This is a genomic window from Pseudomonas sp. RA_5y_Pfl1_P24, assembly GCF_963970945.1.
In the GTDB taxonomy this organism is placed as follows: domain Bacteria; phylum Pseudomonadota; class Gammaproteobacteria; order Pseudomonadales; family Pseudomonadaceae; genus Aquipseudomonas; species Aquipseudomonas tritici.
On sequence record NZ_CAXAOJ010000008.1, the window covers coordinates 54,056 to 110,837 of the forward strand.

Annotated in this window: 55 protein-coding genes and 2 pseudogenes (2 of these 57 cut by a window edge); 21 read left to right on the forward strand and 36 right to left on the reverse strand. The window is 57.0% G+C overall.

The genetic code is table 11. From position 1 onward, the window contains the following. From AACY30_RS14970 to AACY30_RS15005, 8 genes are all read left to right on the forward strand, one after another. Nucleotides 1-590 carry the 3' portion of an NAD(P)/FAD-dependent oxidoreductase gene (locus AACY30_RS14970; protein WP_339472017.1) on the forward strand. Its footprint begins 649 nt before the window's first position, so the window shows 590 of its 1,239 coding nt (coding positions 650-1,239); its start codon lies beyond the left edge, outside the window; its stop codon occupies nt 588-590. A 222-nt stretch (nt 591-812) separates the two neighbouring features. Beyond that, nucleotides 813-3,449, forward strand: coding sequence for a LuxR C-terminal-related transcriptional regulator (locus AACY30_RS14975; RefSeq protein ID WP_339540569.1), 2,637 nt, complete (start codon nt 813-815; stop codon nt 3,447-3,449). Between the two features lie 171 nt (nt 3,450-3,620). Beyond that, entirely contained in the window at nt 3,621-5,699 is a 2,079-nt protein-coding gene (locus AACY30_RS14980) for a hydantoinase/oxoprolinase family protein (RefSeq protein WP_339540570.1), read from the forward strand. 12 nt (nt 5,700-5,711) lie between these two features. Next, nucleotides 5,712-7,370 (forward strand): hydantoinase B/oxoprolinase family protein, encoded by a 1,659-nt coding sequence (locus AACY30_RS14985; RefSeq protein WP_339472008.1) that lies wholly within the window; start codon nt 5,712-5,714, stop codon nt 7,368-7,370. Between the two features lie 192 nt (nt 7,371-7,562). Further along, complete coding sequence (locus tag AACY30_RS14990) at nt 7,563-8,309, forward strand: hypothetical protein (protein ID WP_339472009.1); 747 nt, start codon at nt 7,563-7,565, stop codon at nt 8,307-8,309. A 30-nt stretch (nt 8,310-8,339) separates the two neighbouring features. Beyond that, on the forward strand, nt 8,340-9,161 hold the full coding sequence (locus AACY30_RS14995) for an aspartate/glutamate racemase family protein (protein ID WP_339416167.1): 822 nt from the start codon (nt 8,340-8,342) through the stop codon (nt 9,159-9,161). A 20-nt stretch (nt 9,162-9,181) separates the two neighbouring features. After that, nucleotides 9,182-10,540 carry an MFS transporter gene (locus tag AACY30_RS15000; RefSeq protein WP_339472010.1) on the forward strand — a complete coding sequence of 453 codons (1,359 nt, stop codon included), beginning with the start codon at nt 9,182-9,184 and terminating at the stop codon, nt 10,538-10,540. A 151-nt stretch (nt 10,541-10,691) separates the two neighbouring features. Continuing rightward, the gene (locus AACY30_RS15005) at nt 10,692-12,656 is read left to right on the forward strand and encodes an avidin/streptavidin family protein (RefSeq protein ID WP_339472011.1); all 1,965 of its coding nucleotides are present in this window, start codon (nt 10,692-10,694) and stop codon (nt 12,654-12,656) included. A gap of 160 nt (nt 12,657-12,816) precedes the next feature. Here AACY30_RS15005 and AACY30_RS15010 read toward each other — a convergent pair whose 3' ends face one another. The 3 genes from AACY30_RS15010 to AACY30_RS15020 all read right to left on the reverse strand — a co-directional run bounded on the left by AACY30_RS15010 (nt 12,817) and on the right by AACY30_RS15020 (nt 15,155). After that, on the reverse strand, nt 12,817-13,824 hold the full coding sequence (locus tag AACY30_RS15010; RefSeq protein WP_445261434.1) for a GlxA family transcriptional regulator: 1,008 nt from the start codon (nt 13,822-13,824) through the stop codon (nt 12,817-12,819). Nucleotides 13,825-14,136: 312 nt separating this feature from the next. Next, the gene (locus AACY30_RS15015; RefSeq protein ID WP_339472012.1) at nt 14,137-14,745 is read right to left on the reverse strand and encodes a LysE family translocator; all 609 of its coding nucleotides are present in this window, start codon (nt 14,743-14,745) and stop codon (nt 14,137-14,139) included. A gap of 263 nt (nt 14,746-15,008) precedes the next feature. Next, a complete protein-coding gene (locus AACY30_RS15020; protein WP_339416160.1) occupies nt 15,009-15,155 on the reverse strand; it encodes a hypothetical protein in 147 nt (48 codons plus the stop codon). A 326-nt stretch (nt 15,156-15,481) separates the two neighbouring features. Between AACY30_RS15020 and AACY30_RS15025 the strand changes: the two genes are divergently transcribed. The 5 genes and pseudogenes from AACY30_RS15025 to AACY30_RS15045 all read left to right on the forward strand — a co-directional run. Then, nucleotides 15,482-16,012 (forward strand): GNAT family N-acetyltransferase, encoded by a 531-nt coding sequence (locus tag AACY30_RS15025; protein WP_339472013.1) that lies wholly within the window; start codon nt 15,482-15,484, stop codon nt 16,010-16,012. Continuing rightward, nucleotides 16,013-16,279 carry a hypothetical protein gene (locus AACY30_RS15030; protein ID WP_339416158.1) on the forward strand — a complete coding sequence of 89 codons (267 nt, stop codon included), beginning with the start codon at nt 16,013-16,015 and terminating at the stop codon, nt 16,277-16,279. Nucleotides 16,280-16,414: 135 nt separating this feature from the next. After that, the gene (locus AACY30_RS15035) at nt 16,415-17,215 is read left to right on the forward strand and encodes a S1 family peptidase (protein ID WP_339472014.1); all 801 of its coding nucleotides are present in this window, start codon (nt 16,415-16,417) and stop codon (nt 17,213-17,215) included. 198 nt (nt 17,216-17,413) lie between these two features. After that, nucleotides 17,414-17,956, forward strand: coding sequence for a hypothetical protein (locus tag AACY30_RS15040; RefSeq protein WP_339472015.1), 543 nt, complete (start codon nt 17,414-17,416; stop codon nt 17,954-17,956). A 546-nt stretch (nt 17,957-18,502) separates the two neighbouring features. After that, a pseudogene (locus AACY30_RS15045) lies at nt 18,503-19,234 on the forward strand (tyrosine-type recombinase/integrase); the annotation flags it as partial. 598 nt (nt 19,235-19,832) lie between these two features. On the opposite strand, the gene AACY30_RS15050 reads toward AACY30_RS15045, so the two are convergent. The 3 genes from AACY30_RS15050 to AACY30_RS15060 all read right to left on the reverse strand — a co-directional run bounded on the left by AACY30_RS15050 (nt 19,833) and on the right by AACY30_RS15060 (nt 23,879). Then, nucleotides 19,833-21,200: a glutamine synthetase family protein gene (locus tag AACY30_RS15050; protein WP_339472064.1), complete on the reverse strand. Its 1,368-nt coding sequence runs from the start codon at nt 21,198-21,200 to the stop codon at nt 19,833-19,835. A gap of 70 nt (nt 21,201-21,270) precedes the next feature. Further along, complete coding sequence (locus tag AACY30_RS15055) at nt 21,271-22,671, reverse strand: aspartate aminotransferase family protein (RefSeq protein WP_339472063.1); 1,401 nt, start codon at nt 22,669-22,671, stop codon at nt 21,271-21,273. A gap of 422 nt (nt 22,672-23,093) precedes the next feature. Beyond that, on the reverse strand, nt 23,094-23,879 hold the full coding sequence (locus tag AACY30_RS15060) for an SDR family NAD(P)-dependent oxidoreductase (RefSeq protein ID WP_339472062.1): 786 nt from the start codon (nt 23,877-23,879) through the stop codon (nt 23,094-23,096). Nucleotides 23,880-23,975: 96 nt separating this feature from the next. Here AACY30_RS15060 and AACY30_RS15065 point away from each other — a divergent pair, with 96 nt between their 5' ends. Beyond that, nucleotides 23,976-24,881, forward strand: coding sequence for a LysR family transcriptional regulator (locus AACY30_RS15065; protein WP_339540571.1), 906 nt, complete (start codon nt 23,976-23,978; stop codon nt 24,879-24,881). A 388-nt stretch (nt 24,882-25,269) separates the two neighbouring features. Here the strand turns inward: AACY30_RS15065 and AACY30_RS15070 are convergent, their stop codons facing one another. From AACY30_RS15070 to AACY30_RS15080, 3 genes are read right to left on the reverse strand one after another with little or no spacing between them, the layout of a single operon-like run. After that, complete coding sequence (locus tag AACY30_RS15070; protein ID WP_339540572.1) at nt 25,270-26,130, reverse strand: SMP-30/gluconolactonase/LRE family protein; 861 nt, start codon at nt 26,128-26,130, stop codon at nt 25,270-25,272. 39 nt (nt 26,131-26,169) lie between these two features. Continuing rightward, on the reverse strand, nt 26,170-26,643 hold the full coding sequence (locus AACY30_RS15075) for a DMT family transporter (RefSeq protein WP_339472059.1): 474 nt from the start codon (nt 26,641-26,643) through the stop codon (nt 26,170-26,172). 11 nt (nt 26,644-26,654) lie between these two features. Then, nucleotides 26,655-28,052 carry an amidohydrolase family protein gene (locus AACY30_RS15080; protein ID WP_339540573.1) on the reverse strand — a complete coding sequence of 466 codons (1,398 nt, stop codon included), beginning with the start codon at nt 28,050-28,052 and terminating at the stop codon, nt 26,655-26,657. A gap of 144 nt (nt 28,053-28,196) precedes the next feature. Here AACY30_RS15080 and AACY30_RS15085 point away from each other — a divergent pair, with 144 nt between their 5' ends. Further along, nucleotides 28,197-29,108 carry a LysR family transcriptional regulator gene (locus AACY30_RS15085; RefSeq protein ID WP_339472057.1) on the forward strand — a complete coding sequence of 304 codons (912 nt, stop codon included), beginning with the start codon at nt 28,197-28,199 and terminating at the stop codon, nt 29,106-29,108. On the opposite strand, the gene AACY30_RS15090 is transcribed toward AACY30_RS15085, so the two are convergent. Next, nucleotides 29,021-30,268, reverse strand: a complete 1,248-nt coding sequence (locus AACY30_RS15090; RefSeq protein ID WP_339472056.1) for an MFS transporter — start codon at nt 30,266-30,268, stop codon at nt 29,021-29,023. The two genes, AACY30_RS15085 and AACY30_RS15090, sit on opposite strands and share 88 nt — an antisense overlap. Before the next feature lie 88 nt (nt 30,269-30,356). Between AACY30_RS15090 and AACY30_RS15095 the strand changes: the two genes are divergently transcribed. The 5 genes from AACY30_RS15095 (at nt 30,357) to AACY30_RS15115 (ending at nt 35,419) form a co-directional block, all read left to right on the forward strand. Continuing rightward, nucleotides 30,357-31,151, forward strand: a complete 795-nt coding sequence (locus tag AACY30_RS15095; protein ID WP_339540574.1) for an AraC family transcriptional regulator — start codon at nt 30,357-30,359, stop codon at nt 31,149-31,151. A gap of 765 nt (nt 31,152-31,916) precedes the next feature. Beyond that, entirely contained in the window at nt 31,917-32,297 is a 381-nt protein-coding gene (locus AACY30_RS15100; protein ID WP_339540575.1) for a hypothetical protein, read from the forward strand. 180 nt (nt 32,298-32,477) lie between these two features. Then, the gene (locus tag AACY30_RS15105) at nt 32,478-32,948 is read left to right on the forward strand and encodes a hypothetical protein (RefSeq protein WP_339540576.1); all 471 of its coding nucleotides are present in this window, start codon (nt 32,478-32,480) and stop codon (nt 32,946-32,948) included. 391 nt (nt 32,949-33,339) lie between these two features. Beyond that, nucleotides 33,340-34,266: an FRG domain-containing protein gene (locus AACY30_RS15110; RefSeq protein ID WP_339540577.1), complete on the forward strand. Its 927-nt coding sequence runs from the start codon at nt 33,340-33,342 to the stop codon at nt 34,264-34,266. Between the two features lie 112 nt (nt 34,267-34,378). Then, on the forward strand, nt 34,379-35,419 hold the full coding sequence (locus AACY30_RS15115; RefSeq protein ID WP_339540578.1) for a hypothetical protein: 1,041 nt from the start codon (nt 34,379-34,381) through the stop codon (nt 35,417-35,419). A 277-nt stretch (nt 35,420-35,696) separates the two neighbouring features. On the opposite strand, the gene umuC is transcribed toward AACY30_RS15115, so the two are convergent. Together umuC and AACY30_RS15125 are read right to left on the reverse strand one after the other, a co-directional pair. After that, a complete protein-coding gene (gene umuC, locus AACY30_RS15120) occupies nt 35,697-36,974 on the reverse strand; it encodes a translesion error-prone DNA polymerase V subunit UmuC (protein WP_339540579.1) in 1,278 nt (425 codons plus the stop codon). Next, nucleotides 36,967-37,392, reverse strand: coding sequence for a LexA family protein (locus AACY30_RS15125; protein ID WP_339540580.1), 426 nt, complete (start codon nt 37,390-37,392; stop codon nt 36,967-36,969). Before AACY30_RS15125 ends, umuC begins: the two co-directional genes overlap by 8 nt. Before the next feature lie 101 nt (nt 37,393-37,493). Here AACY30_RS15125 and AACY30_RS15130 point away from each other — a divergent pair, with 101 nt between their 5' ends. Further along, nucleotides 37,494-38,195: an SOS response-associated peptidase family protein gene (locus AACY30_RS15130; protein WP_339540581.1), complete on the forward strand. Its 702-nt coding sequence runs from the start codon at nt 37,494-37,496 to the stop codon at nt 38,193-38,195. Here AACY30_RS15130 and AACY30_RS15135 read toward each other — a convergent pair. The 24 genes and pseudogenes from AACY30_RS15135 to AACY30_RS15245 all read right to left on the reverse strand — a co-directional run. Beyond that, nucleotides 38,192-38,377: a hypothetical protein gene (locus AACY30_RS15135; protein ID WP_339540582.1), complete on the reverse strand. Its 186-nt coding sequence runs from the start codon at nt 38,375-38,377 to the stop codon at nt 38,192-38,194. The two genes, AACY30_RS15130 and AACY30_RS15135, sit on opposite strands and share 4 nt — an antisense overlap. A gap of 83 nt (nt 38,378-38,460) precedes the next feature. After that, nucleotides 38,461-39,255 carry a DNA adenine methylase gene (locus tag AACY30_RS15140; protein ID WP_339540583.1) on the reverse strand — a complete coding sequence of 265 codons (795 nt, stop codon included), beginning with the start codon at nt 39,253-39,255 and terminating at the stop codon, nt 38,461-38,463. Between the two features lie 326 nt (nt 39,256-39,581). Continuing rightward, nucleotides 39,582-40,718 carry an acyltransferase family protein gene (locus AACY30_RS15145; RefSeq protein ID WP_339540584.1) on the reverse strand — a complete coding sequence of 379 codons (1,137 nt, stop codon included), beginning with the start codon at nt 40,716-40,718 and terminating at the stop codon, nt 39,582-39,584. Between the two features lie 153 nt (nt 40,719-40,871). Continuing rightward, a complete protein-coding gene (locus tag AACY30_RS15150; RefSeq protein WP_339540585.1) occupies nt 40,872-41,414 on the reverse strand; it encodes a lysis system i-spanin subunit Rz in 543 nt (180 codons plus the stop codon). After that, entirely contained in the window at nt 41,396-41,959 is a 564-nt protein-coding gene (locus AACY30_RS15155; protein ID WP_339540586.1) for a glycoside hydrolase family 19 protein, read from the reverse strand. Before AACY30_RS15155 ends, AACY30_RS15150 begins: the two co-directional genes overlap by 19 nt. A 63-nt stretch (nt 41,960-42,022) precedes the next feature. Then, a complete protein-coding gene (locus tag AACY30_RS15160) occupies nt 42,023-43,066 on the reverse strand; it encodes a phage late control D family protein (protein ID WP_339540587.1) in 1,044 nt (347 codons plus the stop codon). Nucleotides 43,067-43,082: 16 nt separating this feature from the next. Continuing rightward, nucleotides 43,083-43,289 (reverse strand): tail protein X, encoded by a 207-nt coding sequence (locus tag AACY30_RS15165; RefSeq protein ID WP_339540588.1) that lies wholly within the window; start codon nt 43,287-43,289, stop codon nt 43,083-43,085. Further along, nucleotides 43,264-44,109 carry a phage tail protein gene (locus tag AACY30_RS15170; protein WP_339540589.1) on the reverse strand — a complete coding sequence of 282 codons (846 nt, stop codon included), beginning with the start codon at nt 44,107-44,109 and terminating at the stop codon, nt 43,264-43,266. The genes AACY30_RS15165 and AACY30_RS15170 overlap by 26 nt, the downstream gene beginning before the upstream one ends. Nucleotides 44,110-44,118: 9 nt before the next feature. Next, the gene (locus tag AACY30_RS15175) at nt 44,119-46,644 is read right to left on the reverse strand and encodes a phage tail tape measure protein (protein WP_339540590.1); all 2,526 of its coding nucleotides are present in this window, start codon (nt 46,642-46,644) and stop codon (nt 44,119-44,121) included. Nucleotides 46,645-46,784: 140 nt separating this feature from the next. Then, nucleotides 46,785-47,069 carry a phage tail assembly protein gene (locus tag AACY30_RS27495; RefSeq protein ID WP_445261437.1) on the reverse strand — a complete coding sequence of 95 codons (285 nt, stop codon included), beginning with the start codon at nt 47,067-47,069 and terminating at the stop codon, nt 46,785-46,787. A 45-nt stretch (nt 47,070-47,114) separates the two neighbouring features. Next, nucleotides 47,115-47,393 (reverse strand): annotated as a pseudogene (locus AACY30_RS27500) (phage tail assembly protein); the annotation flags it as partial. Between the two features lie 14 nt (nt 47,394-47,407). Further along, nucleotides 47,408-47,911, reverse strand: coding sequence for a phage major tail tube protein (locus AACY30_RS15185; RefSeq protein WP_262131597.1), 504 nt, complete (start codon nt 47,909-47,911; stop codon nt 47,408-47,410). 12 nt (nt 47,912-47,923) lie between these two features. Then, nucleotides 47,924-49,099, reverse strand: a complete 1,176-nt coding sequence (locus tag AACY30_RS15190) for a phage tail sheath family protein (RefSeq protein WP_339540592.1) — start codon at nt 49,097-49,099, stop codon at nt 47,924-47,926. A 98-nt stretch (nt 49,100-49,197) separates the two neighbouring features. Next, the gene (locus AACY30_RS15195) at nt 49,198-49,869 is read right to left on the reverse strand and encodes a phage tail protein (RefSeq protein WP_339540593.1); all 672 of its coding nucleotides are present in this window, start codon (nt 49,867-49,869) and stop codon (nt 49,198-49,200) included. Between the two features lie 2 nt (nt 49,870-49,871). Continuing rightward, the gene (locus AACY30_RS15200) at nt 49,872-51,746 is read right to left on the reverse strand and encodes a phage tail protein (protein WP_339540594.1); all 1,875 of its coding nucleotides are present in this window, start codon (nt 51,744-51,746) and stop codon (nt 49,872-49,874) included. Next, entirely contained in the window at nt 51,743-52,348 is a 606-nt protein-coding gene (locus AACY30_RS15205; protein WP_339540595.1) for a phage tail protein I, read from the reverse strand. The genes AACY30_RS15200 and AACY30_RS15205 overlap by 4 nt, the downstream gene beginning before the upstream one ends. Beyond that, nucleotides 52,345-53,232 (reverse strand): baseplate assembly protein, encoded by an 888-nt coding sequence (locus AACY30_RS15210; RefSeq protein WP_339540596.1) that lies wholly within the window; start codon nt 53,230-53,232, stop codon nt 52,345-52,347. The genes AACY30_RS15205 and AACY30_RS15210 overlap by 4 nt, the downstream gene beginning before the upstream one ends. Beyond that, complete coding sequence (locus AACY30_RS15215) at nt 53,229-53,555, reverse strand: GPW/gp25 family protein (protein ID WP_339540597.1); 327 nt, start codon at nt 53,553-53,555, stop codon at nt 53,229-53,231. The genes AACY30_RS15210 and AACY30_RS15215 overlap by 4 nt, the downstream gene beginning before the upstream one ends. A gap of 5 nt (nt 53,556-53,560) precedes the next feature. Next, on the reverse strand, nt 53,561-53,752 hold the full coding sequence (locus AACY30_RS15220) for a hypothetical protein (protein WP_339540598.1): 192 nt from the start codon (nt 53,750-53,752) through the stop codon (nt 53,561-53,563). A gap of 46 nt (nt 53,753-53,798) precedes the next feature. After that, nucleotides 53,799-54,374 (reverse strand): phage baseplate assembly protein V, encoded by a 576-nt coding sequence (locus AACY30_RS15225; protein ID WP_339540599.1) that lies wholly within the window; start codon nt 54,372-54,374, stop codon nt 53,799-53,801. Next, the gene (locus AACY30_RS15230) at nt 54,371-54,889 is read right to left on the reverse strand and encodes a hypothetical protein (RefSeq protein WP_339540600.1); all 519 of its coding nucleotides are present in this window, start codon (nt 54,887-54,889) and stop codon (nt 54,371-54,373) included. The genes AACY30_RS15225 and AACY30_RS15230 overlap by 4 nt, the downstream gene beginning before the upstream one ends. Continuing rightward, the gene (locus AACY30_RS15235) at nt 54,882-55,538 is read right to left on the reverse strand and encodes a hypothetical protein (protein ID WP_339540601.1); all 657 of its coding nucleotides are present in this window, start codon (nt 55,536-55,538) and stop codon (nt 54,882-54,884) included. Before AACY30_RS15235 ends, AACY30_RS15230 begins: the two co-directional genes overlap by 8 nt. Next, nucleotides 55,535-55,855 (reverse strand): head-tail joining protein, encoded by a 321-nt coding sequence (locus AACY30_RS15240; RefSeq protein WP_339540602.1) that lies wholly within the window; start codon nt 55,853-55,855, stop codon nt 55,535-55,537. The genes AACY30_RS15235 and AACY30_RS15240 overlap by 4 nt, the downstream gene beginning before the upstream one ends. Before the next feature lie 2 nt (nt 55,856-55,857). Beyond that, on the reverse strand, nt 55,858-56,782 hold the 3' portion of the coding sequence (locus AACY30_RS15245; RefSeq protein ID WP_054917692.1) for a major capsid protein. Its footprint extends 71 nt past the window's final position; the window shows 925 of its 996 coding nt (coding positions 72-996); its start codon lies beyond the right edge, outside the window; it ends in the stop codon at nt 55,858-55,860.

A 56,782-nucleotide genomic window follows, 5' to 3' on the forward strand; every position in this document is an offset into this window, starting at 1 on the left:
AATTCCTGAAGCGCCAGGTGCTGGAGGGACGCTTGGAACAACACGGCGTCTCACTCACCACCGACCAAGGCCCGCTGGCCGCACGGCAGGTGCTGGTCGCCTGCGGTGCCCACTCAGCCAAACTCACCGCCGCACTGACCGGTAAAAAAGTCCCGCTGGACACCGAGCGCGGCTATCACCTCATGCTGCCCCACGAACAGCAGCGCCTGCCGTTTGCCGTCACCTCCCTGGAACGCAAATTCATCATGACGCCTATGGCCGACGGCCTGCGACTGGCCGGCACTGTGGAATTCGCCGGCCTCGACCGCCCGGCGAATATGGAGCGCGCCTGGCAGTTGCATCGGTTGAGTAAAGGGTTGTTTAGGCAGGACCTGAGTGCGGAAGGTGCGACGCCGTGGATGGGATTCCGGCCGTCGTTGCCGGATTCGCTGCCGGTGATTGACCGGGTCTGCGACGGGAAGGTGCTGCTTGCGTTTGGGCATCAGCATTTGGGGTTGACGCAGGCGGCGGTGACGGCGGAGATCGTTGGGGAGTTGGCATCGTCAACCCTTGTACCAACGCCCCTGCCTTATGCTCTGAGCCGATTTTGATTGATGACCTCAAAATCAGAGGGATCCTACAAGGCACGCAAGATATGTTCTATCGCTTAACTCAATCCCTCTGGAATGCGGGTTACAGGTTACGGTGGTGCAGCCCATTTATACGAACGTAAGGACCTGACTCGTACATATCTGCCTCCATAAACATCACGTGACGATTCAGCACGCCGCCCCGGAAAACTCAGCTGTTTAATCAGAAGCGGACCCTCCTGCATGAGACCCGCCACCGTGAAAAAACAGCTTTCTATCGCCACAGTCAGCGCTTGGTGTTGGGTTGGCAAACTGACGCCGCCGTTGACGCTGCTGACATCTTTTCCTCGGCAATCACTGCTGGACGCTTTCAGTACGCGAACCAAAGGTCCGTTGGTCCTGGTGGTCGCCCCCGCCGGCTACGGCAAGACAACGTTGTTGATGCAGTGGCGCCAAACCCTGCTAACAGCAACGACGTCGCCAGTCATCGCCTGGCTTTCATTGGATGAGGCCGACAGCGATCCCAATCGCTTCCTCTCCTATTTGATTCTTACGCTAGACCGTGCGGGCCTTGATCTCGGTCACCTGACGCGGCTTGCGCAAGACCAAGCGCTGGACGCTCAACCGCAACGAACGATCACTGCCCTGCTCCATGCACTCGCCAGGGAAAACCGGCAGGTCACGCTGTTCCTTGACGACTACCATGCAGCCGCCAATCCTCAGCTCGACACCCTCGTACAGGCGCTGCTTGAACAGGCGACCCCCTGGCTGGAGTGGATAGTCGCTGCGCGCATCCGCCCTGGCTGGCCCTTGACTCAGTGGAAAGCCAATGGCTGGGTGCATGAAGTATCCGCACACGCACTGATGCTAACGCAGGCAGAAACCGCAGCCATACTGGGGCCCGATATCCTCCCCGCAGAACTTACGCACTTGCATGAAAGAACGGAGGGTTGGGCGGTGGCCGTGCAGCTGGCGCGCCTGTGGCGGGCCAGTGGCGATGCTTCGCTGTACGGCCTCACCGCGTTCTCTGGACGCGTCACCGATATCGCCGATTACCTGACCGGGCAGGTTGTGCAACGCCTGTCAGCAGAGTGCCAGGCATTTTTGCGCGACATGGCACTGCTGGAGCGCTTCAACGCCGAGTTGGCCGATGCGGTGCGTGGGCGCAGCGACAGCACACAGTTATTGATGCAACTGACCCACCTTGACGCTCTATTGGTACCGCTGGATGCTGGCCGTCAGTGGTTTCGCCATCACCGCCTGCTTCAGGACTTTCTCAAGCAGAGCATTGATGCTAGTGCAGCACAGGATATTCACTATGGGGCCGCCCAATGGCTGGCCCAGGAAAAGGATTGGATTCAAGCGATCGTTTATGCACTGCGAGCGCGTGATACCCGGTTGGCGGTGGATCTGGTGGTTAGCGCAGGAAGCTGGCAAGTGGTGCTCTACAACGGTATCCGGTACGCCCAAAGCCTGCTGCAGCAGTTTGACGAGCGAACCCTGGGTACTGAACCGGACCTGCTACTGCTCCAGGCGTACTTGCACGCCAAGCTCGGCGAGCACGCGCTCGCCGGCCAACTCCTCGATCTTGTCCAGGGACGTGTTCAAAACGATCGACGGTTGGCGGGCGATTTCCACGTCGTTCGGACCCTCGCTTGCGCTTATGTGGATTGCTTCGAACTGCCCCACTACGATGGCATCCCAGACGATAACCTGCTGGCTACCGGCACGCTTGAATGCGTCAATGCCTTGCAGGCATTGACCCAAGGCCAACTGGGATTGGCGCTACAGATCATTCGTTCGGCGCACATCAAGATGCGTCTGATTGCCAGCCCACGGGGCGAGAACTATTGCCGAATCCATGAGGCACAAGTCCTGGCGTTGGCAGGCGATATTCCAGCATCAGCGCAACTGGTCGAAAACGCGTTATCGATTGCCGTCGACCAGTTCGGTAACGAGAGCTCTGTGAGGGCGTTGGTGGGGTGTCTCAAGGCACAACACCTGTATTGGCAAGGCACCTGGGCCGAAGTGATACCTTGGTTTCGCGACGGCTGGGCCTCGCTGAACCACACAGACGGTTGGCTGGACATCACCGCGGCCACCGCCGACGTGGCATGGCGTACGGTACTGCGGACCCAAGGCATGCAACCAGCGCTGCTTGAGTTGGAGCATGTTGCGCAACTCGCCACCGCGCGCAATTGGCAAAGATTGACGCGGCTGGTCAGCGCTTGGCGTGTGGACCTCTTGGTACAAGCGGGATTCCTGTCACAGGCACGCCATGAATCGCACACCGCCCGCTTGGAAAGTGCTGCAAATAGTCCCGACGATTGGCGCAATCAGGAGGCGGCGATACTGGCGCTGGCCAGGTTGCAGTTCGCCACGGGCACTTCCAGTGCGGCACTCAATCGCCTCGTGCACGGTGCTCGATCACTGCAACAGCGCGGTTTGCATTTACCTGCCTGGCGCCTGCATATAATGACTTTGGCGGCATATGGCAAAGGCCACCCGATTGAGCACAACGCGACACTCGCATCGGTCCCTGCCCAGGCATTGCCAGGCCTGTTAATGGAGGCCGGGCCATGTTTGCTACCAGCGTTGGAAGCCAGCGCCGATCTCAATACCCGCCTCGCTGCAATCATCACCCGCCTGCGCGGTTGGCGTGCCCACCCTGTTCGTCCGCGCATGCCATTCAGCGCAAAAGAAACGCAAATCCTCTCGTTGCTTGCCGAAGGCCAATCGAATAAAGCGATTGCCCAAGGTATGGATATTTCCGAGAACACCGTGAAATTCCACCTCAAACACATATTTGCCAAGTTCGGCGTGGATAGCCGGACCGCAGCCACGGCCGCCGCATTGCGTTTGGGACTGGTAGGCCCCTAGCGTTAAGCCACCAACCTACCCACACGGGTAGTCCCTATGCTGCTTCCCCCCCCACCTACCCGCGCTGCGCGTAGCCGTCCATGGACGGCGCGCCCTAGCCTCTCTCAACACCAGCGAGAGGCGCTCTCCTGGTCAAAAAATCATAAAAACAGCAGGAGATGCCCAGTGGGTATGGACGGCAAAACAGTGCGCGTGGCCACCGACGTCGGCGGTACTTTCACCGACCTCGTGTATTTCGAAAACGACCCAGCCACCGGAGAGCAGAGGATTCGCACCGCCAAAGTCGACACCACCCCGCCGAACTTTGCACAGGGTGTGCTTAACGTTATCCGTAAAGCCGAGATCGACCTGGGCACCGTGGACTTCCTGGCGCACGGCACCACCGTGGTGATCAATGCGCTGACCGAACGACGCGGTGTCAAGACTGGGTTGATCACTACCCAGGGCTTTCGCGATGTACTGGAAATCGCCCGGGCCAATCGTCCCGATTATTTCAATCTCAAATGGGTCAAGCCCGCGCCGTTTGTACCCCGCTATCTGCGCCGCGAAATATCCGGGCGCCTGCACACCAACGGACAGGAGCGTGAGCCTCTGGATCTCTCGCAGATCGCCGGGATCCTCGAGGCCTTCCGCGCAGACAAGGTAGAGGCTGTCGCAATCTGCCTGCTGCACGCCTACGCCAACCCGGCCCACGAGCAAGCGGTACTGGCCCGCGTGCGTGAGCTCTGGCCAGAGGTTTTGGTGGTGGCCTCCCATCAGATAACCCGCGAATGGCGCGAGTACGAACGCTCCAGCACCACCGTGCTGTCAGCCTACGTGCAGCCCATTGCTGCACGCTACCTCGACGACTTGGCGAGCGGGTTGCGCGAAGGCGGCTATAAGGCGCCCTTGTACATCATGCAATCCAACTGCGGTGTCGACAGTGTGGAGCACGCCAGGGATATTCCGATCACCATGGTCGAATCCGGCCCGGCCAGTGGATTCTGGGCGGCCGCCGAACTGGGACGACTGATCGACGAGCCCAATGTGCTGGGTCTGGATATTGGCGGGACCACCGCAAAATGCGCGTTGATCCGCAACGGGCAAGTGTCGATCAAGACCGATTACTGGATCGAGCGTAACCGGATCAACGCGGGGTACCCAATCATGGTGCCGGTGGTCGACCTGGTGGAAATTGGCAATGGCGGAGGCTCCATCGCCTGGGTCGACGATTTCGAGAAGTTGCACGTCGGCCCTCAATCTGCCGGCGCCATGCCGGGCCCAGCGGCCTATGGCAACGGTGGGACGCAGATCACGACGACCGATGCCAACTTGATGCTTGGGCGTATCAACCCGGAATACTTCTGCGGCGGCAATGTGGTAGCTGACCTGCCGGCAGTGGAGCAGGGCCTGAACGAGCTCTGCCAACGCCTGCAGTTACCGATGGATGAGGTGGCGCGCGGCATCGTGCGTCTGGCCAACGACAACATGGTCAATGCGTTGAAATTGGTTTCGTTGAGCCGAGGCCACGACCCAAGGGAGCTGACGTTGATGGCATTTGGCGGCGGAGGCGCGATGCATGCCGTGGCCCTGGCCCAGGAACTGGGCGTAAAGAAAGTCATCGTGCCACGAAGCGCCTCGGTGTTCTCTGCCTGGGGCATGACCCTGTCGGACTTGCGCCGTGACCTGTTTATCAACCGCTTCGTTGAAACCGCAGACTCCAACAATCTTGACCAAGCCCAACAGTTTCTCGAAGAGCTGATGCGCGCCGCTCGCGAGCAATTCGTCACAGAAGCGATTCCCCCACAGCAGGTTGAGCTTCAAGTGCATTGCAAATTGCGCTACCAGAACCAGGAGCATTCCGTGGAGGTGTTGCTCAACCCACAAGAGCGCCTGGACGCAGACTGGGAAGCCATCGAACAACGCTTTCACAGCGTTTACGAGCAGCACTACACCTACCAACTGCAAGCCCCGCTGGAAATCATCGGCTTTCACCTGGTCGCTGTCGCCCAGATTGGCAAGTTACAACCCACGGCGCTGCCAATCACTGGTCGACTGGTCAGCGAGGCCTGTAAAGGCCTGCGGCGGGTGGACTACGCGCAGGAGGGCATCCATGAAGCGCTCCTCTACGACTACGACTTGCTTGAGCCACTGATGACCTTTTTCGGTCCGGCCATCGTCGAGGACGCCGGAACCACCGTGGTGGTACATCCCGGCAATCGCGTGCACGTGGATCGCCTTGGCAACCTGCACATCATGATCAACGGCTGAAGGAACATTGCCATGACTAAGCTCGACATTTTCACCCGAGACATCATCCAGAACTCGCTCCAGGCGATCGCCGACGAGATGTTCACCTCAATGCGCAATGCCGCCATGAGCCCGGTGATCTATGAAGTGCTGGACATGGGCACCGGCATCACTGATGCCCAGGGCGAGATCGCCAGCTCCGGCGCAGGCATTCCGGCTTTTGTGGGGGTGCTGGACAAAGCGGTAAAAAAGATCCTACTGCATCACCCTCTGCCCCAAGACATTGAAGACGGCGACGTTTTCATCAGCAACGACCCCCATGATGGCGCCGTGACACACCTCAACGATGTAGTGCTGGCCATGCCCGTATTTGCAGACGGCCAGTTGGTTGCCTGGACCGCCAACATAGCCCATTGGAATGATGTAGGCGGCCGAGTACCGGGATCGCTGTCCACGGACGCCACGGATATTTTCCAGGAAGGCCTGCGCCTGGCGTCGGTCAAGCTGATCAGCAAAGGCCAGCCGATTCGCTCGGTGTTGCAGATTTTGCGCGCCAACACACGCATGCCGGATTTCATGGAGGGTGACCTGTGGGCCGGTGTGGCTGCAGTGCGTAACGGTGCGACGCGCTTGCACGAACTGAACGACAAGTACGGCTGCGCCCTGTTTTTATTGGCGATGAAAGACTTCATGGACCTGGGCGAAAAAGTGTCGCTCAAGGCACTGGCAGCATTACCCGCAGGGCAGTTCAACCTCGAAGAGCTGCAAGACGACGGCAGCGTGTTCAAGGTGCGGATAGACATCCGCGAAACCGAGCTGGTGATCGATCTGCGCGACAATCCCGACCAATGCCTGGGGCCCACAAACCTTAGCCGTGACGGAGCAGTCGTAGCGGCGCAAATGGCGTTCAAGGCGCTCACTGCACCGCAAGGCATCACCAATGGCGGCACCTTTCGGCCCCTCAGGGTACTTACCCGTCCGGGGTCATTGTTCGATGCCCAACTGCCCGCTGCCGAAGGCTTCTATTTCGAGAACCTGATTCGGGTTCACGACCTGATCCTGTGCTGCCTGGCTCAACAGTTTGCGGACCGTTTGCCCGCCGGCAATTTCGCTTCGGTGTGCGCCACGATCATTGGCGGCGTTCACCCCGACACCGGGCGCATGTTCACCCTCGTGGAACCGGAGATCGGCGGCTGGGGCGCCGAGCCTGGTCGCGATGGCAACAACGCCGTGTATTCCGGGCTGCATGGAGAAACCTACAACTGCCCCGTTGAGGTGTGCGAAGCCCGATATGGGCTGTATGTCGAACAGCTCGCCCTGAACGACGAGCCCGGTGGGCATGGCCAGTACCGGGGCGGTCGCGGCATTTGTATCGACTATCGGATTCGCGCCGATGGCAGCTTCATGACCTGCGGCTACACCCGCTCGGTCATTCCGCCCTGGGGCCTGGAGCAAGGCGCGGAAGGCACACCCAACTATATAGAAGTCGTCAGGAGCGATGGCCAATGCCAACGCTACAGCATGGCCAGCAGTATCGCCTTGAATGCCGGCGATCTGGTCAGGGTGCGTACCGGTGCCGGCGGTGGTTATGGCCCTGCCAGCCAACGTGATCCTCACGCAGTGCGCGCAGACGTGAAGAACGGTTATGTCGATGCAGAAACCGCGCAATCCGTGTACGGGCTGACGCTCTGACAACGACGCTCAGCCGCCTAGAACAACAACAAAAAAGAGAGCACCACCATGAAACTTCGACACTCATCACGTTTATGGGTAGGGCCGACGCTTGCCTTGGTTTTGGGATTCACAGCTTCGGCACAAGGCGAACAATTCATCGGTTTCGCCCAACCCGGCGAACCTGGGAAGTGGGCCCTGGAATCGTTCCCCGTGTTCACTCGCACCACAAATGGCGACGTGCGCGCAGGCAGTAATACGGTACTGGCGTACTTCTCCGAGACCGGCTTTACCGGAACGCAGCGCGACCAACTGCAATTCTGGGTCGGTGCCGACGCTGGCTACACCGGCAGCAACGCCTCACGCAACAACGGTGCTTGGGGAGTTGCCTCTCCTAACCTGGGCTTGGCCTATTACTACAATGTGGTCGAGCCCAGCAGCGCGTACGGCGCTGATGACTTCACCACGTTCTGGGTCAACCCGACGCTCTCGCTGGAGTTCCCCAACGGAAACGATGAGGGTACTGGGTACGGCGCATTTGCCAACCGGTACGGCGCCAGCTTCAGCGTTGCCAACTACCTGCGCGTTGGACGCTTCGCTGCCACGTTTACGCCGATTGGTATCCACTACGCTTCGCGCAACCGCCATAGCACCGACATCGGCGACGGTGATCCCGTAAACCTGCGTGGCGGTATCAGCTTCTGGATGGCGGACATCGCCGCCGGCTATTTGGTGACCGATGATTTATGGCTCGGTCTGCATCACTCCTACCACATCAACAACCGCTCGGCGTCGGACTTCAAGGAATCCCGTGAAGGCAAGATCGGCCCCGCGATGACCTACACCGGCTTCGCTAAACAAAAGTTCTACGTTTCGGCGAACCTGAACTTCGATTACTACCACAGCGACAACCTGCCCTATTCCAATAGCTTGACCATGGCCCTGGTGAAATTCTTCTAAGGCCTCTGAGCCTCTATCAAGGAATACCGTATGGACAGTTCTGACTTCAACATCGCGCCGCAAGATATGCCGGTCACCGTGCGTTGGCTCAACCCCATTGGGTGCCCGACGTTTGACGAGCCCATCGCCCATCTGTTGCACAGCATAAAGCAGCCTTCCACCCAGGTTGAAGTGGTGTCGTTTGACATGCCCTATAGCCCGACACACTTGGAGTACCGTGCTTATGAGGCGCTCACCTATGAGCGCACGGTGCGCATTGCGCGCGATTGTGCACAGGAGGGCGTGGACGCCTTGGTACTCGGGTGTTTTTACGACCCAGCACTGGAAGATGCACGGGAAATCTCCGGAGAAACGCTAGTGGTGGCGCCCTGCCAGGCGAGTTTACAAGTGGTAGAACACCTGGCTAATCGGTTTTCGATCATTGTTGGGCGCACCAAGTGGATCGAGCAGATGCGTACCCGCGTCCAGGGTTATGGCGCGGGTGACCGGTTGGCTTCGTTAAGGCCGCTGGGGATGGGCGTGGATGAGTTCCAGCTGGATCACGTTGTGACCCGGCGCAAGATCATCGAACAGGCTCATCGTGCAGTGGAAGACGACGGTGCCGAGGCCATCATCCTGGGCTGCACCATCGAATTTGGATTTTTCGAGGAAGTGCAGCGTGAGGTCGGCGTACCGGTGATAGACCCCGTGGTAGCGGCCTTCAAAGTGGCCGAATCCATGGCCGGCATGAAACGCAGATTTGGTTGGCGACCAAGCCGTGTAGGCAGCTGTGAGCCGCCTCCTGAGGCCGAAATCCAACGCTTCGGTTTATTCCAGGGCGCTGCGCCAATCGGCAACCGTGTAAAAGCCTGACTTCGAAAAGGATAGCCACCATGAGTGATATACCCTCGACGCTCCACCCTGCCCAACCGATACCCGATGCCAGTGCGAGCACTCGCGAAGTCGGGGATGTTTTCAGGGGCTTCCCCCTGACCCGCACCCACCTGCAATGCTGCCTGGTATTGTTTTTGGTATTCGCGATTGAAGCCTGGGAGATGATGATCATCGTCTATACCGCCCCACTGATTGCGGCGCAGTTTTCCCTGGACGCACTTGCCGTGGGCCACCTGATCAGCGCGATGTTCATTGGGATGCTGGTGGGGGCGCTGCCTTGGGGAAAAGTCGCCGAACGTATCGGCCGTAAGCGTGCAATTATCTGGAGCCTGGGCACTTACGGGTTGATCTCTCTGGGGAGCGCGTTTGCGCCTGACTACTCAACGCTTTATGCCCTGCGATTGCTATCCGGGGTCGCTGCAGTAGGCATGATGGTGGTGACATTTGCCCACTTCCAGGAGCTGTTACCGGTTCGCTATCGCGGTGCGTTGACGGTGTATCTCGCTTCTGGCTGGCCTATTGGAATGCTGCTGGCATTAGGCGCCACCGTGTGGCTGCTCCCCTATGGATGGCGCGCAGTTATCGTATTGAGTTCACTTGGCGGTCTGTGGGCGATTGCGGTGGCACGCTGGGTCCCGGAGTCACCCTATTGGCTGGCCTCTATGAATCGGCAGGCTGACGCTAGGGCAACGATCAATACGCTGAGCCGTGGCAGGGTGCAAATTCCCGAAGACCAGACGTTGCAAGTAGACCGTAGCGTGTCAGGCCACCAACGGGAGTTGTTCCGCCGCGCACTGCTCAAAGTCAGCCTCCTGCAGATTACCGTCAACTTCACGTTTTCCTGGGGGTATTGGGGCTTGCAGACCTGGCTGCCCACGTTACTCCAGCAGCGCGGGTTGAGCCTGCCTCAGAGCTACGGTTTTATTGCACTGTCTGCACTGTGCATGATTCCGGGGTATATGGCCGCGTCGTACCTGACGAGACGGTTGGGACGTAAAAAAGTCATCGTCGGTTTTATCGGCGCATCCGTACTGGCCGGTTACGGCTTCGCTAATGCCCATACGCTGGAGATGCTCTACCTGAGCAACTTTGCCCTGGCATTTTTCAGCCTGGGGGCTTGGGGCGTGTGGGGCGCCTGGATCGGCGAATTGTACCCCACGCCACTTCGAACAGTGGGTTACGGATGGGCCATTTTCGCGCAACGGGTGGCAAACGTACTGGCACCGTCGCTGATCGGAGCGCTGATTGCCTACGGGTCATCGTTCAACCTGACGACCACCATCATCAATGCATTTCTGATGGTGACGGTAATACTCGTCGTGTTCATTCCCGAAACCGAGGGCGAAGCGTTGCGCTGAGGCTGGCGTGCCCGATCGTCAAATCCGACCGCTCTCATCGGCTACCACTGACAGTCACCAACAGGAAAGCAAGGCTGAATATGAAGTCGCAAACTGCAGGGCTCCTCCACTTTTTCAGTAGCCCTGCATTCCCCTCAAGGATGGAGTCTTCATGAACAGTGAACCACTACAGAACAACCTGGTGTTCCCCATGCAACGGGGGCCCTTTCAAAACAACGGGGCATCGCCCTGGTATTGCACAATCAAACTGGGTACCCCTGCTCAATCGCTCAAGTTCTCCCTCGACTCAGGCACAAATATGAGCTGGGTCACCTCAACGCTTTGTTCCGCCGACCAATGCAAGCATTTTGCAGGTGGCCGTTTTGACATCAAGGCTTCCAGCACCTTTGCGTTTACCGATTGCCTGCGTCGACCTTACAGTTTTGGGCCATGGGGCACGATGCAGGTGGAGTCAGCGTCGGACGTGCTTACCCTGCCTAACGACGCGCACCTTAACAGCCAACTGCTTCTGGCATCGGCTTACGAAGGTGACCCATTCAAGCAGTTGGACTGGGATGGTGGCTTAGGCCTTCCATGCAGCAGCGCCTATGTGGAAGGTCGCAGCTCCTTCGTGCTCCAGACGTTGATGCGCGAAGGTCAACTCGACCCTGCCCACCCCTTCGTTGCGTTTGATTGGGATGCCCCGCGGCGACGCGGCGACTGTCGAATGGGAGCTGTCGACTTATCTAAAGCCCAGGGGCCCCATCTGTTCTTGCCTTGGTCCGTCTATAGCGCATTGCCCGGAGTTGAATATATCTGGTCGACCGACTTGAAGTCTTATTCAGTCGGCTCAGAACAACTGCGCGCCAATATCAAGTTTGCCCTCGACTCTGGCTCATCGCAGTTCAAAGGTGACTCTGCGCTCATGCGCGAAACACTGGCCCGTATCTCCCACAGCAACCAGCCTGACATCCTGCTGGAATTTGCAGACGGCCAAATGACCCTGGGCAGCGAACTCTATGAATGCCTGATCGAAGCGGGTCCACAACAGGGCCAGATACTCCCTCAGTTCGCTCCATTGGGCCTGACTGACCTGGTAGTGGTGGGATCGGTGGTCATGGACTACTGCTACACCGTCTATGAGTATCAAGTGGTGAAATGCAGCCGCGAGGTTTACTCGCTGGCCCCAGTGGGGATCTGGCTATTCAATCGTCCTGAGGGTCCGCAGATCATCACGCGGTCTTCGTCGAAGCCTTTTGCGCCTGATGCAAGAGCGGTGCTGAATGGAAAACTCACCCTACCGGGCCCGGCTAGCGAAACAGTCACAGTTGCCGGAACCTGGCGGAACGACTATGGCTCGGTAATGACCCTGCAAGTTTCGGGGCGGCAGGTCACAGGCACCTATCGATCATCGACCGGTTCAACGGGTGAGTACTCGATCACTGGATGCGTATCGGGCACGGGTGCAACCCGCACTACAAACCAGCCACTGGCATTGGCCATTGAATGGCATGACCTTGGTGACGAAACAAAGGATCCCAGTTGGAACTGGGCCTCGGGCTTAAGTGGCCAACTGAGTGTGACGGAGAAAGGCAACGTGCTCACATTGAACCACGTGTTAGTCGCGACCAGCGACTTTCCGGAGCTGGCACGCCAGGGCAGCTATATCGACAAGTTGGTGTATACGCGGGCTGAACAGCAAGTGCAGACCAGGCCGAGTACGCGCATCGAACCCTTTCCCGTCAAAAATACCCTGGCAGGCCATTGGGTCACAGCCGATGGGACCTCCTTAGTGTTGAGTGTGTACAGCGACAGCAAGCAACGCTTCGGTATCGTTCGGGGCTCTTTCACATGTCAGGAGGCCAGCGCCGAGGTCGCCGGGTTTACTGATGTCAATACGCTGAAGTGCAAACTCTCGCTCCAATCCGTGAGCCTTAGCGCCACCCTTACTCGGGAGAACGCGGTCTGTACCCTCTGCGGAACCTTGGATTTGACGGCTGACACGTTGAGCTTGTTGGTACTGACCAGCTCCGCTGTAGCCCCTGCGCATGCTTACCTGGCGACACAAGTTTCATCTCTGCATTTCACACGCGCTACTGATGCTTTCCCCAGTGCTCAGTCATTACGTGGCAAGTGAGTTGTTGTGACGAGGGCGCTTGCTCCCGCTGGATCGCGCAGCGGCCCCAGCTCTTTTTTGAAAGACTGGGCCTGCTACGCAGTCCAACGGGAGCAAGCTCCCTCGCCACAGGTACATGGTTCGCCCTTGACTAAACGGCGTCAGAGCTCGCGCCATCACTCTACTTGACCAACCGCTTCTCCTTGGAGGGGCGATATCCGAAATACGAGCTATAGCACTTGCTGAAATGGCTCGGTGAGACAAACCCGCACGCCACCAGCACCTCCACTTGAGACAACTCGGTGTGTTGCAGCAACCGGCGCGCTTCGGTGACACGCAGTTCCATGTAGTAACGCTGAGGCGTGGTGCCCAGTTGTTCCTTGAACAACCGCTCAAGCTGGCGGCGGGAGCGGCCGGCGTAGACGGCCAGCTGGTCGAGTTCCAGGGGCTCTTCGAGGTTGGCGTCCATGAGTTTTACGACTTCACGCAGGGGCGCGCTGACGCTGACGTTTTCGGTGGGTTTGATACGCCGGTAGCGGGATTCTTCGAAGGCCAGGATGTCTTCGATACCTTCGACCAGGGCTTTGTCGTGCAGGCCCTTGATCCAGTCCAGCGCCATATGGAAGGCGCCGGAGGGGCTTGACGCGGTGAGGCGGTCGCGGTCGATCACGTAGGGTTCGCTGGTGACGTGGGCAGCCTTGGACACTTCCGCCAGGGCCGGGCGATGTTCGGGGTGAATGGCGCAACGATAGCCTTGCAGCAGGCCGGCGCGACCGAGGAACCAGGCGCCGTTCCACAGGCCGGCGAGGCCGACGCCGTGTTCGGCTGCGCTGCGCAGCAGGTGGATGAAGTCTTCGCTCGCCTTGAGTTCAGTGCGAAAACCGCCGCAGATCACCAGCAACTCCAGGTCTTGCAGGGCCGCCACGTCGAGACGTGCGTCGGGGCGGATAACCAGGCCCAGGTCGCTGTTGACTTCGCCAGCGTCCCAGCCGAAGGTGCGCGAAGCGAATAATTCCGGACGCAGCAGGTTGGCGGTGACGAGGGTGTCGAGGGTCTGGGTGAATGCGGGCAGGGAAAAGTGCTCAAGCAGCAAGAAGCCGACACGGGTCACCGAGGCTGGCTGCTGGGTTTCATTGAGGTAGCGCAGGTTCTTGCCTTTCATGCCTCCGCTGAATTGACGTCTTTCCATCGAGGGTTGGCCCACTCTTATTGTTGATGCAGTGGGTGCCATCTTAGGGGGAAACGCGATGGCTGTCTCAGGCACTGATCTTGAGAAAACCGCAAACGCTCAAAGCCCGTGGTAGAACAGGGGGCGAGCCATCTGATACGGTTTTTTCTTTGCTATCTGCGCCTGTATTGAAGTGCGGGTGAGGCGGACAATGGCCCCATTCCCAACCCACTCTTCGGAGGCCTTATGGCCAAGATGGCACTTTTCCTGTTCGGCTTTTTGGTGTTGACCATCGGCATTGGCTTGCTGGCGACCATCTCGCCGGTCTGACACTCAGCCGGCAAACAGCATCGGGTACAGCGACAACACCAGCAAGCCGGCCATCGACCCGTTGAACAGTCTTAGCCAGCGCGGCTCACGCAATACACTGCGCAAGCCGCTGCCACAGCCGACCCACACGCACACGCTGGGCAAGTTGACCACAGCGAACACCAGCGCAATCACCAGCACATTGGTGACATAGCCTTCAGCCGGCGTATAGGTGGTGATGGCCCCGAGCGCCATGATCCAGGCCTTGGGGTTCACCCACTGGAACGCCGCCGCGCCGAGGAAAGTCATGGGCTTGCCCTGCTCATCGTTGCTGTCGGATAGGCCGCCAGCCGTCGCGATTTTCCACGCCAGGTACAGCAGGTACGCCGCGCCCACGTAGCGCAACAGCGTATAAGCCCATGGAAACACCTTGAACACTTCGCCCAAGCCAAGGCCCACCGCGATCACCAGCACCATGAACCCGATGCTGATCCCCAACGCATGGGGCATCGACCGACGGAACCCGAAATTCACGCCCGAGGCGAGCAACATGGTGTTATTGGGCCCTGGCGTGATCGAAGACACGAAGGCGAACAGCACGAACGCTGACAACAGACTGGTAGACATGTACATGATGCGGCATCCAACGGGGGTATGCCTGCGACATTAAAGAGTTATGGCGCACCCTGCCCCATACAGACACGGCACGATTGAGGCATACACTTTTTTGCCGAAGCTTTCACAAACCTTTCACAGATGACCCCCTATGGTGGACCCAGCTCCTAATGAACATCCTTTTAGCCCGCGCGCCCCACGCGGGCTTTTCTTTGCCTGGGGTTTATCGCAGGAAAAAACAGGCAAGCCATTGTTCATGACTTGCCTGCGGCGCTAATGATTTAACGCGGGCCTGGGCCACCGCCCTGACCATGTCCGCCACCGTGACCACCGCCGCCGCCACCCGGCGGCATGAATATCCAGCAGCCCGACAAGCTCGACAACAGCGCGACGACAACAGCCGCCTTGGTTAGACACTTCAACTTCATGACATCACTCTCTTACTTGACGAGATTAACTTCTCGTTTGATAGGACAGTGCAAGAGGAAGTGCGTCATGGCTATCGTGTAACCTGATGGTAGGGTTTGTATGCGTGACGGTACAACGTGGCGTGCGTCCTGAACAACAACTCGCTTCCGTCTGGCCACAGCATTTGGTATTAAGGGTGACGGATCAGATCGGAATCGAAACGACGTAGACGGCCTTTGAGGGTATTCAACACCTCGGCAAAGCGGTGAATGGCGGCGGCGTAGGTTTACATACACTGCCCGTCTAGAGCGTAATCACTCATCTCACACGCAACTCAAGGATGCCTATGCTCAACATTCGGCAAGCGACTGAATCCGACCTCGATACCCTGCAGCAAGTTGGCTGCGAGACCTATCGGCAGCATTTTTCAACGATCTGGTCCCCCGCCGGCTTGCAGACCTTCCTCGACCGCGACTTCTCCCACGGCGCGCTACGCGATTCACTGGACCTGTCTGACAGCCACCTGTGGCTGCTCGCCTGCGACGAACGCGCGCGGGTCGTGGGTTTTGCAAAGGTCAACTGGTCAGCCCCTGCCCCGCTGACCGGAGAAATAGGTGCGGAGCTGCGCAAAATCTACTTTCTCAAATCCGCCGCAGGGCTGGGGTATGGGAAGCAGCTTATGCAATACATTCGCGACCTGGCCGTACAGCGTGGGGAAAGCTTGCTGTGGTTGACGGTACTCAAGAGCAATCCCAATGGCCGACGGTTTTATGAAGCGTTTGGTTTTCAGTTGATCGGTGAAATCCCTTTCAACACGGACTTGGCCGAAATCGGGATGAACGCCATGGGTTTTGAACTGAAGCACCTGGAGGGCTGAATGGACGACTTGATACAAGGGCTCGATGGTCCCAGGACTGCCCAGCAGGAATTGTTTTACGACCTGGAAGATGCGGCGGCAGTTATTGGCTGGTCAGTGGTTGAGTTGACCGCTATGGCGGCCAGCGGCAGGACGCCAGATGAGGCCGTGACGCTGATGAAAATATGCGCACTGCTGGCGGCGCAACAGGAAAAAATTGGCGCCTATTCGAATGAGGCCAAAGACAAGAGGATCGTCAGGACTGACGATAGCCCGATGCAGTTGTGACCATAGGGGGACTGTCCACGTTTCGCTATCCAACCACAGAAACATCGCTCAACTTTTTAGCGCTCTTCTCATTTTGCAGGTGCCATCGCCCATGGGCTACTTGACCTCTTCTCAATAGCCTTTAAAGAGGTCGCCATGTTCGACAGCAGCTGTTACTCCGTATTACAACCGATAACCCGCTTCCTGCAAAAAGCCTGTGTCGTCGCCCTGCTGATCGTTCCAATGGCCGCTTTCGCCATCGTGGGCGGCGCGGATGCGCAGGATGGGCGCTATCCGTTTATGGCTTCGCTCCAATTCAAAGCGGCAGGCACGACGTCGCTGGAGCGTCACGGTTGTGGCGCAGCCTTGGTCGCACCTCGATGGGTACTGACCGCGGCCCACTGCCTGGTGAACACGCAACCGGCTGACGTCGAGGTGATCCTCGGGCGCACCCAGTTGAGCAAAACACTGCAGGGGCATACCGTCGGCGTACAACAAATCGCCCTTCACCCTGAATTCCTGCGCTCGCTGACCCTTGATGTCGCGCTGCTCAAACTTGATCGCGACATCACCGACATCCAGGCCATCACGCTGGTAACACGCGAAGAAGGGCTTGAAGATCGCATCAAGCGCCCTACCGCCCTCGGCTGGGGAAACACGGCGCGCAGCCCAGCCCCCGACGCACAGCCGGACCATCTGCAGCGCGCACGCTTGCCCAGAATGACGGACGCACTGTGCACATCACTCGCGCCAAACGTGAACCTGCAAAACACTTTCTGTGTGGGGGCTGATGGCTTGATACCGGACAGCGGCGACTCCGGTGGCCCTGTATTCACCAAACATCCCAAAAGAGGATTTGTGCAACTCGGCGTCGTCAGTCAAGGCGTCTTGATTGCACGCTTGTCCCACCCGAAGATCGCTGACTTTATTCGCGAAACAATGAGCGAATCGCCTTGATTGGATTATTTTTGGCGGACGTGTAGGCGTGGCGATATTACGGTTACACAGGCCTGCTGACTGCGACCCACTTCCTTGCAATGACGGGCGCCGCGTGAATAGCTCTGTTGGCTCATGAAGGTGTACGCCCAAATCCTGCGTTTGCGGCAGCACAGAACACATGCTGATAAATTTCCATCGAATAAAACGGGAACCCTCATGGGAATTAAAGTCACGATGCTAAAAGGCCTTTGCTTCCTGACGATGGGTGCTATAGCACTAGATGCCCTCGCAGGGACGTCGGAGCAGCGTTTTCTATGTTCGACGCAAGAAACGCTATTATTCGGATGCGACTCCGGCCCGAAGATGATCTCGGTGTGCGCATCGTCCGGTTTCTCAGCGACAACAGGCTATGTGCAATACCGATTTGGTACGCCCGGCAAAATTGAATTGAGCTACCCCCAGAAGCTGAGTCCACCGAATGGTCATTTCTGGCTCAGCTCTACGGGCTACTCAGGTGGCGCCGAGGCACATCTGCGCTTCACCAATCATGGCGTAACCTACGCCGTTTTCGACCGCACGGTGCGCACAAACTTTACCCCAGGAGAACCCAACGACCCCGAATTCAGCGAGGGCATCGTCGTGCGTCTGCCGGGTAAAAAAGCGACAAGTCGACTCTGCACCTATTCCGAAGGCGGCATTCGCGAGCAGGCCTACACAACCATCGAGCGTGAAGACTTCGACGATAGCCTTGTTCCGTAAAGGAGCACGGTTGCGCGCACGATGCCAAATCACAGATCGAGTAGGAGGCGGATTTACATCCGCCGTCCTCTCACACCTTACGGCACGGATCGCGTAATACTCAGCAGGTGCCGGGCGGAATGCCGTTTTTGTTGAAGTCCTTCAGGCGCTCGCGCTCTTCTTCGGTGGAGTGCGCTGGAGTTTGTTGTTCAGGTTCTTTCTTCTTTTCTTCAGTCATTGCTATGTCCTCTGGATGGTGCTGTTTCGGCACCTGGAGGAATCAGCAGTTCAAATCAATCCGCCCACCGCCCGGAAATGACCCGCACTCCCCGTGAAACGGATTGACCTGAGTGACCCACGACCGGCTGCCCATCCTCAACTTCGCCGAGGTCCGCGATGCCCGCTGACCTGCGCCCGTGCGGACACTAGTCATTCACTACACTCCCCTAAAATGCAGTTAAAACTCGCAGATACCGTTGATCGTACTCTTAATGACGCACGATAAAGAGGCTCTGATGCTAGCCCTTAGACGCTTACACCGGGCACCGCAAAGCGATCTGGACAGACCTAAATTCGATAGGGCCTCAAGTAGTAGCGCAGTACCGTGACGCTAGGACAGCCAAAGTGAGGGCCAACCGTGAGATCGCCCTGCTCTCCCATGCATTTACCATTGCACGAGAATGGGGGCTGACTGACAAAGCAAACCCTTGCTTTGGCGTTCGCCGCAACAAGGAAAAGCCACGGGACTATTATGCCGGTGAAACCGTATGGAACGCGGTATACGCGGAAGCGGTGCAGGAACTCAAGGACGCGATGGATCTGGCCTACCTGACCGGCCAACGTCCCGCTGATGTGCTCAAGGTTGCAGCCACCGACTTGAACAATGGCTTTTTGCTGATTGGTCAGGGCAAGACCGAAAAACGTCTGCGTCTTCGTTTGGAAGATGACGGAATCCAATCCGGCCTGAGTAGCTTTATCGACGACCTGCAAGAACGCAGAGCCGTCAATGGAATCCGCACGTCAACTTTGATAACAAACCCGTCTGGACTTCGGATGAGCCAGCAGATGTTGCGTAATCGGTGGGACGACGCACGAGAAAAGGCAGCAATCAAAGCGTCAGCTGACGGTGATCCCGCGCTGGCAACGAGCATTCCTCAGTTTCAGTTCAAGGATATCAGACCAAAAGCTGCCAGCGAGATCGAGCTGACGCACGCTAGCCGCCTACTAGGTCACTCCACAGAGGAAATGACCAAGAAGGTATATCGGCGAGTCGGTGAAATTGTGAAGCCTACGAAATGACACGTTGCTACATGTATGACAGGCAGAAAACGGCCAAAAGCGGTCTCTCACGATTGCCCGTTTTCGACTGTGGATTCAACCAGAACCAGACAGTCAGCCCAGCCGACCTACGGCAATTAGCCGACGTCTTGATAGGCTTAATACGTCATGAGAGATCCGCCGCGAGGTTGGGAGAGTGCCTGGCAAAAGCAAGGGAGATTCAACCAGCCAGCAGAAGCGTTGATCAAGCAACTCGTAGAACCACACTAGGCTCAAGGACTGGTTGGCCTCGTTTCCAAAGCCGCAGCCGTGTTCAACCCACAGCTTTTCTAATAACCATTACAGATATCCTACAATTAGCTGTTGTTTCGAGCCCACAACGAACTCGTAGTTAAGGACGCACTTATGCCTGGTTTTTCCCTGGAAGGATTCGCTGACGACATCGTCGCGGTCAAAACAAAGGAGTACTTCAACGAGGTTTTATCGTCATACCAGAATGGTAATTACCGCTCCTCCATCGTGATGCTCTGGTCAGTCGCGGTGTGTGATGTGCTATACGCATCTTAGTTTTCAGCTACTCTCCAGCAGTCCATTTTAAGACGCGCTGACGGGCCAAAATTTATGCGTGGGTGAGGTACCAGCGCCAATCCTGCTCCCCGACTTCAGCATTGAATTGACGGAACTCGCGCCACTTGATCGCCAGAAACACTTTCAGGAATTCAGCCCCCAGCGCCTCGCGTGCCCACGTTGAACGTTGCAATGCCTGCAACGCTGTAAGCCAGTCGGTGGGTAGAAAATCGGTCGCCTGTTCATAGCCATTGCCCACAATCGCCGCGCCAGGATCGCTTTGATGAGTGATGCCGTGGTGAATGCCCGCCAGTACTGCGGCGGCAGCGAGATAGGGGTTCGCATCGGCACCGCAAATGCGGTGTTCGATGTGCCGACTTATCGCGGGGCCGCCGGGTACGCGGAACGACACCGTACGATTGTTGACGCCCCAACTTTTGGCGAGCGGCGCGTAACTGCCGGTCTGGAAGCGTCGATATGAATTGGCATTCGGGCAAAATATCGCCAGCGAGTCAAACAAGGTCTCCATCATCCCACCGATGGAGTGCCGCAACAGCGGCGTGCCCTGTGGGTCTTCGCTCGCATACAGGTTGTGACCCTGCTCGTCGGCCAGGCTGACGTGCAAATGCATACCGCTACCGGCCTGATCGCTGAATGGCTTAGCCATGAAGCACGCTTGCAGCCCGTGTTTGTTGGCCACACCTTTGACCAGGCGTTTGTAACGGACGCCTTCATCAATGGCCTGGAGTGCGTCGAAACGATGTTCCAGCGTCAACTCGAGCTGGCCCGGAGCGTACTCGGAGATCGCCGTACGGACCGGCAGCCCTTGCAGCGCGCAAGCAGCATAGAGGTCATCAAGAAACGGTTGAGCCTGCTCCAGTTCGTAGACGCCGTAAACCTGCGGGGCAACAGGGCGTACGCCATTGGTTTGCAGTGCCGGCTGCGGCCGACCGTTGACGTCGCGCTGCCGGTCCAGCAGGTAAAATTCCAACTCAACGGCCATTACCGGATGGAATCCATCGGCTTTCAGCCGCTCGATGGTGTGCACCAGTACATGGCGTGGGTCGGCCGGTGCGGCCGGAATACCTTGGGTCGGGTGCATGCTCACCTGCACTTGGCCGGTGGGATTGGTGCGCCAAGGTTGCAGGGTCAGGCTTCCCGGTAAAGGGTAGGTCCAGCAGTCGGCGTCAGCAACATCCCAGACCAAGCCCGTCTCGTCGACGTCTTCTCCCTGCACGGTCAAGGCAAGAATGGAACTCGGCAGCGGCCGACCATTTTCGTAGACCGCCAGTAGCTCATTGCGATGCAACAGTTTGCCACGTGGAACACCATTCGTGTCGATAAGGATCAACTCGATGCTCAGCACTTCAGGGTGGGCGGCGAGATAATCTTCGGCCTCTTTTTTATCAGCAAATTGCATGTCAAACCTCTTAGCGCTCATTCAAGCGACTTGGCAGTATTTGTGAAATGTGGAGTCTTTAGACGTCCAGTTATGAAGGGATGACCCGAGCCCCAGGTATGGCAAGCAGCGTGGTTAGCGCGTTATCCAACTCAACGAGCAGCCTGTCGATATCCGATGAACTTGTCTGTGGACAGCACAGGGTCATGTTGTGAAAAGGCGTGATCAGGATTCCGCGATTGATCAGATAGAGATGCAGCGCCATCTGTAGGCTGTCATGAAAAGCTGCCTCGGCTTGCGCGCCTGTTCTCGGCGGGGTGGCACAGAATTGAAACTCACACCGCGCGCCCAACTCTGTTACCGACCAATTTAGTTGGTGCTGCTTGAACAAGTATCGAAATCCCTTAGCCAACCCTGATGCGAAATGCAACATGTTCTGGTAGGCAGACTCTGTCATGACCTCTTCGAGATTGGCTCGCATGCAACGCATCGCCAGCGCGTTGGCGGACAGTGTCGTTCCCATACCACTGTGGCCATGCCCACCGCTCTCTTCGCTAATGGTCTTCTGCGCGTCGTGCATGGCCAACGCAACTTGCTCGGTAACGCCAAACACAGCGCAGGGCACGCCACCGGCGATGGGTTTACCCACCACAAAAAAGTCGGGTTTCAACTCCCATTGGCGAGTGCATCCACCGATGCCGGTGGAAATAGTGTGGGTCTCGTCAATGACCAACAGGCTGCCATATTTGAGGGTCAACTCTCGGCACTTTTGCATGAAGCCCGAATCGGGCAGGACCATGCCTATGTTCGTCATCGCCGGCTCACACATCAGCGCGCACACATCGCCCTGGGCTAAAGCAGCCTCTAATGCGTCGACATCGTTGAAGGGGATGGATCGACTGTACTGGGCCAAGTCGTAGGCTTGGCCCACAAGACCTGGACGGTGCACTGTTTTGCCGTCGCGGTACCGCACCATCACGTCATCCACGGTGCCGTGATAGCAGCCGTCGAACACCAGCAAGACATTGCGTTTAGTGATAGCGCGCGCCCAGCGCAACACATAACGATTGGCGTCAGTCGCGTTGGCGGTGACCTGCCAATAAGGCAGCCCAAATCGCTGAGCCAGCAACTCTCCGCAGACCACCGCATCTTCGCCAGGCAGCATCGTGGTCAAGCCGTTATCCGCCTGCTCAGCTATGGCTCGGGCGATAGGATCAGGTGAATGGCCAAACATCGTGCCGGTGTCGCCCAGGCAAAAGTCAATGTATTCATGATCGTCAACATCGGTGAAGCGCGCGCCTTTGGCGCGCTTGACGAAGAGCGGCGAAGGCATGGACCAATCGCTCATCCAGTGCATGGGAACACCGTTGAACAGATTCGCCTTGGCACGCTTGGCCAGCGCCATTGACGTTGGGTTGTTTTCAATGAATCGGGCACGCTCGGATGCGGTAAACGCAGCAATCGCTGATTCACTAATTCCACTTTTCGACATAATAAGAACCCTATGTTAAGTACCAACATTAATTAAAAGTCGTTGCTGTCTATATATTATTCGGTAATCCATCGCCACATTTACTCACGCATCAGTCCCCTAATGACTAGGGAATGCAGATACGTAAACTTACAACTCGGGTGTTCGCGTTAAATATTTATAGCGTGGACTAACACACTCTTTGGTATATCGCGGTGATAGCAGCAGCCCCACCCAGGGTCATTCATTGATCGTGTTGGAGAAAACCTCAAACTTAATAGCCAGTTTGTCGGGCAGCCAGCGTATTTAAGTCGATTTCGGCACGCAGCCTTCGCATTGTTCGCTCTAGGTATGCTCTAGGCGAGTTACCGAAATTGTAGATTCCGGAGTCTAATTTTCCGTATTATTCCCGCTAAGCGGGGATAAACCGACGTGACTTGAAATCAGGCTTGAGGGGCTTTGTTCTCGACCAGACAGTTCCCTCCATCCACCACGAGGACTTCCCCTGTGATGTAACTGGCGTCAGGCGACGCCAGAAATGCAACCGCCGCCGCCACTTCGCGGGGGCTGCCTGACCGCCCAATCGGGGTAAAGCGCCCCGCCTCTGCTTCAACGGACGTGGTTGACCCGGTGTTGATCCATCCGGGAGCCACGCTGTTTACGGTAACCCCCTGCTTGGCGACTTCAAGTGAGAGTCCCATGTTCATGCCAACCATCGCGGCCTTGGCGGCGCTATAAGCGGCTTCGCCCGGATTGCTCCCCCTGGTGCCCGTGGTGGAACTGATATTGACAATGCGCCCGTAACTTCGCGCCCTCATACCGGGCAAAACGGCCCGAGTCAGAAGAAAAGCGGTCGTTAAGTTTCTGGCCAGTGAACGATTCCACTCATGCAGTTCCATCGTTGCCAATTCCGAGAAAACCTCAGGGCTTCCTTGCATGGCCATACCAGCATTATTCACCAGAATATCCACCCGCCCCCAGACTGACTCTGCCCATAGGCTGAATTCACGTACCTGGCTTTCATCGGTGAGGTCAGTTGGCCGGCCTTCAACTTCAAACCCTTCAAGGCGTAGCTCTTCAATCCGATCCGCGATGCGGTTGCTGCTGGCAGTGATAATCAACTTCGCCCCGGATACACCTAGCCTGCGAGCAATAGCCATACCGATCCCAGATTCACTCCCGGCACCACTGACAAGTGCCACATGCCCCCTCAATTCCGTACCCAACATGGTGTGCCCCACGTATTAAATTTGAAAGAGAGTAGAAATTAGGCCAATAAAACTGATAAATAAAGACGATCATCATCAGAAAATTTGACAACCACTATGGCGTTTACCAGTGAGTCACTTAAAGTTTTCCTCTCGGTCGTCGACAGCGGGTCCTTTTCTGCCGCCGCTCGAAAATTAGGCCGGGTACCCTCGGCCATCAACATGGCGGTGTCGCAGCTTGAAGCAGAGCTGGATTTGTTGCTTTTTGACCGATCAACCCGCAAAGCTATTCCTACGGCGGCCGCCAAAGCACTGGAGCCCCAGGCACGACAAGTCGCCAGCCAGTTAAACCTGCTGGACGCCCATGCGCTCCAGCTTCATCAGGGGTTGGAGGGGCGCTTGGTCCTTGCGATGGCGCCGGAGTTGCAAACAGGCGTATGGAATCGTCCGCTGTCCATTATCGGCAGGGAGTTTCCCACGCTTGAAATCGAGATTCGCTCCGCGTCCCATCCGGAGGCGATGCGCATGCTCCATGAAGGGCGTGTGCAATTGGCACTTGGATTTGAACGACCAGGGCTTGACGAGCGGGAGACGTTTCTCGAAGCGGGGAGCCAATTGTTAGTAGCAGTTGCCTCTCCAGATCATCCTGCGGCCGCCGGCAAGAAAAGCCCCTTAGGTGAAGAGCAACTGGTCAACGTTCGGCAGATCATCGTTTCTACTGGAGGACCTACAGACTCTGACCCACGTGTTGTGCTGTCACGGCGGATTTGGCACAGCGACAATTATCTGGCAACTCTGGATCTGGTGCAGCAAGGATTGGGCTGGGCTTATCTTCCACAACCGCTGGTACAACCTCTAATCACTTCGGGCGCATTGACGGAGGTAGTGTTTGACAACATGCCGAGTCAGATGCGGTTATGGGTCGATATCATCTGGGTAAAGAACCGGCCTCTGGGGCTGGGAGCGCGTCGTTACCTGAGTCTGATGCGCGAAATTGCGGAGGACGAGCCTCGTCGTATTTGATGAGTAAAAGTGCACATTGAGGCTTCTGGCGGCGTCCAAATGCGGCCCGACGGTTGATTCACAAGAGCGAGTTTCGCCGTCCGTCACGCAGCTATCTTTCGCAGAAGCTACCCTCGCAGAGAGGCGGCTTTCGGCCGATTGTGTTGAAAAAGTTCGGTCCTTCCAGGCTGCGCATGTACTGACTGCTGAAAATGCCTTTTTTGCGCGCAGCTACGCGAAATCTGAGCCCGGAACCCTCTGCTCAAAGTAAAGATTTCAATCTCAAACGCGTACTTTTCTGCCGTGGAAACCATGGCCGACTTTTTCAACAGAATAGGCCAGAAGCGGTCATTCATACGCGTCTACCAAGTGGGCATTCAGAACGGCGCGACAGGCTAGAACCCACTATTCAGTGCAGTCGTCCCGTAAATCGCTCTTCAGGGAATCCGGCAGCTACAACGGCTTCGGCTTTTATCAACGTGCCATCGAAATCTGCCGGTTTATCCAGCCCTATCCGTGCGCTGGTGCAGTAAAGCGTTTCATAACCAGGTCCCGCTAACACCGGGCAAGTTGTCTGAATACACGGGGAGTCGATCACGCTGTCAACTTTGCCGTCAGTCGCGTAACGCACGACTCTGCTACCGCCCCATTCCGCATTCCAGAGAAAACCCTGCGCATCAATACAAGAACCGTCTGGAGCACCCTGACCGTTGATTGTGGTGAATACACGCTGGTTTTCTAGCGACGGGTAATCGCAGCAGAAAATGCATCCTTGCAGGGAATCCGCGTAATACATGGTGGAACCGTCCGGGCTAAAACAGATGCTGTTCGGGATCGCCACTTCGGGAAGATCCAGCGTTTCTGTCTCGAGCGTCGCGGCATTGAGCCGGTGAAATCTGCCTATGGTTTGCACCGGCTCGCCGGTGTCCATAGTGCTGAATACGAAGTTTCCCATACGGTCGCAGCGGCCATCATTGATCCGGGTTCCTGCCACGCCAGGGGTGGCTATGATTTTGCTGAAACGACCGGTGCTCAGGTTGTAGTAGCCCAGGCAGGATGCCAGTCCCATCAGCAATATGTCTTCGTCTGCCGTGAGGGCAAATGACCCTAGCGGCTCTGGCAGAGAGCAACGCTGCACTTCGCCGCTTTCGGGGTCCAGAGCACGCAACTCGCAGCCGGGTATGTCGGTCCAGAACAGGCGTTCGGTTCTTTCACACCAGACAGGGCATTCGCCAAGAAGACTGGTGGTGCCGGTTAGGGTTTTAAACATGGTTGCGTCCTAGGAAACAGGATGGGGCAAACAAGGCAGTCAGTTGGAGAAAAGCGCTGACCACCTGTCACCGAACAGGGCGATGGCCAGGCCTGCGAGCATCACCATCGACCCGGCCAACTTGATGAGAGACACCGGCCTTTCCGATGCCCCCATCAATCCGAAATGATCGATAACCAGTGACGAAATAATCTGCCCTGCGATAGCGAGGCCCAGCATGGCTGACAGACCGATTTTTGGCGCAAGCACCACATAACTAAGCAAGGCACCGGCACCCAGCAGACCGCCCAGCAGGCTCCACCAAGGCTGGGCAGGTATAGCCGCCAGTGAGGCCACTATCCCGCCGCGCATCAATGAAAAGACGCCCAGGCATATCGCACCGGCAGTAAATGAGAACAGCGCCGCCGCTACGGAATCTCCACCCACACCTTTAGCGAGTTGACCATTCAGCGTGGTCTGCAGGGTTATGCCAAGCCCTGCGGCGATGGCCAGCAGGTAGTAGGCTGCGTTCATCTCGCTTCTCCTTACTTGGCTGACTCAAGCGGCATAAATGTCTCGGCAAAAATATCCGGCTGGTAGCCTGCGGCAGCAAACAGATGCTCACGGGATTCGTCGATTGCTGCACGCAGCCTTTCGCTGTCCACGCCCAGCACCTTGCCGCCGCGCTTGACGATGCGCCCGCCAATCATGACCGTGTCGACATTGCTGCGTTCGGCCGCGTGTACAACGGTGCCGAATGCGTTGCCTGACGGGTAAAGGTTGATGTCCTGTGCATTGATAAGGATCAGGTCGGCCTGTTTGCCGGGGGCCAGGCTGCCGACTTTGTCCTGCAATCCGGCACAGGTAGCGCCGTCGAGAGTGGCGGCTTTGAGCAGGCCATGAGCAGGCAGGGTCACCGGATGATGTTCTGCGCCGCAGCAGCGCTGCTGGTGCATGCCCATGACGCGCTGCAGGTAGAACGCCACCCGCATCTCCATGAACATGTCACCGCTGTAGGAGGTTTCGTTATCGACACTCAGCCCCGGACTGATGCCGTGACGCTGGGCCGACTGCATGGCGAACATTCCATCTTCAATGCCGTAGTGGGCATCTGAACGCGGGCATACGTTGACCCGCACGCCAGCCTCGCGAAGGATTTTCCAGCCGGCGTCCGGCAGCGCTGTGCAGTGGTTGAAGATGTTATCGGGGCGCAGCAGACCCTCGCGATGCAAACCCTCCAACTCAGCTGCCATGTCCCCGCCGAAAAATTCGGTAATGATCGGCAGCCCCAAGCGTCGGGCTTCAGCCCATAGCTCAGGCTCCAGCTGCGCCATCACCGCCAGCGAGAGCAGTGGATTGTCGCCGTTCTTGACGTATTTTTCCTGCAGGCGCTCCAGGTTGCCGGGCCAGTGGGCTTTGTCCCACTCACCGGAAACTGGCGCACCGGAGGCGTGTACAGATCGGATACCAGCATCAAGCAGCGCCTCTACCGCAGCATCGGAGTGCGAGCCGGTGCGGCTGTTGTGCGAGTTATCGACCACGGTGGTGATGCCGGCATCGATGCAGCCCAGCGCAGTCAGTAGGTTGCCGATATACATGTCAGCCGGGCGATAGTATTTGGCGAACGAGAAGTGCGTGGCGTTGCAGTAATCTTCCAGGGTTTCGGCATTCGGATTGATTCGACGCAGTTGGCCCTCCCAGGAGTGACGATGCGTATCGACCATGCCGGGCATGGCAATCATGCAGGATGCCTCGATAACAACAGCGTCGCCGGCCTCAATGTTTTCACCTATGGCCGTGATGGTGCTGCCTTCGATAAGGATATCGCCGCGCGCCAGATTGCCGATATCACCATCCATGCTCAGCACAGTGGCGCCGCGGATAAGGGTGCGGGCGGCCGGAGCGGCCGGGGCCTGCACGATGCTGCGGTTATATTCAGCCATTTTCTGTACACCTCTTCAAATTTCGTTGGAAGCAATGTACGCAATGCGGTACTGCGGGAAAAAGATGGTTAAACTGTTTTTATTATTCAATATTTACGAATAATAACGACTTCCCCGATCACTGCTTTGAGGCTGCTAACAGTCATGGACCGTATTCAAGCGATGCAGGTTTTCGTTCGTGTGGCTGAAGCAGAAAGCTTTATCCAGGCGGCGCAGACGCTCTCTCTGCCGGCCTCGACAGTTACCAGCAGCGTCAAAAATCTTGAGAAGTACTTGCAGGTGCGCCTGCTGAACAGAACAACGCGACGGGTCAGCCTGACGCATGAGGGCGCTCAATATCTGGCGCAATGCAGGGAAATATTGGAGCTGATCGAACACACAGAGACCAGCCTGACGGATTCCGTAAAACGGCCACAGGGGCGTTTGCGTGTCGATATGCCGGGTGGCATTGCACACTTCATCGTCATGCCAAACCTGCAAGACTTTTACAGGCGCTACCCGGATATCTACCTGATGATAGGCGTCAACGATCGGCAGGTTGATGTGGTGCAAGAGGGTGTCGATTGCGTTATTCGTACAGGCGAGCTCGATGACTCAACGCTCGTTGCGCGCCCACTCGGTCGGTTTCGCTGGGTGACCTGTGCGTCTGCCGCCTATCTCGAAGAGAACGGTACTCCGCAAAATCCGCAAGATTTGTCTCACCACCGGGCCATTCATTACTTCTCGGGCCGTGCAAGGCAAGCAGGTGAAATGCGCTTTGCCCGTGGCACCGAAAAAATCTCAGTCCCGGTGAACGGCACAGCGGCTGTCAACGAGACTGGGCTTTACATCAAAATGTGCCTTGAAGGTTTAGGGCTGGTGCAGCTCGCTGAGAACGTGGTCAGCGAGCATCTGCGAAAAGGGCGGCTGGTTGAAGTACTTGCTGACTGGCAGCCCGCATCGGTTCCTGTGCACCTGCTATACCCGCATCAGCGCTTTCTATCGCCAGCTGTGAGCGCATTCGCTGACTGGATTGCTGGTCTTGTTCGCGACGATGATTCAGCAGGTTCAAGTTGAACGTTGCGCCCGGCCAGCATTCCGATGAATGCGCCGGCTACGGAGATTGCGGCTGTGATCAGCAGCGGTGCTGTCCAGCCACCGGTCCAGTCGTGCAGTTGGCCTAGCAGCAAGGGGCCTGCGGCTGCCATCAGGTAGCCGACGCACTGCGCCATTCCTGACAGTGCCGCCGTGTCACCGGCATTTTTTGTGCGCAAGCCGATGAAGGTCAGGCCGAGCATCATGCTGGCACCAGAGCCGAAGCCCAGGAACGCGGCCCACAACATGGCGTAGTCTGGCGCGTAAATGAGCCCGATCAGGGATGAGGCGGTTAACAGGCTGACGGTAGCGGCTGCCAGTTTCTGGTCTTTGAGACGGCGAAGCGTGGCCGCCAGAATCAACCCGGGAATGGCCGTGGTCAGTTGAAGCGTGCCATGTACCGTGCCTGCTTGCTCCGGGGATATGCCATGGTCCATCAGAATGGTCGGCAGCCAGCCGACGGCGACATAAAAAGGCATCGCGTTCAGCCCCATGAACAGTGTGACCTGCCATGCCAGCGGCGAACGCCAGACGGCCACGGTTGGCGCTTGTTTCGGACCGGACAGATTTACGTGTTCGTGTTTTTTCAACTGCGGCAGCCACACCACCAGCGCCAACAAAGGGGCTGCGACCAACAAACTCAGGGCAATCGGCCATCCCCATGATTGGGTCAGCGGAACTATTACGGCTGAACCGACAGCGCCCGCTGCGCCCATCGTGATGGAATAAGCGCCGGTCATGGACGCCATTTTTGTCGAGAAGTCGCGTTTGATAAGGCCGGGCAGCAGCACGTTGCCCAGGGCGATCCCAGTGCCTATCAATATCGTACCGGCGTACAACGCCCACGCGCTGCCTGCGGAGCGGAGCAGGATGCCCGCTGAAATGACCAGCAGCGCACCGAAAAGCGTGCGCTCGATGCCGAACCTGCGGGCGACCGATGCGCTGAGCGGGGAGAAGGCTGCAAAGGCAAGTAATGGCAGTGAAGTAAGCAGGCCTAGAGCTGAGGCGCTCAAGCCAAAATCATTCTGGATCAGCGGCAAAACGGGCGCGATGCTGGTAAAGGGAACGCGCAGGTTCACGGCGATAAGCAGAATGCCTGCGACGAGCGCGATGGCATGCCACTTGTTTTTTGTATCTGACATATTCTTTATCTGTCCTCTTGAAAGAAGACAACTGTAGAGAACTTCAGAACTGTATGATATAGATATCAAGACACCCGATACCTAAATTATGCCAAGCTCAAAAAATATCGTTTCCTCGCCGGAAGATTTCGATTCAGACCTTTTCGCCCAGGCAGCGATTGCCCTCAAGGTTGCGCCTGACCTCAATGATTCGGGTGCCCGCCCGCATGATCATCGCAAAGGCCAGCTGATCCTGTCTTTGCATGGCGCAGTGAGCTGTGAGGTGCAAAATGCACTATGGCTTGTCCCTCCCCAGCACGCCGTATGGATCCCGGGCGGCAAGCCGCACAGTTGCCGAGTGACCGAAAACGCCCGGACCTGCTTTCTGTTCGTTGAGGCCGGTGCGGCAGCCATGCCTGAAGAATGCTGCACGGTTGCCATTACGCCCCTTGTTCGGGAGATGATCCTGCATCTCGCTGAACAGGAACCTGCTTTCCATCCCGAGGGCAAGACAGCTCGGCTGGTTGCAGTGCTGCTTGAGCAGCTTTCCGATGCTCCGCTGAGAGAGCTGCATTTGCCGATATCAGACCACCCCAAGATCAAACAAATCGCGGATACGCTCTTCTCAGATCCAGGCGACCGAACTACGTTGCGCGAGTGGGCCACTCGGCTTGCAACCAGTGAACGAACGCTGGCCAGGCTTGTAGAAAGCACGACCGGGCTGAGCTTCGGACGCTGGCGTCAACAATTGCATTTGATGATCGCACTGAGTCATTTGGCGGAGGGGGTTTCAGTGCAACGTGTGGCAGGCATTCTGGGATATGACTCTGTTAATGCCTTCATCACGATGTTCAAAAAAGCCCTGGGTAAACCGCCTACTCAGTATTTTTCCTCGCTGCGTTAATGCTCCGGTGGCTGATACAGAGCGCCAAGGTTGTAGAGTGATCACGGTATGTCCGCTTCTGGCCGTTAGTAGATGCTCAGGCTCCTTAGCCTCGAGCACAATCCCACGCGCAATCGGGGAGAGGCGTACCGATACGATAACGGCGTCTTAAATTTCCCGAAAAAAGGTAGGGATGCGCAAGCGATCCGAAAAATTGCGGAAGCGATGACCAAACCGCAGACAATAAAAAACCCCGTAGACGTTAATCTACGGGGGCTTCTAAGAGTGGAGGCCGAGGTCGGAATCGAACCGGCGTAGGCGGATTTGCAATCCACTAATATTCTTTTTATTTTCAATAACTTACCGCCACATCAATTCCGCATCACCAACGTTTCTACCTCGCTGGAGCCCTCTGAAATCGGGAGGCTCTGTTTCCGTTGCGGAATGGATTTTCTTTGATTTATAGACTGCAGTCGGGTTAGCCCTCCAGTTCGTCCTATCGAGTCTTCCGCTCAACGGTCCCACGGATTAGCCCCCCCCCTCTAGGACGCTTTAAACGGGCAGTTACGGGCTAAATCCCAAGTCCGCAATGCCAAGAGCGACCTAAAGCCGCCCAGGTATCGCCCTAAACTCTCTCTAAAAGTCAGCCCAAAATCATAGCGACCTCCTCGCCAATGGCTGAAATTTGACTTCGACAGATCCTAAATTTTAGCTAACGGCATATACAGGGTGCATATTCAGTGATGGCGCAATACAATCACCTCAACTCAAAATGGAGATGTAACAGTGAAAACATCACGATTTTTATTAGTAGCAGGCATAGCAATTCTTGCCGGATGCTCAACGCCGGACATGTTAAGAACCAAACCACCTTCAATAGAAATAAGTAGTTCAAACAAAGCTAAAGCTGTTGCTGGATGCATAGTGCTCGACACAGAAGAGATCTTTAGAGAGCCTTTGGCGAGAAATGCAAAAATCCATACCCGCCCTATTTCGGGAGGCTATTCAATTTGGCTTGTTCAGGGTGTGGCATTTGGAGAATCAACAGCTATGGTTATTGATGTAAGTGACACCCCAAGTGGCTCCACTACGTCTTTTCATAATGATTTGACATCTGTGTATCTTGAAAGAACTAACAAGGTAATTCGCAACTGCCAAGGCGCTTAATCAAATACAATTTACACTTACAAATTATTAAGAAGGCGGACTAACAATGGTTTTCCATCCTTTCCCGTGCAACGTTGTCAATCGCGGTACCGGCGGGGAACTCTATGATGGGGCACAGGAAAAGCTTGGACCCGAGGCTACACCCACCGTGAGTGTGGACTCTCACTAAGGAACAATGCAATGAAGCTGTGCATCCCCACACTTTTCGCCTGCCTGTCTTTCACCACCAGTGGAAGCGCAGCAACGCCACCGCTTCCCGATCAGATACTCTGTACACCCGATGAAAATCACCGCGTCGGCATTGAGAAACTCGACCTGCCGGGGTCTGCGGCTCATTTGCTCGAGTACGGCGGAAAAGTCACAATAACCCAGGAAGAACATCAAGCTCATTATTCATACGGAAAGGGCCAGGATTTCTACCACCTCAAAGAGAAGACTGTTTACTCAAAGGACTTCGTTAACATTCAGCGCGAAGTTTTTTTATACTCTGATCCTGGATGGGCCGACAGCAGCGGCGTCCTGATACTGCGTGCTCACTCCGGATCAGGTTTTTTCTATATCGATTGGACCAAGCAGAGGTATTACGGGTACACACACGAGCTGGGTGCCATTCATTCCTTTGCCGGATCATGCACGGTGCTCAAGAAATGAGGCACGCTATGACGCCACCGAGGCACACCCCGATTGTGTAGGGGTATGTAGAGGATTTAGGGGGAAAAGCCCGTAGCCGTTGGGCGTAATGCGCGCATGCATGAGGCTGCATAAACGCCTCATTGGCATTGAATGGCATAGATTGGCGTGCTGTTTGCCCCATTTTTGCCCCATGGGTTCCGCTCGTTCAGGCAACCTCACGCTCCCATGATGGGATTGGACAAACAATCCAAAAAGACGTCGGTTCTGCATACAAGCCGCGGTGCCCACGTGCTGTACCGTACTCAAGCTCCGCTCAAGGGCGGCCATAACTCTGAGCGAATAGGAATAGCCTGCCTGTCAAAATGCCACTAGACTGGAAATTGCTAAACGGAGGCGGAGTCAAGGAACGATGGCAAATCCAACAGTGATACCTTTCCATACTGCGCGCCAGTTGCTGGACCACTTGTCCCCACTAAACCCAATTTGGGATGTTGGAAGATTCATCTTTAGAGGTCAGCCAAGTGATGAGTACAAGCTGACCCCATCAGTGTGCAGGCGTGGAATTGGTTCATTCGCCTATGGCTCGCCAAGGAGGGTTTTTGATGCCTCAACGGCAGGGCAAGTGGCCTTTGAGCTGGAGATACTCAGAAGATTCTTAACGGGCTGTGATCGCTCAGGGCTAAATGTTCCGGGTTACACAGAACAGTTAAGCGGAACACTTGCCGATGGTTGGGGTTCGTTCCAAAGTCCGCATATCTCTTGGCCGTCTACTCAACTATACGAAATCATGGCCGTAGCTCAACACTACGATGTACCCACTCGTCTCCTCGACTGGACTGAGAGAAGCTTTGTCGCCTGTTACTTCGCTGCCTCATCGGCAAACCTTGAGATTGATAGCAGGAAAATGCCGAGGCTAGCTGTCTGGGCCCTGGACACCACTAATTCGATGCACTGGAAAACAGTGAAGGTGATTAGGACTCCAGGGGGGACGAGCAAAAATCAGGCGGCTCAGTCTGGTTTATTCACCACGCATGAAGTTAAAGGATATAACCCGGACGACTTGTATCAGGTCGAAGCACTAGAGGATGTTGAAGAGATTTACAGCACGGCAGGGAGCCACACACCACTTGTCAAAATGACCTTGCCGATCGAGGAGGCCCCCGCTTTATTAGACCTTTGCTCGAGACTTGGCGTTGATGGCTCAACGCTCTTTCCCGGCTTCCATGGCGTGGCAAAAAGCGTTAAAGACTGGGCCAACGTTGAGGTTGGAGTGAGGCCGTCTCAGTCACTCATTCAGGAGTACAACGAAGATGGCTACGATCCAGACTTTCATTAAATATCATTCGTATGCGGGGCCCGACTATGCTTGATTTTCCCGACTGCGGCCGGAGCCTTTGGCGATGACGACGTGATTGACAATAACTTTCTTGATTATAAAAAGGTAAAAAATGCACGAGCGACTTAACGAATCAAACACTCATCTACCAAAAATCTTCCATCAAGGTTATGAGCTTTGTTTCTTCGCGCATGATGTAGCTACAAATTTATTGAAATCCGGTCATGAGTGCGGAATATTCTCACTGAAGCTAGATGAAATAAAAGACGATGCCGATTCGACAGAGTTGCCAGATCTCGTCGAGATCATCAAAAATAAAAACCTTACACACAAACTACCAGAAATACTAATTAGCAGGATTTTCCCATCAATACTAGGCGATTCGCTTCACTATATATTTGAAGCCTTAGAGGCAGCCCGCAAGGGAAAAATAAGCGTCGCGTACACACTACTAAGGAAACCTCTTCAGGACAACCTTTTGGTCTTGGAGTCAATCATTGAAAATGAAGATCAATTTGCTGAGCGACTATCCTGCACTCCCCCAAAATTCAACCGTGGAGATGACTTAGCGTCTCATACAGCTCGAATCACAGCAACATTAGACAAAATCGGACACTCATCCGCTTTCAATGCTGAATATCTAGCACAGCTGCGCTATGATAAATCCTGCGAGGATAGCTTCGATGGATTCTGCAATAAGGCGACACATCTAATCACTTCAAAGTCTATTTTAAAAACTACGGCATACAGTCTTAACTTTATCTTCCCAACCAACCATTCACTACACTTGCAGTGGTCTTTCCTCTTTAGCCGCCTCCCTTATATACTCGTATACACTACTGCGCTTTGTGAATACATCTCCAAAAGATTTGCACTTACCTACCCAGAGTACACGGACGATATGGAGCGACGGGCAGCAGCCTTATACATATTAAATACACTAGAGCTAGAAGATTTTATAAGTCCACCGCTTGCTCATCTAACTATTTACTTCTATGACTGGCTGAAATCGCATTGCAAAAAAGAGGGCTACGAAGAGCCAGATACTGAAGACCTTCTTCGCATGAGCACTTCAGGAGCCTTTCCCGGCGAGCCGGAAGAGCTTGTTCAAGCACGATTGTCTGCATTTGAAGCTTTGGCAAAGCTATACTAAAAATCGGAGTTATCAGTCGTATGTAAACAATTCAGGTATTGTATTCAGACGGTCCTGATATGCCCTTGAGACCATTCAACTTTCATATTCGCTTCCCAAGCTGATAACGAGGCCTCAATTCCATTCACCCGCCCCACTACTTCAAGGCTCCAAGCCTTACTCGCTTCAATTAGGTATTTGTTTCAGGTTTTCCAGCCACCCCTAGAATTGAAACAGACACAGTCGTATTAAAGAATACCTACCTCACGAAATGCCTTCCATCCGCTCATCACAACCACTATTTACACGCTACAGCCCATAATTGATCCAGCTTGGTTGTATAGCTCTGGCTCATCATCTCGCGACGCATGGCCCAAGCTGGGTTGCTGGGCACGCTGGCTGAACGCAGTGTTCCCCTCCCCCATCGCCCATTGATCTGGTCCAGCACAGTCATCACTCGAGTGGACTCGGCAGGCTGCGAAGTAGCGAATAGATCATCGGTGTACTCTCCAGGCTGGTAGAGATTGAGCAACATCACCTCAGCCTTACTGTATTTGAAGCCTGGCCGGTAAATACGGTCGACAGCATCAACAGCCGCCTTTGTCAGCAGTCGCACGTCATCGGTGGGATACGGCATATCTACCACCACCCCGTTGGTATACTTCGCCTCCTCTGGATTGAACATGCCCGTGCGAATGCATACACGCACCTTTTTACAAAGAGAGTTCTGAGCACGAAGCTTCTCCGAGGCTCGCATCATGTAGGTGGCCACCGCCTCCTTGATCGGCGGCAACTCCGTCAGCCGTTTACCGAACATGCGGCTGCAACAGATCTCCTGCTTCGGCGGATCGGGCTCATCCAGCTCCAGACAAGGAGTGCCGCCCAGCTCCCTCGCCGTCTTCTCGATCACAATGCTGAACTTCTTACGGAGCGTCCACGGAGCTGCCTTAGCCAGGTCCATAGCCGACTTGATACCCATGGCATCAAGATGGAGCTTCATCTTGCGGCCAACGCCCCAAACCTCCGCCACGTCCGTATTGCGTAGCACCCAATCACGCTTAACCGGATCGGTAATGTTGACCACACCACCGGTTTGAGACTGCAGGCGCTTTGCGGTGTGGTTTGCCAGCTTCGCCAGGGTCTTTGTGTGAGCGATGCCAACACCGACCGGAATACCCGTGCAGCGAAGTACCTGGGCGCGAATCTGCCGGCCTAACGCATCCAGCCCATCGATACCCGTCAGGTCGGCGAACGCCTCGTCGATGCTGTACACCTCAACCGCCGGCACCATCGCCTCGATCAGGCTCATCACGCGCTCGCTCATGTCGCCGTACAGTGCATAGTTGGAGGAGAACGGGACAATGCCGTGCTGCTTGAGCTTGTGCTTGATCTGGAAATACGGCTCGCCCATCTTGATGAAGGGTTTGGCGTCGTAGCTCCGGGCAATAACACAGCCGTCGTTATTGCTCAGCACTACGATGGGCACCTTCACCAGGTCAGGCCGGAATACCCGCTCGCAACTGGCATAGAAGCTGTTGCAGTCGATCAGTGCGAAGGTTGTCTGCTGCTTAGACATGGCTGCGCACAGTGCTGGTGATCACGCCCCAGATCGACAGTTCGTCGCCTTCGAGAATGTAGCGTGCCGGGAACTTGGGGTTTTCGGAAAGCAGGACCACCTCCCTACCGCGCTTACATAAGCGCTTGCAGACGGGCTCATTGTTCAGCAAAGCCACCACCACATGCCCATGGATCGGCTCAAGGGCACGATCCACCACGGCCAGGTCCCCATCGAATATCCCGACGCCTTGCATGCTCTCTCCGGTGATTGCCACCAGGTACACGTGAGGCGCTCGGATATTCAGGACCTCATCCAATGAGATGTGCTGCTCGATGTGGTCCGCTGCCGGCGAAGGAAAACCGGCCGGAACCTGGAACGAGCACAGCGGCAACTTCGCGCCGATCTCTGCGATGGGACCTATGATGGTGAAGCTCATGATGCGGCCTTTTACATTTACTGTATGAATGTACAGTTAACTTTGTAGAACGCTTGCGGTCAATTTTTCTGTAGGGGATTTCGACAAGCGGAGAGGTGCGTATGTGTGGGCGATTCGTGCAGTACGAAGGGATGGCGATCTATATCGAAGAGCTAAACCCACAGATAGAGCTGTTCAGTGGGTATGACGCCGTGCCGATCAATCGGTACAACATCGCTCCGACGACGCGGGTGCAGCTGCTGCACACCGCAGAGGACGGCCTGCATATCGATGCAGTCAAATGGGGATGGGCGCCTTTCTGGGCCAAGGGCAAACGCCCCGACCCGATCAACGCCCGCATAGAGACGGTCGCCACAGGCAAGTTTTTCAAGCAACTGTGGCCGAATGGCCGAGCCGTGGTGCCGAGTGAGGGGTGGTATGAGTGGGTCAAAGACCCCGACGATCCGAAGAAAAAACAGCCTTACTTTATTCGCCTGAAAAGCCAGAAACCTATGTTTTTCGGCGCGCTCGCCCAAATCAGTCTTGGCCTTGAGCCCCAAGAAGGAGACGGTTTTGTAATCATCACCGCCGCCAGCGACCGGGGGATGGTGGACATCCATGATCGCAAGCCTTTGGTACTGACGCCTGAGCATGCCAGGGAGTGGCTGGATCCAGGTCTTGCGCCAGAGCGAGTTCAAGAAATTGCCACTGAGTGCTGCCAGCCAACCGAGGATTTTGAGTGGTATGCCGTTGGGAAAGAGGTGGGGAACGTGAAACATCAGGGAGCCGAGCTACTGCTCCCATTGTCATCAGAGGATGATTAGCCCCGTAAGTGCTGCTCGAGCAGTTGAGCGGCCGCCGGGAAGCCTACCCAAGTTGCGTTGTGATCAAGCCCACGGCTAGCCAACACAACAGCAGCCAAATCGTTAAGGTCAATCTCTCCTCGCGAGGCCGCCGCAAGAAGCTGAGAGGGCAGGACATTCAAATGGTGAGAGGCAGTTTCCATGGGGTTCATCCTTCCTTTGCGTGACCACAGTAACGCTCTACCATAAACACATAGCAAGCCAATCAGATCGAACATAGCGACCATCAAAACAGCCCCCCTAACGCGGCGGGCTCCCAGTTCATGATCACCAACTCTCCACTGACATCGGCCCTTCCCTGCCGCTGGTTGGTAGTGCTGTAGCGAATATCAACGGTTTCAAAATGGAAGCCGTCAAAGACCTGCCGAATGTCCGGGTGATCATTGATGCTGACCATGACCTTACCTTTGCAGCGACGCATAAAGTCCGCCATGCGCTCGTAATTCTCAAAGGGAAAATCCACGCCATAGCCTGCCGTCTGCCAGTAAGGCGGATCCATGTAGTGAAAGGTGTGTGCACGGTCGTAGCGCTCAGCGCAGTCCAACCAAGGAAGGTTCTCAACGTAGGTGCCGGACAACCGCTGCCATGCTGCAGAAAGGTTCTCCTCGATCCGCAGCAGGTTGATGGCCGGGCCAGTGGTAGCAGTGCCAAACGTCTGCCCGGTCACCTTGCCCGCAAAGGCATGGTGCTGCAGGTAGAAGAACCGAGCGGCACGCTGGATATCAGTAAGGGTTTCAGGGCGGGTCATCTTCTGCCACTCGAACACCTGGCGGGAGCTGAGAGCCCATTTGAACTGGCGCACGAATTCTTCCAGGTGATTCTGCACAACGCGGTACAGCGTCACCAGGTCGCCATTAATATCGTTGAGGACTTCAACCGGCGCGGCCTGGGGGCGCATGAAGTAGAGCGCTGCACCGCCGGCAAAAACTTCAACGTAACATTCGTGTGGCGGGAAGAGCGGGATAAGGCGGTCGGCCAGGCGGCGTTTGCCGCCCATCCAAGGGATGATGGGTGTAGACATAAAAAGGCAAGACCTTTGCTGTATGGATAAACAGTGCTAGGCTCGCTCCGCTTTGTGCACGAAGCAGGAGCCTTGGCTGGACTTGCAGGGACGATCTGCAGGGACAGCGGCCGCGCCGGATGTTGACGCATCCAGAGCGGCCGCTTCTTTTGTTTCGACGGAAAAGCTGTAGACGAGGTCTGGTAAACAGACAGAACGGTCAACGTGAATACGCGCCGTTACGGAAGTATCTAGCTTGAATGACAAGACTTAGAGTTTAACTACAACCGCATTAATTTCCATTTACACTTCAACGCCTGCGCCAAATGACGCAGGCACAACTGTACTTATTTAACTGTCTCCACAGCCTTGCTATCAATCATTGGGTTCGCATTCGCTCCCTCTAACCGCTCTATCAAACGGCGACCAAGGGAAACGCCCGGTCTTTCGATAAAGTTATAGGTCAGCAGCGATATACCTGCCGAGACTAACAGCACCAAAAAACAATACGCTACGCTTTCCTTGTTGCCACTTCCTAGAAGCGACACAACTCCTAGCTTAGTAAAAAGGCTCAAAACTGCAAAGTGCGTCAGGTACATACTGAAGCTCAGCTTACCAAGGCCAATCATGAATTTATTGACCAATATCCTTACTGGATAATAGGCAACCAAGACGAATAATACAGCGAACATAGCACCCGCATAAACGTCATGGGTTACGGGCTTATGTGAAAGCGTCCAAAATTTCACAGAAAGGAAGCAAAACAGAAGCCCACCGACGATGAGCATCTTGGCATCACTCACCCTAGCCCTGGTCAGAAACAGGTAGGCAAAGACACCCATCAGAAATACCGGCGCCTGGCTGATAAAATTCAATACCGAAAAATTCACTGCCATGTATTCCTGTCCTGGCGGGTAGGGAAAAACCCTTACAGACACATAGCTATTAAGGCGCTGCAGCAAAACACAAACCAGCAACACGCCTAAGAAATAGTAAGCTTTTCGGAATCGCATAAGAAATGGGAAAACAAGATAAAACGTCATCTCTACCGCTATGGACCAACCACCAGGAACAACGGAGTTAATGGTCTCAGGATGGAAGCCGTGTAAAAACAAAGCCGTAATAGGCACAAACCACCATTCAATCCCGTTGGGGGCCCAGTAAGTCGCGGCAACCCCGTTAAGAATCAAATAACCTATTATCGCTAAATAAAACATTGGCGCGATTCGAAAAAACCTGCGTATGTAAAAGTTTAAAATAGGACTTTGCTCATGGGATTTTCTCGCCGCCCAAGACATGCACAATGTAACAGCGCTTGCAACGTAAAATAGCTGAACCCCACGGGCTCCCTCTACCATGATGCGTTGAAGCAAATCCGATAAAGGCTTTACATATTGTGATGCATGAGTCATGACCACCAATATTATTGCCAATCCTCTTATTGCATCTATGTAATCATGCTTCCTTACAGATTGAACACTCATAGGGATCTCTAACGGGGCATATTGTTAATCGTCAATTATCTATAACTTCTCTGTACTTAACCAGAAAAATCCCTTACGCATAAGCTGGGCCAGATGTGCAAGCCGAGCAGTCGGGGGCTCAATCAGGCCAACGCCCCCAACCGGTAGCCTCTACTACTTCACGCTAGAGACTTCTTTTGCGTATGCCTGACAGGCCCGCAGGGCGATCAATCCTTGGTCGCCGGAATCGGTGATTCCGATAATTCGTTGAGCATGCGCTCGGTCAAGTTGGGCTCTTGCGGGGCCATGAACCACGCAGCCGGTGGCGGTGGTGGTTGGCACTGAACAGCTGCTGGGGGGGTCGGCGGAGGCGAGTACGACTGACAACCGCAGATCAGCAGTAGCCAGGCGATCACGCAGACGAGCCTGCTTGGTTTGCTCATCGGTCAATTCCTTGTAGTGGGTTTCGTCTTTGTTCTGCAGGCGCTGCTCCAGGGCTAGGCGTTTGTCCTGCTCGTTGCGCTGCAGAGCAGCAGCAGCTTTGGATAAGTCGTTGAGGGTGTCAGCGTGAAGCCTGGCCTGGCGCTCCAGCTGCTGGCCGTAACGCCAGCCTTGAGCTGTCCAGGCAAGTGCAGCAGATCCTGCAACCAGCACGAGCAGCACCACACAGACGGCAGCGACACGAAATTGCGAGGGGATCAGGTCGAGGAGACGCATAGCACCGCCCTCGCCCTGGCCCAAAGCTGCAGGCGATCCTCCAAGCCGTTGAGCCCGCCATTAATCCGGCGAGTGATGGTGTTGAACTGGTCATTATCCGCGAGGGCGTTCAACCCGTTAACCGACCAGAACCACGCCGCAGACTCTGCCGCCCATTGCGGCAGTTCCAGCAGCTCCGGCGTGCGCAACAATCGTTCATCACCGAACAGCGCCAGGCTGCAGCGCAGATAGTTGTCGTGACCAGTGATCTGTATCAGCCCACGGCCGCGATAGCGTTGGCCGTCACCATCGGCTGCCTGCGTGTTCCCCAGCTTGGCAGCCAGCGCGCCGGTATCGTACTTGCTGAGGTACTGATCGCTCCCCAGTTCACGCACGTATTGCAGCTGGCCCGACTCGTGGCCGATCTGGGCAAGGAACGCCGCCTGACGTTTCGGCGTATCGATCTTGCGGTTGATCATGGCCGCGTTTAGCGCGGATACAAAAACACCCGCTTGGGGGCGGGCGTTGGGCATGATGCGTTGTAGTTGCTGCTCAGTGATGGACATCGCTTTTTCCCGGACAAAAAAATGCCGCTCGATGGCGGCGGATGGTGAAGCACGTACGGTGACTTACAGCTTCAGAACTTTGATCTCCTTGGGTGCCTTCTTTTTCTTACCGGCCGCCTTGGCCTTACCCTTCTTCCCTGCATTGCATTCGACCGTGGTACTCCAGCCGGACTGGGAGAACACCTGCTCCACCGAGTCGATCAGAAACTCACCGTCCAATCCGTCCTTAAAACCCTGAGCATTGATCTGGCGCTCAGCAAACAGATCAGTGCGCCCCACCATCTCCAACCGAACTTCAGCGGTCGAGCGGTTGAACGCTGCCAGCCGGGCCTTGGCTGCTTGTTCCGCAGCGGACTTGTTCGGGTGGATGTGCCGGTCGGTATGAACCGGCGGCAAGCCTTCAGGCGCGTCGTCGTTGTCCAGGGTCAGGTTGACCAGCTCGCCGGTTTTCTTGTCCTGGTAGCTGGCTTTGACGGCCTTCTGAGTGGTGCGGTCGGCGAAGCGAAATTGCCAGCGACTGACGTCACTGCGCCGGACGGTGATCGCCGGCAGGCCCTTGCCACTGGCGGTCTGCCCGCTTTGACGCGGCAGCACCAACAGCTTGCCGTCAGCGACCTTGGCCGTGCAGTCGTGATTTTTGGCGAGCCGGGTGATGAAGTTATAGTCCGACTCGTTCATCTGGTCAGCCCTGGGCACGACCGTGGCAACGGGGCATTCAGGCTTCCAGCCATTGCGTGCTGCAATGTCACTGACGATCCTGGACAGCGGGGCATTTTCCCAACTGCCGCTGCGGGTGGTCTTGCCACTGCCGCGCATGTCGCTGGCTTTGCCGCGAATGACCAGAGTGTCCGGCGGACCGGAGACCTCAATGTCATCCACGGTATACCGACCCAAGCGCGCCATCGCTTTGCTGTCGTAGCCAAGGTAGACCTCGATCCCCGCGCCCTTCTTGGGCAGTGCGACGGCGCCGTCACGGTCATCGATACGCAGCTCGAACTCATCTGACTCCATGCCAGGCTTGTCCAGCGTGCGCAGCAACAGCAGGCGGTCGTTAATCAAGGCCGTTATATCAGTGCCATCCGCGACGATACGAAATATGGGTTTCATGGGTAGTCCTCAACATTCAATCCCACAGCTGCACCTGCTCGACCGCCGGCCGCTCAATTTCAGGGAACGTAATCAGCAACCCGACACGCAACGGCTGCGGCTCATCCGCCAACAACCGGTTAGCCGCCAGCACCGCCTCTACCGTGCCATTGAGGTGTCCGTAATGCTGATAACACAGGGTATCCAGCAGGTCGCCGTCAGACGTTCTGCATATCATCGCCATAGCGCGAGAACTCCAAACTAAAGGTTTGCTTACGCGGGATCCCGCCGGCCAGCAGCGCGCCCTGTTCCTCATCCATACTGCGCAGACACCAGGTGCCGAGGACGACGCCGTAGCCGGTGGTCAGATTCAAGGGCAGCAACTGCCCACCAATTGAACGCAGGATGTCGAGTTGCTTTAACCCACCCTTGAACGTGGGAAAGATCACGCCTTTGAGGCTGAGCTTATCCTCCCCCACTCCCACGGCTTGCTGTGCTGGCCGACGACTGAGGCGCTCTTGCGAGGCCCAGCGGAATTCCGTCTGCCGGCGAAGCTCGTTAAACGCTGCCGTGTCCAGGTTGAAGTAGAACGGCTGCGCATTCGCCTGCAGCGGCTGCAAGATCAGCAGGTGGGGAAACGGTTTAACCGCTTCCGCCATGGGTGTGGCATTGGGTGCCAGAACGCTGGTAGGCAAAATATTCGCCAGGTTTGGACTGACCTTGCCGGCCATCTGGTTGATCGCCGTGCTGGCCCGGGCGGCTTGTTCCTTCAGGGTGCCCAGGCGCTCATCAATCGCCGATATCGCACGAGTTGCCTTGCTGTAGGCGGACAACACCGTGCCGACCTTAGACTGCGCCGCGTTGATCCCGCGCATTACCCGCTGCAGCTTATCGCCGACACCAGGTGGCACACCGGGAATACTGGACAGTTCATCAGCCGCTCCGGTGATTTCGCCAATGGCGCCGTTCACCGGCCCAATCATATCGTCGATGCTGTGCCGCCCTGCCTCCCCGGCCTGGACCAGGGATTTGAAGCCGGATTGCAGTTGCTCCATGTAAGCCATGACAACTCCTTAAACGTGAGGGGCATCGTAAAGGTTGCGCCGCCCCTGCTCCCGACTGAACTCCTCAAACATCTGGCGCAGGTGCGGCATCATTTCCTGCGCGAGCTGCCGTGGATCCTTGACGTCGCCGTGCACGGTCACCGGCATGGCTGGGGAGAACGTCCACTGCTGCTCAACCCGAGTCGGTTCCGGCTTCGCGGCCAGTCCAGCAGCCAGCACGGCCGGAGCCGCAGTTGCTGTGGGAGCAGCCGCCAACGAGCGCGACACATCACCCAAAGCTGGCCCCGGTGCTGCAGGCGTTTTCAGCATCAACGGACCGGACGATAGCGACGGCGCGATCTGCGCCAGACGCGGCAGAGCCGGCGCACCTGGTGGCGGCAACCGCAACGGCGATGGCTGAGCCGGCAGGATCAGGCGCTCGGCCGGAGCGTCCGATCCACCGAACGCAGCCCTGCCCACAGCACCGCCCAACTCGCCGCCACCCCAACTGCCGAGGAACCCGCCGATCAATCCGCCGACCACGGTGCCAATCACCGGTACCACCGAACCAATCGCGGCGCCCGCAGCAGCACCGGCCAATGTTCCGGCCAAGGTGCCAGCGGCATTACCGTAGCCCTCGGCCTTTTCATCGCGGGTCTCGGCGTTTTGATAGGTATCAGCGGCGATCAACCCCGCCTCGATCAGCGCCATGGGCGCGCCAACCTTGGCGAACCCAAGCCCCTTGCCCATCATGGCCTTGGGCGCAAACCGGCTGGCCGTTGCGCCAAGTGGCGCCGCCGCTGCAGCAGCACCAGGAATAGCGCCTCGACCACCACGACCACGTTTGCCCTTGCCTCGACGCCGCTTTCCATCACCTACATCGACCCCGCCAGCACCGCCTGAGGGATTGGTGACGAACACCCGCTGGATAACGTTTGGATTGCCCATCAGCGACCCACGCGCAACGTTGAGCAGTCCCTTGCCGATCTTGATCGCGTTGATCGCTGCGCCCAGGCCGACAACACCAGCAGCCAGCACAGCCGCCCCGCTGACCACTGTCGGAAAGCGACCTGCCAATTCGCCAAACCCATAGGCCACTTTCGCCAGGCCATCTGCCGCCACGTCCGTCAGCGGCCGCAACGCATCACCGATGCGCGTCATCGACGACTCAATGCCTGCAGTGGCACTGGCCCACTTCCTGTTGGACGTCTCACGCGCCTTCGCCGCATCGGCTTCAATCTTGGCCTTACCGTCTGTTTTCTCGATGGTCGCCATGTCCGCCTTGATCTTGTCGCCATATTTGATCTGCGCGAGCAAACCCGCACTGGCGCTCTGATCACTGACGATGGTCGCTAGCCCGGCCGCCTCGGTCAGCGCGACCATGGCCTGCTCTTCCTCAGCACTACCGTCCGCCGAGGCCTTGATCTTGGCCTTGAGTGCCTCAATTTTCTTGGCCTTGGCCGGATCCTGCTTCCTGATCAACTGCTCGCTGAGCATGATGAACGCGTCGACCGGATTTGCTGCCTTGCCGCTTTTGGTCGCGGCGAGTATTGAGCCGGCCAAGTCGTAGCCTTCCTTGGCGAACCGTTCCTGACTCGTGCTGCTGATCACAGCGTTGAGCAGGTTGTTCATGTTGGTGGCCGCAGCCGCCGAGTCCTGAGTTTGCGAGTACTGCGACTGCAGGCTGGCCCCCAGGAAGCGCACCGCCTCGGGGCCTTCCATGCCCAGGCGCTTGATGTTGCCGAGCATCGCCGGCAAATACTTCGCCATGTCCTTAGGACCGAACGCACCGATATCACCGGCGGCTGCGACCTGGCCAAGCATTGCCGCCATATCTCCCTGCTTGACCCCGGCTTCCTTAAAGGAGTTGATCAGGGTTGCGATGGTTTCGGGCTCCATGCCTTGACCGTCGATCAGGTCCGCAATCTGCCCGGCATAGGAGGTGGCCACGTCCCAATCAACGCCTTTTTCGATCAAGGCGCCGACCGACTTCGCGAGCAGTTGCTGACTCATGCCCTTATCTGCCGCGACCTTGCTGATGCTCGCCGCCAACTTGGCCTCATCGCCGGTACCAGCGGTGTGTGCCCACAACGACATCTGGCGGATCTGCGCCTGGTAATCGCCGGAGATCTTGGTTGGAATAGCCAATGACCCCGTGAGCACCGCCGCTTGGCCGAGAGAGTTTTTCATCCCCTCTTTGCCCTGCTGGATCTGCGTGTGACCCAGCGCCTTGAGTTCGGCGCCACGCGCTACCTGGCCGAGAGCCTGGTATTCCTTGCGCAACTTGCTGACCTCAATGCCCTGCTCTTTCAGCGTTTTGAGGTTGCCCTCCAGTTTTCGCAACAGACCATCCGCCGACGCCGCACCGGTGTCGTGGGCCTTTTTCCATTCGTCCCGCAGGCGGATGGTGTCACCGATGGTGCTCTGCAGGACGCGAGCCTTGGTGCCGGTTTCGCCGAGTTTCTTGATGCGGCCTTCAACGTCCTTGAAGGCGGCGCCGACAGTGGAGCTGACGACGCCGCCGATGACCAGGCCGAGCGCCAGGTTGTTTGCCATGAGAACACTCCAGGCAGGGATGCGGGGCTCAGTCCATGAGCCACCAGATCATCGTGGAAAAAGGCATGGTCTCGATTTCGTTGGCCGCAAATGAATACTGCGTCGCCAAGCGCTTCGCGACCTGTTTCTGCAGTTCGGCGTTAAACCCCGTCGTCCTGCACCAGGCGAAAGTAGGCGGCTTGTAGCCGCTGGTAGTCCGTCAGCTTGAGCCCCTCCAGATCCTTGGTATCGGATTCAGACAGGTTGGCCAGAAGGACCGTGTCGCGCTGATCATCGTCGCCATTGGACGCCGAGGTCGCGGCACGTACGTCACGCACAGTGGGTGCGCGCAACATCAGGCGGTCGAGCTTCACGTCTTTGAAGTCATACGGCTTGGACAGTGCGACGACGGCGCCGTCTGGGCCAACGCCCAACCAGGTCGGCATCTCGCCTTCCTTGTCGGGAAGTCCGGCGTCCAGCAGCAACTGCGAATAGGCCGTCTGTACGCGCGCATAGTCGGTCAGCTTGAGCCCATCAATGTCCTTGGTACCGGCGTCAGTAAGGGAGGCGAACAAGGTCACCTCACGCAACACCGCGTCGGCACCACCGATTGCGTCAGAGGCGCGTACCTCGCGCAACGTCGGAGCGCGCAGGTTCAACTGGTCGACCTTGACGCCGTTTACATCACTCGGGCGCGTCAGGGTGATCGTCGCGCTGTCTGAGCCAAAGGTCAGCCAGGACGGAATCAATTTCAGCTTTTTCACTTTCATTAGAGACGCTTCCGTTACAGGCCGAGGTCGCGGCGGACGCTGGCAAGTTGATCCACACCGTTGATAACCCGGACACAGTTAACCGGATCGATTTCGTACATCAGTCGGCCGGCGACTTCGAGCTTGTAATAGCTGACAGCCACGGAGTACTTGAACTCGCCCGCCTCGCCGGCTTTCCAGTCGCCCGGATCAATCTCTTTGAGCATGCCGCGCACGGTGGCGACCACCGCCGTGGTCGCACCTTTTTGGCCTTTGAAGGAGCCACGGAACACCGCGTTGAACGCGGTCTGATCGGCCAGGCCATAAAACTTCATGGCCTCCGGACGCGCACCTTTGCCGGCGAAACTGGCCTCCAGTTTCTCCATGCCCTGGTCCATCTCGACCGGGGCATCCATGCCACCGGCGCGATGCTCTTCTGTTTTCAAGGTGAGCTTGGGGAGCGTCACGCTGGTCATCTCACCGTTAAAGGCTACGCCGTCAATATGGGCGTTCATGTTGTAGAGCGTTTGCGGAACCATCTGCGGCTCTCCTTATGCGTTAGTGTCGAGGACTTCGGTCAGCCACTGGTTGGTGACCTCGACGCGGAAGTTGGGGTTTTCTGCCGGCGGCACGTCGGTGAAGCGGATGTTCCAGTACACCTTGCCCTGCTCCAGCTGGCTGGCCGTGTTCAACTCGGGGTCGGCGAACACCTCGAAGTTGATCACCGCACCCTGATTTTTCAGGTCGCGCATAAAGGCCTGCAGACCGTTCGTGACGTCGCTGACGTAGGTCTTGGTAATCGAGCGGTCCACCGCCCATTTATGGCCGTAAAGGATCGCGTCCATAACGATGTCCATGGTCCGCACGCGAGTGACAAACGCCCACTTCGGATCGCTGGAGCAGGTGCGGTTGCCCCAAAGGCGGTACCCGTCATCACGGATGATGGTGGTGATCTGCGCGTTGTTGAGCAGGTTGGCCCGGCAGGTTTCGTCGCCGTCCAGGAACTCGATAGGCCGGCCGGTGCCAGTGATGCCGACAAACTCTTTGTTCGACGGCGAGGCCCAGAAGCCGTATTCCGAATCGGTCCAAGCGAAGAGCCCAGCGACCCAGGCAGAACCGGGTGCATCGACGGTGGCACTGAGCGCGGTGTCCCAGTACTGCACACCAGGGTCGACCAGAAACACACGCTTGCTGCCGAAGTTTTCGCGGTACGCCATCGCGGCTTCGTCGGTGGTGTTAGGGCCGTCGATGATTGCAATTGCGCGCAGCTTGTCGCTGAGCGCCACAAGCGCGGTAGCGACGGGCAACGTCGCGGTGTGTTTGGGTACGGTCAGCAAGCGCGGCTGCGCATTGAAGCGGCTCTTGCCATCGAGCAGTGCCTGCATGCCGGTGCGAGTGCCGTTCGCCAGAACACCGCCAATGATGGCCGAGGTCTGCGCGGCGGCGTCTGCCAACTTCTCCACGCCACAGGCAACGATCACGGCCTTGGAACGAACGTAGATGGCCTGCACCGCCTTGGTGATTGCCGCGTCTGCGCCCCAGGCGGCGATGGCTTCGCTTTCGCGGGTGATCAGCATCAACTGATTGGGCAAGGCACCGGCAGCGGGGCCTGGGGTGAAGGTGTCGCAGAGACCAACGATCGACGACGACGGCACAGCGATAGGCCGCGTGCCGGTGTCGACGTTGGTCACGGTGACGCCGTGAAAAAAACCACCTGCATTACTCATGGTTGAACTCCAGAAACGAGAAAGCCCCGCAGATGCGAGGCCGTGGGTTGGTCGTGATGCGCGTAACGGAAAAGAAAACGCCCCGTCAATGCGGGGCGTTATTGGATCAACTCAGCCAGCCATGCCGGCTGTTCCGGTCTGTACTCAAGTGCCGGGAAGTGCGCCGATTCAGGCCAGTCGCGCAGATCCTGCCTGTAGCCCTGCAACTGCTTGTACTGCTCGGTGGTGAGGGTTGTAGCCCGTTCAGCCTCCAGCTCGTCACGATGACGTGCGACCAGCGTATCAGTGAGCAAAAGAGTCTTATCTCGAAAGGCACGCTCGCTATATTCCAACTCTTCCAGAGTCGGCCCAGGTGTCGCAATGATGATCGGTCGACCATCTTTGCCCCCCCTAAAGGTCGATTTGCCAGTTGAGACAGCCCGAAAGATAGCGTCGTGATCTTCCTGAGTAATTTCAACAAGCTCAGCAGCTGGCGGGAGCAAGCATGCCGGGTTAGGGACAGTAATAATTGGCTGTACAGCATCCAAGTCCGGCGTGTCGATCATTGGTGGAGTTGCATCAACATCGGGGGCCGAAATTGTTTCAGGGACCGATCCGCCACCCTCAACCCAGGTCGGGTTAGGTACCTGGATATCGGGAGGAATCCATTTAGGGTCAGACACCTTCATACTCGGGCGCTTCCATTCAGGATCAGGTAACTGAATGGTCCGAGATCCATGGAACGCCTCATTGAAAAACGTGTTTGACTTCGCACTATAGAATATCTTCATCCCTAAAAGCCCCTAGCTTCGACAACTACCGTTATCCCTGTTTGTGTAACTCCCGACCATTCCTCGACATATACAGTGCAACCTGACACGCTAGGAGCCGAGTAGTAACCCTGTATACATGCAGGCGCCGCCGTGGTTTTACGAAAGCTTACTTTCGCATTTATAAACTGCGTTGGAAACTGAAACGGCCAAGTTACGCTTATTGTCTTTATTGTTGGCATATCGTCAAAAGAATACTCAAGCCACTGAATAATCTCGCCCGTGTCCGCGTCTTTTCTCCATCCAGTTGGCGCAAGTAGAGCTGTATTTTTCGGCCTATTACCTGAATGCCATATGGTATGGGCTACCGCGCCCGCCGACCATCCACCTAGCTTGAGCTGATTATCAGTATCCAGACCAAACATGACCCCATAATTTCCAGGTCGATGAAAGCACATCACCGCAGAGGACACGCCATCTCCTCCGCTGACCTGGACGGTGCCGGCGCCTCCTGCGATACCAGCAATTGCCCCAAATCCGGCTGACTGAAACACCGGGGCTGACCCGGATGGTACGAACTGAGAGAGTTTGATGCATTGTGACAATGCATTATTGACCTGCACCGCCGTCAACGCGTCGGTGATATTGTAGCCCGCTAAAGTGGTGGCTTTAGCTGCTTTCAATGTAGGATCAAAATTACCTGAATCCCATACTACACGCCCGAAAATCTCGGCTACTTTAGACTCAAGATTCAAATTAAGTGGCACAGAATTAACTTCACCATTTCTAGCAAAAATTCGGACACTCTTGTTGCATAGGTCTATATACGCTTCAGCAGTTGGCGTTTTAAAACCAAACTGCGGAGAGTCTTCTGTGCCGCCATCTAAAGTAAACGAACCAGACACTTTGGCGCCAGTCCTCGGCAGCAACTTAGCAACTTCGTCGGACAACTCGGTTTTTGTCGCGCCGTCGGTGATCCCGCTGCCCGCGAGCGTTGTCGGATTCGTACCTGCGATAACACGTCCGAGCTTATCCACCGTCAAGCTACGGTAGGTGCCAGCCCCGATACCGGTGCGTCCTGCGATGACTTCAAAGGTCAACGCGGTGGTACCCAATATAATCGGTGCATCAGTCACCAGCTGCCAAATGCTATCTCCGTTGGCCGTGCCTTTCTCGACGGTGACGAAGAGGCCAGGCGTCACCTCGATGCTGGCATCTGCATCCTGCGCACGTTTCCAGGCGCCGTTGGCTGGTACTACATAAATGCCGTTGTCTTTCGCCTGGACCTGGTCTTTCACCAGGACGCGGGCATCTGCCGCAAGCAGCACGCCGTCGATAGTCTGAATGCCGTTCAGGGCGATGTTCGCCGTGGTGGCCACCAGCACCGAATGCTTGGAGTCCTGCTTGTTGACGGCCTCCGTAATCGCCAAGTCAACATATTCACGAGTCGCCAGCACTATCGCTGGATCGATCTTCAGCACGATGTTGTTGATGCTTGAAACAATAAAGTTCATCCGCACAATTTGTGTACGGCCTGAACCCTGATCCAGCGCCGGCTTAAAACTCGGTGCACAGTTTGAAACTGCGACCAGGTCACCGTCCGAGTCGTACAAGCCGATCTCGCGGATCCACCAGCCGCCAACATCTGCCGGTATGACCTGCTCAGCGATGATCACCGCCGCGTTGACCGGATCAACGCGCAGTTGATTCAGTGGCGCCCGTCGCTGCTCGTTGATCAGCTTGGTCTGGGTTGCACTGGGGACCGGGTCAGTGCCGTTGGCATCGCCGACGCCCAGCGCAGTGAGGTTCCAGGGAATGCCCAGGGCATTGGCATTAGCCAGCTTTGCGGCCCCCACGTTGGTGAGGATCGCCATAAATTGCGAGTTGCGATCAATCATGGGTAAACGTCCAAAGTGTCTATGCTGTGTTCGCGCCCGACCACGCCGATGTAGCCGGTGACATCAATGTCACGCTGCACGGGTGGGTAGACGTCGATTACGTCGCCTTCGTAGAGGGCGACACCGATGTGTATGGCGCCTTGGGTTTCCAAGCTGATTGCCAGCCCGGTCAAGGGCCTGCTAACGGGCTTGGCGTCGTCGATCAAGCGCTCCAGTTCCAGGTACATCTCTTCGGTGATACCGGTTTCAAGTACGCCGACCTTCAAGGCGAAGGTGCCGGGAATTCCTTTGGGAGTGGTCTGCCACCACTCCAGCACCTCGATCAGGTAGCCAAGCGGCTCAACCACTCGACGCAGGGCGCCGATGGTGCCCTTGTGGGCATGCACGTAGAACGCGGAGCGGATGGCCGAACGCTTGATGGCCTCCGACCATTTGTTGTCCCAACGGTCGACCGACCAAGTCCAGGCCAACCACGGCAACAGGTGCGCCGGGCAGGTGTCAGGGTTGTAGAGGTCGCGTAACGGAATCCTAGTTTTCTCAACCAAGGCGGCCTCAATAGCTCGCTCCAACTGCGTGCTGTTCAGGGGGAGCAGACTGGTCATGTCGAGCCCCCAAGGACAACGCTAAAGCCCGTGCAATATGCTGCCTGAGATTTGGTTGGTTTCAGATCAACCCAGTTGAGCAGCTCGACCCGGCCAACGCCGTTGATGTGCAGCTGGGCATCGACACCGGATTGCGCAACCTCCAACGCCAGGCGCTTTCGCGGATTGATCCAGGCTTTGATGCGCTTGATGGCTTCGGCTAGGATCGCGTCGTTTTCCGGGCCAGCGCCCTGCATATGCAATACGGCATCGATCCGGTAGTTGAGTATCTCTGCACTCTGCACAATGAGGCGGTCGCCTACCGGCCTGACGTCATCGTCACTGAGCTTGGCATGCACAACGTCAAGCAATGCTTGATCGGCCTGACCGCTACCGGTCAGGCTCAGCACGGTCACAACCACCACAGCCGGTGATGGGCTTTCCGCCGTAGCATCGGCGACCAAAGCCGACGCATTGCGCGCATGGAAGATGTAGCTGTTGCGCGGTCCGGCCGTGGTCAGCCCTTCGTAGACCAGTTGAATACGCTCGCGCAGAGCGTCGTCGGATTCTTTAACCTCGTCTACCGGTGGCACTGCCAGCAGATTCGCCGGCTGAATGACCAGGCGCTGGAGTTTGACGTTGGCCGCGAGCTGATCAAGATCCTCCTTTTGCGCATACGCCAGCATCAACGCCTTGGCGGCATCGTTGACCCGTGCGCGATTCTGCATCTTGCCGTAGGCGCCCAACTCCACCAGCTTGACCACCGGATCGCTTTCCAGCGAGGCCGACCAGTTATCGCCCATGTGCTCGCGAAAAGCGGCGAGCCCCTCTTCATATAGCGCCTCATAATCTAGCGCTTCCAGCACCTGCGGTGCCGGCAATGCCGATAAATCCACCGTGCTCATGCTGACACCTCCAGCAGCAGGCGTTCGCCCAGATACTCGCCGGTTATTTTGAAGTCGATGCGACCGCCGACGATGGCAACGACCTGCACCTGTTCCAGTTTTAGCCGCGGCTCCCAACGCCCCAACGAGCGAGCCACCTCGGCCTGCACTGCACTCTTCCAACCGGCGTTAACCGGTAGATCGACAAAGCGCCGGATTAGGCTGCCGTACTCAGGTCGCATTCGCCGACTACCCACGGGCGTGCCGAGAATGTCCCCAATGGACTGCCGGAGATGGTCGAGACCGGACAGCGGTTGGCCGGTGTGGCGATCCATTCCGATCATCGGGATTACTCCTGCTGCAGTTCCGGGTGGGCCTTGAGGAAGGCGAACTGTTCATCAGTACTGGCCGTCACGCGCGCTTTGCTCACAGCCAAGGTGCTGCCGTCAGGAAGGACCAGGGTGCGCGAGGTGAAGAGCGTGTCGCGGAAAACGCGACCAGGTCCAGCTTCGTCCTGACTGTCGGGTTTGTTCTTGCTCATCAGTGGATGCTCCTAAAACGAAAAACCCGCACAGGGCGGGTCAGATTCAGTGTTTGTGGTTCGGCGTATTGCCGCCGGCATCGATGACCTTGCCGGCACTATTGATGTCGCCAGTTGTGTTCAGCGTGCCGTTGATCTGGGTAGCGCCGTCGATGGTGACCGCGCCCACCAGGTTGATCTCGCCCGACACCAGTCGCGTGCTGTTCGGCGTCATCTCCAGTACAGACCCACCTACCTTGACGGTCACGGTCCCGGCCGGCAGGTCGATGGTGTAGCTGTTGGCTTCCCAGTCGTAGACCAGGGAGCCACCATCGTCGAAACGCCACACCTCAACGTGGTCGCGGTTGTCAGGCTGGGCGCCGGCATTGCCGTACAGGCCGGGGATGAAGGTGCCCATCGCAGGTTCGCCGCTGGGACTGATCAACGCACCCTGCTCCCCCATGCTCGGCACCCGCCAATGACGCGCCTTGCCTGCCGCCTGGCTGTGCCAGCGTACCCAGGCGCTGGTCCAGTCGCCGGACTTCACACGCACCATGGCGGTGGTCAGATCGACCGCCACCACGACACAGGGCATCACCGTTGAGGCGATCATCCGGTCATGCTGGGCGCTGGCATAACTCATTGCAGATCTCCCGGATTGATCTGCCCAACGCCAGGCCCCAAGTCGATGACCAGCGAACCCGGCGGCTCATCCGGCCACGGCCACTCCTCGGCGCCCAGGTAGACCGTCTGATCCCACTCCACCAGCCAGACGAAATAGCCGTCCAGTTCGGGTTTGGTCCAGTCCTGAGTTGATCGTACAAACTCGGCGCAATCGACCTCGAGGCCCCAGCTCTGCCCTCGCAGAAGCACCGCCATCTGGGAGGCCAACTGCACGGCCTGCCGTTGCGGATCTGCGCTGATCGAATCGACAACGATCCGCGCCTCAAACTTGCAGGTCAGCGCCGTTTCACCGGTACCGATATCCGGCGCCGGCTCCATCTCGGCCATCTCCAGCAGCACCACCGGCGTGGGGATGCTGGTGTCTGCCGATAGATCCGGCCAGAACGACGCTCCCTGAATCCCAGGCAACTTTTCCTGCAGGTGCTGCTCGATGGCCTCATAGAGGCTGTCGAGGCTGAAAGGCAGATCAGACACGGGCGGACCCCTTGAGGTATTTCTGCAGTTCAAAGTTGAGTTCTTGCTTGAGGATCTCCAGCAAGCGTTCGTCTGCGCGTTTCACCCAGCTGTCGAAGTGCGGTCGCACCTGATCCAGCGAGACCTTGGCTTTCGCCAGCGGGAACCGGTTGTCGCTCTCCGCGATAAACCCCGAACTGCGCCGACCCTGCGTGCTGCCGGGATAGTCCGTAGCGTTGAAGTGCTTGCTCGACGTGCGGATCCAGATGTCAGCGCTGCTGCCATACACCTGCTTGAAGAACGCGCCCTGGTACCGCCGTCCTGCCACCGAGACACCGTTGCGGGTTTGCCGAGCCTTACCGATCCGGCTGGCCTCGATGGCGTTGACCCCAAACCACAACTTGCCCCGCATCGCCCCGCCACTGACCGGGTACGCCCGCAGGCGTTGCCGGACGGCGCCGATGGTGATGCGTTCCTGCTTGCCCACGGCGCGGGCGATGTGGGTACGCAGCCAGCCCAACGTTTTGTTTATCGCTCGACGCTGAGCCGCTGCAGCAGCCTTGGGCACCAACTGGCCGAACTCACGCAAGGCCTGGGAATGCACCGCCGACGGCATGATGTTGATCATCCCGCTGTCGCGGTTCTGCTGAACATGGCTACCAACGCTCATGGACGCTTCCTCAAGATCAGGGCCACCAAGCCATCGCCACCGGGCTCCAGTTGCAGCAGGTCGTAGTCGCCACCGCCATCCAAGGCTGGCAGGTCGATGGTGACCCGCAAGCCCTTGCTGAGGCCGGCCGAATCCTTCACGCGGATCTCGAAGCGAGGCTCGCGTAACCCGGTGTGGACCTTGCCAAACTGCGGCGCTTTCCAGGGTGCCGCGAACATACCCAGCACCGGTTCGGCGCGGCCTTCGATCTGGGCACTGTCGCCCAGGGTTTCGAACAGCACGTCGTCGATGTCGTCGATCAGATCGCGGAAAGCCACGGTCAGAGTTCCAGCAGGATCTGCGCCAGGGGCCGCGTGCACAGGTGCAACGGATTAGACTGGGCTTCACCGGCCACTCCCTTGTTGAAGGGCAGCGGCTCGATCTTGCTGTAGTACGGGATGCCTTGGGTGTTGACCGTTTCCATATAATCGGCCGGGGCAAAGGACGAGATGTACAGATCGGGCACCCCTTCCGGGATCAACAGAGCCTTGTCGTCGTGGACGAACGACACACCGGCGACCTTGCCGCGATAGCGCTCCCAGACGATCCCTCCGAACTCGAAACTTTCACGGGCATCACCGCGCAGAGAGGCCGCCTGCATGGTGTTGAGGTAGGTCTCCTTGACCGACTTGTGGACGATCAGCTTGTTCCAGAAGTTCTTACCGCAGAAAGCGCGCGAGCCCGTGCTGGTGATACTGCCCAGGGCTTCCTCTTGCATGTCGAGGGCTTCACCGGCTCGGACTCGCAGTTCAGTGTCGGGGTTACCCAAGCCCATTGGCAGTTTCTTGCGGACCACGCCGAAGGTCTTATAGATATCCAGCAGCGAAGTCTTGCCGTCCGCATCCAGGATTTGCCCGTTCAGGGCGCCCATGCGTTGGAATTCGTGAGTGGCGTCCAACTGGCGGCGGGCCTTCGCCAGGCGCTTGTTGACCACATCCTGCACGGATTGCAGCTCGGTGCGCGAGCCAAAAGCTCGGATGCCCTGGATCTCATCGGCCTTGATGGTGAAGCGTTCAGGCAAGTGCACAGTGTTGAAGGGAATCATCTGACGCTTGGTCCCGCCCACCACCAGGCCCGAAGTACCGCGCTCACCCGCCGGCACCAGGGCCAGGGTGTCGCCGTCCTTCTCGATCTGCACGGTCAGGGTGCTGATGCCTTCTTCGCGGAACAGGCCGAGGCTGCTGATGCGGCCCGGCAGGTATTCC

Excerpts from the sequence above, each read along its gene's own strand:
- AACY30_RS15095 (WP_339540574.1), top strand. The coding sequence starts at position 30,357 with ATGCCAAGCTCAAAAAATATCGTTTCCTCGCCGGAAGATTTCGATTCA.
- AACY30_RS15175 (WP_339540590.1), bottom strand. The coding sequence starts at position 46,644 with ATGGCAAACAACCTGGCGCTCGGCCTGGTCATCGGCGGCGTCGTCAGC.
- AACY30_RS15015 (WP_339472012.1), bottom strand. The coding sequence starts at position 14,745 with ATGTACATGTCTACCAGTCTGTTGTCAGCGTTCGTGCTGTTCGCCTTC.
- AACY30_RS15160 (WP_339540587.1), bottom strand. The coding sequence starts at position 43,066 with ATGAAACCCATATTTCGTATCGTCGCGGATGGCACTGATATAACGGCC.
- AACY30_RS15200 (WP_339540594.1), bottom strand. The coding sequence starts at position 51,746 with ATGATTGATCGCAACTCGCAATTTATGGCGATCCTCACCAACGTGGGG.
- AACY30_RS15215 (WP_339540597.1), bottom strand. The coding sequence starts at position 53,555 with ATGATCGGAATGGATCGCCACACCGGCCAACCGCTGTCCGGTCTCGAC.
- AACY30_RS15140 (WP_339540583.1), bottom strand. The coding sequence starts at position 39,255 with ATGTCTACACCCATCATCCCTTGGATGGGCGGCAAACGCCGCCTGGCC.
- AACY30_RS15055 (WP_339472063.1), bottom strand. The coding sequence starts at position 22,671 with ATGTCGAAAAGTGGAATTAGTGAATCAGCGATTGCTGCGTTTACCGCA.
- AACY30_RS14975 (WP_339540569.1), top strand. The coding sequence starts at position 813 with ATGAGACCCGCCACCGTGAAAAAACAGCTTTCTATCGCCACAGTCAGC.
- AACY30_RS15195 (WP_339540593.1), bottom strand. The coding sequence starts at position 49,869 with ATGAAGATATTCTATAGTGCGAAGTCAAACACGTTTTTCAATGAGGCG.
- AACY30_RS15185 (WP_262131597.1), bottom strand. The coding sequence starts at position 47,911 with ATGGTTCCGCAAACGCTCTACAACATGAACGCCCATATTGACGGCGTA.
- AACY30_RS15235 (WP_339540601.1), bottom strand. The coding sequence starts at position 55,538 with ATGAGCGTTGGTAGCCATGTTCAGCAGAACCGCGACAGCGGGATGATC.
- AACY30_RS15020 (WP_339416160.1), bottom strand. The coding sequence starts at position 15,155 with ATGAAGTTGAAGTGTCTAACCAAGGCGGCTGTTGTCGTCGCGCTGTTG.
- AACY30_RS15010 (WP_445261434.1), bottom strand. The coding sequence starts at position 13,824 with ATGGAAAGACGTCAATTCAGCGGAGGCATGAAAGGCAAGAACCTGCGC.
- AACY30_RS15135 (WP_339540582.1), bottom strand. The coding sequence starts at position 38,377 with ATGGAAACTGCCTCTCACCATTTGAATGTCCTGCCCTCTCAGCTTCTT.
- AACY30_RS15150 (WP_339540585.1), bottom strand. The coding sequence starts at position 41,414 with ATGCGTCTCCTCGACCTGATCCCCTCGCAATTTCGTGTCGCTGCCGTC.
- AACY30_RS15165 (WP_339540588.1), bottom strand. The coding sequence starts at position 43,289 with ATGGCGATGATATGCAGAACGTCTGACGGCGACCTGCTGGATACCCTG.
- AACY30_RS14995 (WP_339416167.1), top strand. The coding sequence starts at position 8,340 with ATGGACAGTTCTGACTTCAACATCGCGCCGCAAGATATGCCGGTCACC.
- AACY30_RS15050 (WP_339472064.1), bottom strand. The coding sequence starts at position 21,200 with ATGCAATTTGCTGATAAAAAAGAGGCCGAAGATTATCTCGCCGCCCAC.
- AACY30_RS15035 (WP_339472014.1), top strand. The coding sequence starts at position 16,415 with ATGTTCGACAGCAGCTGTTACTCCGTATTACAACCGATAACCCGCTTC.
- umuC (WP_339540579.1), bottom strand. The coding sequence starts at position 36,974 with ATGTCTAAGCAGCAGACAACCTTCGCACTGATCGACTGCAACAGCTTC.
- AACY30_RS15005 (WP_339472011.1), top strand. The coding sequence starts at position 10,692 with ATGAACAGTGAACCACTACAGAACAACCTGGTGTTCCCCATGCAACGG.
- AACY30_RS15060 (WP_339472062.1), bottom strand. The coding sequence starts at position 23,879 with ATGTTGGGTACGGAATTGAGGGGGCATGTGGCACTTGTCAGTGGTGCC.
- AACY30_RS15130 (WP_339540581.1), top strand. The coding sequence starts at position 37,494 with ATGTGTGGGCGATTCGTGCAGTACGAAGGGATGGCGATCTATATCGAA.
- AACY30_RS15155 (WP_339540586.1), bottom strand. The coding sequence starts at position 41,959 with ATGTCCATCACTGAGCAGCAACTACAACGCATCATGCCCAACGCCCGC.
- AACY30_RS15190 (WP_339540592.1), bottom strand. The coding sequence starts at position 49,099 with ATGAGTAATGCAGGTGGTTTTTTTCACGGCGTCACCGTGACCAACGTC.
- AACY30_RS15170 (WP_339540589.1), bottom strand. The coding sequence starts at position 44,109 with ATGGCTTACATGGAGCAACTGCAATCCGGCTTCAAATCCCTGGTCCAG.
- AACY30_RS15080 (WP_339540573.1), bottom strand. The coding sequence starts at position 28,052 with ATGGCTGAATATAACCGCAGCATCGTGCAGGCCCCGGCCGCTCCGGCC.
- AACY30_RS15075 (WP_339472059.1), bottom strand. The coding sequence starts at position 26,643 with ATGAACGCAGCCTACTACCTGCTGGCCATCGCCGCAGGGCTTGGCATA.
- AACY30_RS15030 (WP_339416158.1), top strand. The coding sequence starts at position 16,013 with ATGGACGACTTGATACAAGGGCTCGATGGTCCCAGGACTGCCCAGCAG.
- AACY30_RS15085 (WP_339472057.1), top strand. The coding sequence starts at position 28,197 with ATGGACCGTATTCAAGCGATGCAGGTTTTCGTTCGTGTGGCTGAAGCA.
- AACY30_RS15125 (WP_339540580.1), bottom strand. The coding sequence starts at position 37,392 with ATGAGCTTCACCATCATAGGTCCCATCGCAGAGATCGGCGCGAAGTTG.
- AACY30_RS15145 (WP_339540584.1), bottom strand. The coding sequence starts at position 40,718 with ATGAGTGTTCAATCTGTAAGGAAGCATGATTACATAGATGCAATAAGA.
- AACY30_RS15040 (WP_339472015.1), top strand. The coding sequence starts at position 17,414 with ATGGGAATTAAAGTCACGATGCTAAAAGGCCTTTGCTTCCTGACGATG.
- AACY30_RS15025 (WP_339472013.1), top strand. The coding sequence starts at position 15,482 with ATGCTCAACATTCGGCAAGCGACTGAATCCGACCTCGATACCCTGCAG.
- AACY30_RS15115 (WP_339540578.1), top strand. The coding sequence starts at position 34,379 with ATGCACGAGCGACTTAACGAATCAAACACTCATCTACCAAAAATCTTC.
- AACY30_RS15070 (WP_339540572.1), bottom strand. The coding sequence starts at position 26,130 with ATGTTTAAAACCCTAACCGGCACCACCAGTCTTCTTGGCGAATGCCCT.
- AACY30_RS15205 (WP_339540595.1), bottom strand. The coding sequence starts at position 52,348 with ATGACCAGTCTGCTCCCCCTGAACAGCACGCAGTTGGAGCGAGCTATT.
- AACY30_RS15210 (WP_339540596.1), bottom strand. The coding sequence starts at position 53,232 with ATGAGCACGGTGGATTTATCGGCATTGCCGGCACCGCAGGTGCTGGAA.
- AACY30_RS15220 (WP_339540598.1), bottom strand. The coding sequence starts at position 53,752 with ATGAGCAAGAACAAACCCGACAGTCAGGACGAAGCTGGACCTGGTCGC.
- AACY30_RS27495 (WP_445261437.1), bottom strand. The coding sequence starts at position 47,069 with ATGCCGACCTGGTTGGGCGTTGGCCCAGACGGCGCCGTCGTCGCACTG.
- AACY30_RS15110 (WP_339540577.1), top strand. The coding sequence starts at position 33,340 with ATGGCAAATCCAACAGTGATACCTTTCCATACTGCGCGCCAGTTGCTG.
- AACY30_RS15105 (WP_339540576.1), top strand. The coding sequence starts at position 32,478 with ATGAAGCTGTGCATCCCCACACTTTTCGCCTGCCTGTCTTTCACCACC.
- AACY30_RS15225 (WP_339540599.1), bottom strand. The coding sequence starts at position 54,374 with ATGAGTTATGCCAGCGCCCAGCATGACCGGATGATCGCCTCAACGGTG.
- AACY30_RS15090 (WP_339472056.1), bottom strand. The coding sequence starts at position 30,268 with ATGTCAGATACAAAAAACAAGTGGCATGCCATCGCGCTCGTCGCAGGC.
- AACY30_RS15065 (WP_339540571.1), top strand. The coding sequence starts at position 23,976 with ATGGCGTTTACCAGTGAGTCACTTAAAGTTTTCCTCTCGGTCGTCGAC.
- AACY30_RS14985 (WP_339472008.1), top strand. The coding sequence starts at position 5,712 with ATGACTAAGCTCGACATTTTCACCCGAGACATCATCCAGAACTCGCTC.
- AACY30_RS15000 (WP_339472010.1), top strand. The coding sequence starts at position 9,182 with ATGAGTGATATACCCTCGACGCTCCACCCTGCCCAACCGATACCCGAT.
- AACY30_RS14980 (WP_339540570.1), top strand. The coding sequence starts at position 3,621 with ATGGACGGCAAAACAGTGCGCGTGGCCACCGACGTCGGCGGTACTTTC.